Genomic DNA, 57671 nt, shown 5'->3' with positions numbered 1-57671 from the left:
GAATTTCCGTTGCTTGCGGTGCAGCTGCTTTTTCCGCTTCTGGCTTGCTTTCGCCAGAGTCAAAACAACCCGTCAGCAATGCGCTTAAAGCCAGCGACAAAGCTAACTTGGGAGTACTAAGGTGCATAAGAAACCTCTCCAATGGTTTTTGTGAATTCATTACTTTTGTGTTGAGCGCTCATCAAGGCTCTCGTGATCAAGTGCGATGGGTTATTTGTCACGTTCTGTGCTGTGCCGTGCTCGACAACACGTCCTTTGTCTAACACTAGGATTTCATCGCATAGGGTTTGTGCCGCATCGAGGTCATGCGTCACCAAAATCAGGCGCATCTGACGACTTTTTTGAATGCCTGCCAACAGGTCAAGAATCTGTTTACGACTGACGGGGTCTAAGCTGCTGGTTGGCTCATCGGCAACCAAAACACAAGGCTCCACAATCAAAGCTCTGGCGATAGCCACACGTTGCGCTTGCCCAACCGATAACTGCTGCGGGTTACGCTCCAACAATGTGAGATCTAAACCGACATCCGCCAAAACCTTTTCCACCTTCTCGTTAAGCTCTTGCGTCAAACCAATATTGCTTAGCGGCTCCAGTAAGATCTGACGAACGGTGTAATACGGATTCAAGCTCGATTGTGGCTCTTGCGGAATCAGTTGAATGTGCTGACATAACTCTTGGCGCTGCTTAGCCGAGCTACGCGATAGCGGATAACCACACACATACACTTCACCAGATGTGGGTTTACGAAGACCAAACAGAAGTTCAATCAAGGTCGATTTACCCGCACCAGAAGGACCAACAATCGCAATGTTCTTTGTGTCGATGGCAAGATCCAATTGTTCGAGCGCTTTGAACGGTTTGCCCCCTAACCAACTCGGTTTGGAGTAATAGTGAACACTGGCTTGCTCAAAGCGAACTTCCGCCGATTTAGGCTGCGTGTGCCCGCTCAAGTTGTGCTTAGTCAAAATAGGCTCCAGAGATGAGGTTAAGGCAGCAGTTGCGCAAGTTGTTGGCAGAAAGGATGCGAACTTTGCTGAATGGCTTGCCACGGTGCGCCATAAGCCACCATGGTGTTGTCCGCAATCACCAAGACTTTGTCACATGCCAAAGCCGCAGACAGATCGTGCGTGATCAACAAACCACTGATGTTGCGTTGCTGAACACTACTGCGAAACAACTCAAGGATCTCCGCTTCGGTGATTGGATCGAGCGCACTGGTAGGCTCATCCGCGATGATCAAGTTGGCACTACCAAGCAACGCAATGGCAATACAAATACGCTGGCGCTGACCACCAGATAGCTGGCTTGGATGCTGCGCTAATGCTGCTTTTGGATCCGCAAATCCGAGTTGAGACAACAAGGTCGTCACCGTTTCTCGGTTTGCTGAAGACAAGCGTGTTTTGTTGCCCGTCAATGCCAAACACAGTTGTTGTTCGACAGACGCCAATGGATTCAGCGCTTTAAGTGCATCTTGGAAAATGACCGCGGGACGCTGAGATTGACTACGTTGCAGCATGACAGTTTGTGCGACTTCACTGCTGTTAAGCTGGATACTTCCGTCTACCCAAATATCTGACGGCAAAAAACCTGCGACGGCTTTCGACAACATGGATTTACCAATGCCGGAAGGTCCCATAATGGCAAGAACTTCACCTTGAAACAGCTCAAAAGAAATGTCTTTGAAGAGTGTGCGTTCTGAGTCTGTAAGGCTGAGATTATTAACGGAGAGTATTGGTTGAGAAATCACGACATCAAACTAAATGTAACAATATAACATAACGATAGTATCACGCAGGTCTGAGCAAGAAAACAACTCAGAGGGGTTATGTCATCACCTTTTTCACGCTTTTATCAGCAAGGGCAGATAACTCCGCCCTTGCGATAAAAAATCGAAATAATCTATACCCAAGTGACCTCAAGATGCTGGATTCAGAGTGAGTCACTGATTCAAATTCAAGGAAAACGACGCAGCGGAATAGCGAGCTCTTTCCAAGTTGTTTGACGCAGAAGTTGCTTCAGTGACTCACTCCCAAAGGGCGAATTGCCTTGACCCGCATACTTTGTTGACGATTATTCATTTAGAGCCACTAGATCTTCAAATCGTCGCCGCGTCTGCAAGCCAAGGCATTTTCGCTGAACTAAGCATCTCGAGGTTACTTGGGTATAACAGCGTGCATTACTGACACTTTTGTTTGACTTGATCGAGGGATGGGAACAAGAAGACAAAGCGCCCAACGTAGAACAAAGTGAATGCCAGCCACAAACCGTGATTGCCCCAATATTGCACCGCAATAAATTGCGTCACTAAGAACAACACCATGGTTAGGAAGGTAGAGTTACGAACTGGTCGCGTCGTCCCTGTGCCAGTAAAGATGCCGTAAAACGTCAGACCGAAACCAGCAACCAACGGGAATGCCAATAACCAAGGGCTCATGTTTAGATACAGCTCAACAAGGTTTGGCAAAGTAGTAAACAACGTCACTAATTGGTGTTTGAACAGTACCAACAGCAAGGTCAATACAACAACGAACGCCGCGGTCCATTGCGTGTTTAGCTTAATCACGTTATCAAGCAATGTTGGATTCTTCTGCCCTACGGCTTTACCAGCAAAGACGCTCGACGCATTCGCTACACCATCAAACATGTAGCTGACGATGAAGGTCACTTGCATCAAGATTGCGTTCGCCGCGAGCACATCAGAACCTAGTTGAGAGCCTACACGCGCCATCATGTTGAAGAACACCAGTAGACATACTGTACGAAGCAGCAGATCCATATTGGAAGACGCGATAACTTTAAGATCTTTACGCGTCATTTTCGCTGTTTGAATGTAATCAAACAGTGGGAAGCGACAGGTTTTCAACACCAGCACCGCACCAATAACAAACGTCGAGATTTGCGCAATAAGTGTCGCCACCGCAACACCAGCAATGCCCATATCGAAGTACAACACAAAGACGATATCCAGCACGATGTTCAGCACGTTACCAAACACTTGCGTGAACAAGGTTTCTTTGGCTTTCGCCTGCCCCATCAACCATCCAATCACGGTGTAGTTCAGCAGCACAAACGGCGCACCAAAGATCATGATATCGAAGTAAATCTTCGCGTTTTCTGCCACGACGGCATCAGGGGAGATAATCAGCTCTGCCCCCATCCAAATCACGGACTGCAACGCAATGAAAATCAAGCCAAGGCAGAGCGAAAGCACGAAAGGACGGAATAAGCTGCTCGCTTGATCTTCTGGGCTATTTTTACCTAATGCGATTGCACTTTGCCCGGTAGTGCTGACGCGGAAAAAGCCAAACAGCCAATACAAAGTATTCATGATGACGGTGCCGATCGCCACACCACCAATCATCTCTGCCACACCGAGTTTACCGATCACCGCGGTGTCCACCGCCCCCAATAATGGTTGGGTAACAGTAGAAACAATGAAAGGAAATGCGATTTTAAAATAGTCTTTATGAGTCAGGTTCATGATTTGAAAAAGTTGGTTAGAAAAGTGCAGAACGCGTGAAGAGTCGGTTTAAGTCATCTTGCCACCGAACTGCATTCTATTTGTTTAATGGGCTCAAGTTAACCACAAAATGGGAAAAAGAATGAGAACGAAAATCAATAAAATAGTTAACCCATCGGCTTTATTGCCACCCTATGCATCTCAACAGGTAAACGGATAAATCGTCGATAAACAACCACACTAACAGTAATGAACAATGTTCAAATGTCATTAATGTTATGTTATAACAATCGGCAATTTCGCATCATTTTAATCATAGGTAATCGGATGTCCATTTTTGGATCGTTTTCTCTTTCTAGATTACGCCTAACTCTTACTGCTTTCTCACTGCTGTTTTCTTGTTTTGTCCACGCCCACCCTCATTCTTGGGTGACAATGGAAACCAAAATCAATATCAAAGAAGATAAGATTCAATCACTCTCAATGAACTGGGAGTTTGACGCCATGACCACGGCTTACATGCTCGCGGGAGAGAAGCTCACCGACGAAAATCGAGATGAAGTACTTTCGACACTCTCTAGTCAGGTGATTTACAACCTGTTATCAAGCCATTACTTCACCTACTTTTATGCCGACGATGAACCGATTCGCTACAAGATGGTAGAAGAAGGGTCTATCGAGATGAATGGCGCAAAAGCAACATTGAAGTTCAATCTTGAACTCGCTAAACCCACCAGTATCTACACGCCTGATCTGCGTCTGCTTATCTTTGATCCGAGCTACTTCGTAGATATGAGTTGGGAGCACAAGCATGCCATCACCATCAATGAGCCTTACGCTGATCGTTGTCATATCGACGTGGTTGAACCAAACCCAACACCAGAGCAAGTGACTTACGCGATGTCACTCTCTGTTGATGCAGATCCAGATAACGAACTCGGCCAGTTATTTACCCAAAAAGCCCTCTTCACCTGTGATCCGGAGGAGAACTAATGGGAAACTCGTCAGTCTTCAAACGTGCCCTGTTCGCTGTATTTAGCGTGGTGCTGTTAGCCATTACTCTGCATATTTGGAATCACTTCCCTGCTTACTGGATGCAGTTGATTCGGCTTCAACGTGACACGGTAAACTCGCTCAGTGAATACCTGATGCTCATCAGCCAAGGGCAACTGTTGTATGGTTGGTACTTGTTGGGGTTTAGCTTTCTGTATGGTTTGCTGCATTCGGTTGCGCCTGGGCACGGTAAAACGGCAGTGACATCAATGAGCCTTATTCATGGCTACCGTCGTCGACAAGCGCTTGTTTTGGTGGCGATTATTGCCGCATTACAAGCCGCGAGCGCGTGCATTCTTTTCGTGATTACCGCCAAGATTGCAGAGCAGTTTGCTTTCAGCCTTTCCGATAATGTTCGTCTGCTGACGCAAGGTTGTGCAGTGTTTATTATCTTATTGGCTTTGAAAGAGTTTGCGTCGGTGGTTAAACGCCGCATCAAGCAAACACCCTCTCAAAAAGATGATGATTCCGCAGATTCTAATGGCAATATTTCATGGAAAGCACTGCTGTTTATTGGCTTTCGCCCTTGTACTGGCGCGGTGCTGGTTCTGTTTCTCTCTAACATGTTAGGCAGCTTAATGTGGGGCATGGTCGCGACATTCGTGATGGCTTTAGGAACGGCAATGACCAACTCGATATTGGTGTTCAACGCTTTAACGATTCAACGCCAAATGAAAAACCACAGCGCCAAACCTAATGCCAACTTGAGCGATACGCTTAACCTTGTTTTGGCAGTTACTATGGTGGCATCGGGTTTTATTCTCTATAACTTTGCCAGCGTGGCGGGATTGCAGAACTTCGTCAGATAAGTACCGACAGCAATAAACGCAAAAGCCCCAACACTTGGTTGGGGCTAAATTTACATTGGTTTGTATTTCAATACTGCGTGTTACTTAGGCTCGCGCAACAGGTACAGCATCAGCTTCAATGGCGTTTTCGCGATAATACTGTGAGGCAAATGCGCGTCCATTAGCAACCAAGCGCCAGCTTTTAGTTCCTTCGCCTCTTCTTCTAACGTGAACGTACATTCTCCTTCGAGTACTTGTGCAATCGCTGGTACTGCTGCAGTATGCTCGCTCATTTCTTCACCTTCGGCGAACCCGAAGATAACACCTCGCAAACGCTCACTTTTGTACACAGGACAACTCGTGATACCTGCTTTGGGGATATCCACTTCGCTGGCGAGATCTTCATATAAGGTGTATTCAAACATGATTTAGCTTTCCTTCTTTCTTGCGACAAGCGTTATCGCAGATAGGTTCTTTTCGTGTTTGCGGAAAATCTTTCGCATGCCTAACACACGCTTTCTCGCTTGCGGTTTAGTCAGTACGTTTTTCACGATTTTTAAGAACCCACTCAAGCCTTCATCGGCGATAACGCGTTTTGGTTCGAGTAAATGCATTGGAGCAACAGCTTCAAATTCAACGACAAAACCATTCTCTTCCATCAGAGCTTTCCACTCTGCAGGTGTGATGGGTTTTGCGGGGTGTTGAATGGTCTCGGAAACTTCTCTTTGAATCGCGCGCTTTTTATCTTCATCGATAGTATCTGGCGTAATGCATAACTCATGGATACCGTAACGCCCATGAGTCGCGAGGATTCGAGCTGCCTCAGCAATAATTTCGTTTTTACGCGTATCGGATTGCATCGTCAGCATAGCTTCGCCATAAACCACTGAAGCGCATTCTGGCTCTAACCCTGTCTCTTGGGCATTCCCGACATGACAACGTTGATTTACACCCTGTAAGTAAGAGCGAACAATCTCGGCTGCCTGCTCATTTTGTTCGATAGCGGTGTAGCTTGCAGGGGATTTTTCCAAGCACAAACGTGCCGTGTAACCCATACCGGGCGCGAATTCGACAACGCGGTCATCACGCGTAATCGCCAACCCTTGTAGCATTTTTTGTGTTAACTCTTTGCCACCAGGACGCAGTACTTTCTTACCCAGTTGAGCGAGTACCCAGTGTCCCGGTGTTTTTGTCACTTCTCGCCCTTCATTGGGCATCGCTAATCGTTTAGACATAATGACTCCTAAGCAAAGATGGCGACGGGAACAAAAAGAACGACCAGACCGCACAAGGCAACCCATCGAAATACGTGGCTAATACCGTCCATAACTGTTCTCCTTTCTCAAGTTGGATAAGTTGGCACATCAATCAATAATGATTATTATTTGTATCTTATCCCCCAATTCCGAATTTGCTGCTTGATAATTATCAAGCTAAGGAAAACAGCGTGCCCGGCTCTATTGTTTCGCTCCTTAACGAAGAAGAAAAAACGCAACTCTTTTCAAAACGCTCGCCTTTGCATTGCGATGCAGGACATCAACTGTTTGAACGTGGGGAACCTGCGGAAAATATGTATTTGGTAGAGAGAGGAAAAGTCTCGCTGTTTCGTTTGATGCCAAACGGCGACGAAAAGCTGTTTAGAGTGTTCATGGCGGGAGAAATGATTGCGGAAATGGCGATGTTTATGTCTCCAAGAACCTACCCGATGAGTGCCCGTGTCGATCAGGATACGGAGTTGTCTGTGTTCCACTACCAAGATGTGTTAACGGTGTTTACGCAATCTCAGCAAACTTCATTAAAAGTCATGAACTACATGACCAATCGCATCCACCAGCTGATGGATACCGTGAACATTTTGACGCAAGTAAACGCGAACCAAAGACTGGTGATGAAGCTGGCTGACTTCTATCGAGCTCAATCGAGAAGCGAAGGGGAAATCACGTTACCCGTGACGAAAAAGCTGCTTGCAACACAGCTAGGGATGACGCCAGAAACACTTTCTAGAACGTTCAAAAAACTGAAAAACGATGGTTTTATTACTGAGTGCGACAGTCATATCACGCTGCTAGACATTCCCGCCATGTGCGAAGCGGTGGAGTTAGCTCCAGAAATATTCCAGCGAGATTTAGCTTAAGAGCCCTAAAACAAAAAACAGCTCCTAGTGAGCTGTTTTTTATTATTTCTGAAAGCGATATCCCAATGCAGGTCTTACGCCTTTTTCACAAACTGCGCCGTCACCATCATCTCGCCAGCGCCATCAACTTTGCAATCTAGCTGATGATCTTTGCCGTCTTTAATGCGACGAATCACCGCTTTGGTGCCGATCTTAAGTACCAACGAACTGCCTTTTACTTTTAAGTCTTTCGCTAACGTGACCTTATCACCTTCTTGCAGCAACGTGCCGTTGGCATCTTTCACGTTTACGGCATCTTCGTCTGCCGCCTGAGTTGGGTTCCACTCGTAAGCACACTCTGGGCAAACAAGATGGTCTTGGTCTGGATAAACGTATTCTGAGTTACAGTTTGGGCAAGGAGGTAGAGACATAAGTAATTACGAGCTAATGAATTTGCCGTTATGGTAAAGGGTATTGCTCACCTTATCGAGTAGATTTGTCAAAAAACGCCCTCACAACTTAGCCTTCCCTCTTTGGAAAGGCATTTAAGATAAGGGCGTATTTCTGTTTGATTAAAGCTCTGTACCGTTGGATGCGATGACACGCTTATACCAGTGGAAAGACTTCTTCGGTGTGCGGTTTAACGTACCGTTGCCTAGGTTGTCTCTGTCCACGTAGATAAAGCCATAGCGCTTGCTCATCTCCCCCGTTGATGCCGCAACCAAGTCGATACAACCCCACGGTGTAAAGCCCATCAGCGGAACGCCATCGGTGATCGCATCGGCCATGGCTTCTACGTGTTGGCGCAGATAATCAATACGGTAATCATCTTGTACTTCGCCATTTTCATCCGGTACATCTTTTGCACCCAGACCGTTTTCTACTAAGAACAATGGCTTTTGGTAGCGATCATAAAGGGTGTTCATAGTAATACGCAGGCCAAGCGGGTCAATCACCCACCCCCAATCGCTGGCAGGTAAATGCGGGTTCCTAATCGACTTCACGACGTTGGCTTCACTGGTGTTATTGGCATTCATCTCTGCCGATGCACAACGTGAGGCGTAGTAACTGAATGAGATGAAATCGACTGTATGTTTCAGCGTCTCGTAATCTTCTTCAAGAATCTCCAGCTTCACGCCTTTTTCATCAAACACTTTTTGTGCGTAAGATGGGTAATAGCCACGAGATTGAACATCAATAAAGAACAGGTTCTCACGATCTTTTTGCATCGCGGTGAACACATCTTCCGGCTTGCAGGTGTATGGGTAGAAGTTCCCCCCTGCGAGCATACAACCTACTTGGTTTTCTGGATTGATCTCATGAGCAATCTTAGTCACCAGCGCGCTAGCAACAAGCTCATGGTGCGCGGCTTGATATTTCACTTGGTCGCGGTTTTCACCCTTTTGGAACAACAAACCCGCGCCAGAGAATGGGCTATGCAGAAGGATGTTGATTTCATTGAACGTCAGCCAGTATTTCACTAGCCCATCAAAAGCTTCGAAACAGGTTCTTGCGTAGCGTTCAAAAAAACCAATCATCTTTCGGTTTCGCCAAGAGCCATACTCGTTCACTAGATGCATTGGCACATCGAAATGGCACAGTGTGACAAGCGGCTCAATACCGTACTTGTGGCACTCTTCAAATACGCTGCGGTAGAAATCAATGCCTGCTTGGTTTGGCTCTAGTTCATCGCCTTTCGGGAAGATTCGACTCCATGCGATCGACATGCGAAAGGTCTTAAAACCCATCTCGGCTATAAGCGCGATATCTTCTTTATAACGGTGATAAAAGTCGATGGCTTGATGGCTTGGGTAGAACTCTTCTTCACTCAATTCCACTGAATCGACAAGGCCGAGTTTGATTGGCATTCGGTTCTCACCATAAGGGATCATATCCACAGTCGTCAGCCCTTTGCCACCTTCTCGGTATCCACCCTCAGATTGATTTGCTGCGATTGCCCCACCCCATAGGAAGTTTTCTGGAAACACAGATTTAGACATCTTATTTACCTCTTAACATAGAGCCACCAGCAAAGGCGGCTCTATCAATTATTCAAATCTTGATTATGCGGAAGCTGGTTTTGCAGGCTCTAACACCGTTTCTTGTTCTTCGGCTTTTTCTTTATTTGCGACGTCTTTGTTTGCAATAGCTTCGCCTTCTTCGTCTTCATCGTTCGGGATGTCCTCAAAACCAAGGATTAAAGTCAGAGCAAAAGAAAGCACAATCGACAGAGCAATCAGACCAAATACCCAAGCGATACTCATCGGGTCGTTCACATCAAAGAACTGCACACTGGTGAACAAGCTAGGTGCTGCCATTGAGTGGCTCGCTAGCCCTGCCATGCCAGCAAGTGCACCCACGATGAAACCAGTAATCATGGTCGCGATAAGCGGTCGCTTCAGACGAACAAGCACGCCGTAAAGCGCAGGCTCTGAGATACCCGCAAAAATAGCAGACGCACCCGCCGCACTCGCGGTTTGTTTCAATTCGCGGTTTTTAGTTTTCCATGCAACCGCAAGACAAGCGCCACCCATGCCGATGTTGGCACCAATTTCCGATGGCATAACCATGCCTTCACGGCCAGTCTCAGCAATAGTTTGAATGATGGTCGGTGTAAATACGCGGTGCATACCTGTCAGAACCAATAGTGGCCAAAGTGCGCCCATGATCGCAACCGACAACCAACCTAGTGTGCTGTGAATGGTGTAAACCAATGCTGAAAGCGCAGTACCAATCCAAATACCTAGTGGACCAATCAAAACAATGGCTAGCGGTGCTGCAATCAATACGATCAGCATCGGTTTTAGGAAGTTCTTCGTTACTGCAGGTGTGATGCTATCAACCCAACGTTCGATGTAAGACAGCGCCCAAGTCATCACCAACACAGGAATAACGGTGTATGTGTATTTCACCGAAGTGATTGGAATGCTGAAGAAGTCAACGTGCTTACCATCAGCCGCTTGCGCCATCAACTCCATGAAGTTCGGGTGAATCAACACGCCCGCAATCGCAATGGACAGTGACATGTTGGTTTTGAATTTAATTGAAGCAGACGCGGCAACCATAACAGGTAGGAAGAAGAACGCACCGTCGCCAATCGCATTGAGGATGATCAGTGTTGAAGAATCATCATCAAGCAAGCCTGTCATCTTAAGAACCATAGCCAGCAGCTTCACCATTGAGCCACCGATGATCGCTGGAATCAGTGGCGACATCGTGCCGACTAATGCATCAAGGATCTTAGCGCCAATCACTTTTGGAGTGAGCTTGACCTTTTTCTCTGGTTCACTCGATTCTGATGAAGAAAGGTTGCACAGCGCCATCACTTCTTTGTACGCATAAGAGACGTTATTGCCAATAATGACCTGACATTTGTCACCATTGTGAACCACGCCCATCACGCCTTTGATACCCTTCAGTGCTTCTGCATCTATCTTACTTTCATCGCTTAATACAAAACGCAATCGCGTCATGCAGTGTGTTAGTGCCACTACGTTTTCTGCACCGCCCAGCTTCTCTAGTACTGAACGAGCAATGATGCCGTAATCTTTCGCCATCTTTCTCACTCCAATTATTATTCATCAACCTGTAGGGAGGTTGTTTTCTTGCTGCGAACCTTCAAATGAGAATCAACTAAATCGAACACAACAACCAAGTTACCGGTAACATGTTACTGGTAACTATCGGTAAATAAACCGCGTATTCGGAGAACAAGTTCAAAGTGGGATAATGGCTGGAATCCACTGCAAGATGAATGAAACAGCGAAATCTAAACATGATTCACGTTCTCAAAGACGTAAATCTGATCCGCTATTTCATTGATGAAGCTAATGATGTTGCATATGAGCAAGAAACCATCATTAGTGAGGATTAAGCAGATAAATGTGAGATGGGTTCAAACGAGAACTAATGAAATGTCATGCGACTAACGCGTAACATCAATGCGAGTAGCGCAAATACAGTCAAGCACAGATGGAGCCAACTAAAACGGCTATCCAAGCCCTCTTCCAGAGAAAGGATTACCTGTCGATTTTGCTCTAGATAAACCAATTTATAGGGCGCAGCAACATGTCTGCCTGTTGCGAAGATCACACCAAACTTCACCTCTTGATTGAGCAATCCGCCTGCGGTGCCAGAGTCAGCCAGTGCTTCCACAATCAATCCATTCGGGTGGATTTCCAGATCGTAATAGCTGCCAGACGAGACAATAAATCCTTCAGGCGGGACATCAAAAACCACCACACCACCTGATGCGTGTGTGACCGTTCCTTTATAGTACTTAACCTCTTCCTCTGCTGGCTCTGAGTTAACTTGATAGACGATCAGACCAACAATGGAGAGTAAGATTAACGTCACCAAATAGAGGTGTGTTTTGGTGTAATTAGGATTGAGGAAACGCATGAATGACAAGAGATAGCTCATTTCCTCTCCCAATCCTCTTCTTGAATCGGTTTGAGTGGTGCAACAAGCAAATAAATAACCCAGCAGAACCACGACAAAAACAACAACGCACAAACCCATAAGACTTTTTCAGGTCTTCCCGTTTGTCGAGAGGTGGTAATTAACATAAAAGGTAAGGCCCAACCGACTACGATAATTGCAGTCATGATCATTCCTACAACGATATCCATCTCATTTCCCTATCGTGAACTTCTCACACCTTTAATCAAAAGGTTGCTTATCAATGAAGCTCGTAACATGTCATTTTTCAATAAATAGAGCAAGTGACATTTATAAAACGTTAAGTTTGGAACCAAAAAAGCCAGAGTCATGCTCTGGCTTTGCTTTAGTAGAGGTGATTGCTAGCTTTTCGCTTCTTCCAACTTACGAAGGTTGGTCATTTGCTCCATGACTTTGTCGACTGAGAAGCTTGGGATCTCTTGTCGTGGAGGGAACTCTTTAAATGACTTCAACATCTCTGCGACTTTCTGTTGAGCAGGAACCAACAAGAACACATGCTCAAACTGCCATTTCTTGTAGCCAAAGCCTTGATCGCCTTTCTCAAGTGGATCGACTTGAAGGTCGAAGATCATTGGTAAACGCAAGTTAGTCAGCTCTTTGGTCCAGACATCCCAGCCTTCGTGTTCTTGGATCTTGAAGTGCATCTTGAATCGTTTGTCACGCATAGCAAGCAGCTCACCATCATCAGACCAATAGAAGAACTCATCACGCGCTGACTTGTCTGTTTTACCCGTAATAAAATCAACTTGGTTGTAGCCATCAAGGTGGTTTTTGTATGTCTGATCAGCAGAAGACGATTTATATCCTTTCAACAAATCCTGCTTGATGGTGTCATTACCTGCAATGGATAGTAGCGTTGGGAACCAGTCTTCACTCGCGAACATGTCGTTCAGCTTGGTGTTTGGCTGTATATGACCAGGCCAACGAATCATTGCTGGTACTCGGAAGCCCCCTTCCCAACCGGTGTTCTTCTCGCCACGGAATGGGCTAAATGCCGCATCTGGCCACGTCGCATTCATTGGGCCATTATCCGTGGTGTAAATCACAATGGTGTTATCCGCAATCTTCAAGTCATCGAGCTTATCGAGCAAATCCCCCACCATGTTGTCGTGCTCAACCATACCGTCTGCGTATTCGCCAAGCCCTGTTGTACGGTGCTCCGCTTTCACGTGAGTGCTGATGTGCATGCGCGTTGCGTTGTACCATAAGAAGAATGGTTTATCGGCTTTGACCTGACGCTCCATGAAGTTCATCGCGGCATCAAGGGTTTCTTCATCGACCGTTTCCATACGTTTGCGAGTCAGCGGCCCTGTATCTTCAATCTTGCCATCCGCATAAGAGTGAATCACACCACGCGGGCCAAAGTTCTTACGAAACTCGGGATCTTTCGGATAGTCTGGGTTTTCTGGTTCTTCCTCCGCATTTAGGTGGTACAGGTTCCCCATGAACTCATCAAAGCCATGATTAGTTGGCAACATGTCGTCTTTGTCGCCTAAATGGTTTTTACCAAATTGCCCCGTGGCATAGCCCATGTCTTTTAGCGCTGTTGCCATGGTGATATCTTGCATTTGCATGCCTTGCGCCGCACCAGGTAGACCTACTTTCGTCAAACCAGTACGAGCTGGCATCTGACCTGTAATAAATGTACTGCGTCCTGCGGTACAAGATTGTTGTGCATAGTAAGTGGTAAATAAAGCGCCCTCTTGAGCAATACGGTCAATATTTGGCGTCTCGTAACCCAACATACCTTGGTTGTATGCAGAAATATTGCCGTAACCGACATCGTCCCCAAAAATAACCAGCATGTTAGGTTTAGAGGCCGCATGGGCTGCAACCGATGATGTGGCGGCCACCATCGCAAGCGTTAGTGTAGATTTATTTATCTTCATAATATTATTTCTATAATGGTTCTTGGTTGAGTGAATTAATGAGTATTTAAATAAAAAGAAGCGTATTCACTTTCTATAGAGCACAAGAACATTATTTAATTAGGAAGAGTAAAGGTGGTTTTATTTAAACAACCACCTTTATTGAATATACAACGAAGGGTTAACTACGGCCTCGCAATTCAATTGGCTGAGACTCATCGACTTCGCTTCGGGTCACTGAGCCACCAGCGCGTGAGTCATTGCGACCTTTGAGCGTCATTTCTGGTTGAACACGCTCATACTGTACTTGATTGCCTTCTGGCATCGTCATATCAATCGTACCAGTGTATGTGCCTTCACCCGCGACAGCTGCGTTGCCAAAACAAATTGCGAGACTTAGGATTATCAGTCTTTTCATAAATACCCTCTCTCTTAATCTTTTTCTAAAATATTTTACTTCTAATAATTTGAGAACGTTTCTACTCAAACTTCATTTTCATAGTAGTAGAGATAATAAAAAACAGACAAGGAAATATGACCTTTCCAATTTGGATAGATATAAGAAAACAAATTATTTAAAAACTAAAAGTTATATTGAATATAACTCTATTAATAATCCGTAACTGGTATAAAGAATGATAATAAGGAAAATACTATTCACAACGGGCTTGCTTATCGTATATTTAGAAGACGTCTTGAACATTAAATACCACAGCATAAACAAATACATAAGCAACTCGCTGCTTAACTTAACAAGCAATGCGTTGTGATACATCCCATTTGTCCAAAACTCTTGAGAAGCGTTGGCAAAGTATCGACTCCATAAGACTTGATAGCCGATGACAATAGGCAGAAAGGCGAAACCTACGACTTTCCAAAAACTCGAAGCTGATTTACGCCGATGACCGCTCAGTTGCTTTTTACCATCTTGGTTCATGGCTTACTCACCCAAATCCTTAGCAGTAAAGTTGGTTTTAAAGGTAAACGCGTATGGTGTGTCTCCGTTTTCACGCAGATGTTTTAACCTTTCTAAAGCTTCCTCAAGCGTGGGCTGATGATTGTCTTCAACCCACCACAATACGTAGGTATCTTCAGCCAAGCGATGAAACCACTCCCCTTTGCGACGCATAAAATCACGATGATGGGTCCGGAACATAAAGTTCTTCAGCGCATCCACGTTATCCCACACCGACATATTGACGATCATATTTGGGTCATCGAATAGCTTAATGCTGGTGGCATCACCGGATTCGTCTTTGAGCCGCCAAACAAAGCCTTCACTTTGCTCCGCTATGCCATTTACCAAGTCGAGATTGTCGACGAAATCTTTTATCTCCGGTGCATCCAGCGGATACTTTGACAACGCAATATTCAATTGAGCAAGCTTCATTTGATCCTCCCTGATCGTTGACTGAATCTTTGGAATATTAGCTCGACAAGCTTAAAATCAAGATTCAGATAGCATACGTACAAACATCATTTCTCTGTGCTCTACATTGTTCTCTCTTACAATAGCGCCAAGCTTGTCGCAGTAACTGTACAAACCGTGTTTTTCCTTGCCTTCATTTTCACCCTCGATACTTGCGCCCTCGTGTGAACAAATGTTTTTCAGTGCGAGAATTAAAGCCGCAGGAACTTCCTTAGGGTAAGATCCAAATCTTATAAAGTCGACAACACCACGGGTTGATCTTATTGCAGAGAACATTTTTCCATGCTCATCATCAAATCTCACAAACATATATGATGGACATATAGGCATTTCTGATTTTTTCGCTTTTCCATCAGAGAAGCTGCTAACTAGAATTTTAGGATAAAAGCACTCAACTTTCTGATTTGTGAGATTTTGATATGCCCGTTTCTGTTCATTCCTTTTACAGTAAATTAAAAACCATCGTTTCATTTTTTGTTCTTTTACATTAAGTTAATTAAAAACTCTAATTAATAACATCGTAATCATTTAAATCTTTTGATTTAATAAAGAAATCAACTTTACAAACTAACTGGTAATAGATGACAAACAAGAAAACAAAGCTAAATAACATAACACTTTCTCTTATGCCATTAACCTCAGCCCACATTGCGATGATAGAAAAACAAAAAGCCATGCTCGAAATAAATAACAGTGTTTGCCAAGAGTTGAAACCTAAATCAAGACAAAGATGGTGTATGTGAGTTCGGTCTGCTTTAAAAGGAGAGCATTTGTTTGTACAACGTCGTAGAATCACTGCGGCCATATCCATAATTGGTAAACCCATTAGCCATAATGCGTTAGATGGTTTTATCATCACTTGACTAGAAGAAGATAGAGACGCCTGTGTAGCATGAAGCAGAAGCCAAATTAAAGTAAAACCGAGCAAAGTACTGCCTGCTTCTCCCATAAATACTTTAGTTTTAAATGGCGGTAATGAAAATAAATTAACTATCATAAATGGAATAATTGCAGCCACAACAATTAAGCATAGTTCTAATAATAGCTCTTCATTTCGGATAAAAAACAAATATGACAAAGACAACATTAATATAGATGTTACCGTTCCAAGTACACCATCTGAACCATCGAGCATATTTAACGACACTATAGAAGCAATCACCGCGATCACGGTAAATAATATTGATGATGATTGTAGGTAAACATCCCCAAAACCATATAGGTCTCCAAGGTCTTCAAATAAAATATTTTCAGAGAAGACAAGCCATACTGGCAGTACTGCAATAACTATTAATCGTATACTAGCATTAAGATCAAATTTATCGTCTATAATTCCTAGTAAAACAAGAACTCCACAACTTACTAAATAGGTTTCTTGATTGGGTATTTCGATAAAACCAAACAAGAATAAAGAACACAGAGTAGAATAAATTGAAATCCCACCAACTAAAGGTATTTCACCTTGGTGCTTCTTTCTTTCATTAGGTTTATCAACTAAACCAAGATAGCGAAAAACATAACTAAAGCTCCATATAAAAAAAGCGGATGCTATAAAGGAAAAAATAAGAGGTATCAATTTAACCTACCTAGAGAATGGAACTATAAAAAAATGAACAAAAAAAGAGCAAGCGATTTCGCCTGCTCTAAGTTTTACTTGAAAAGTGTTTAGCTTAAATTTCCACACATCCCCATTCAGGGTAATGTTTACGGATGTACGCATTCAGCTCTTGCTCTGCAACCGAGTACTGACGTGTAGCCTCTTCATTATCAGAATCAACGCTGCTTACCATACCTGCACCCACTGTCACATTTGAATGACGGTCGATAATGATGAAAGAGCCAGTTTGCGGCAGAGCTTGATACTCATCCACAGCCACTTTGTCAGTCAACTTGATGTTACTTAACGCAATCTCATTTAAAGCAAGGGAGTCTGCATCTTCTGCGTGTTTATCAAGTGTATTTACATCGACTTTGTGCAGAAGGTTTTTCACCTTACCAAAGCAAGATTTAGTAGCAAACTTAAAGACATACTCTTTATGTGTGCGTAAAGGAGCTTCATCCATCCAAACAATGTGTGCTTCCAACTGGTTCACGACAGCAGGCTCGTGACCTTCATGCACTAACATATCACCACGAGAGACATCAATTTCGTCCTCTAAAGTAATCGTAATAGCTTGGCCAGGTTGCGCTTGGTTCAATTCACCATCAAAGGTGAAAATCGACTTAACTCGTGAGCGCTTGCCTGATGGTAATGCGGTCACCTCATCACCGACACGAATAACACCGGATGCCAGCGTTCCGCAAAAACCACGGAAGTTTAAGTTAGGACGATTTACGTATTGCACAGGGAAACGCATTTGATCAAGATTCTTGTCTTGAGATACCTTCACCGTCTCCAGAAGTTTCATCAAGGTTGCACCAGGATACCAATCCATATGCTCGCTTGGTGTTACCACATTATCCCCTTTCAAAGCTGAAATAGGCACAAAGCGAATATCGTCAATTGAAAAGCTATTTGCCATTTCACGATAATCGGCTTTAATTTTTTGGTAAACCTCTTGGCTGTAATCCATTAAGTCCATTTTGTTGATAGCAACAATAATGTGTTTAATTCCTAGCAAACTACAAATATAACTATGTCGACGAGTTTGAGTCTGAATGCCATGGCGAGCATCAACCATCACAATCGCGAGGTCACACGTTGACGCCCCCGTAACCATGTTTCGAGTGTACTGCTCATGCCCCGGAGTATCTGCGATGATGAACTTTCGTTTATCTGTTGAAAAGTAGCGGTAAGCCACGTCGATAGTAATGCCTTGTTCACGCTCAGATTGAAGACCGTCAACAAGCAATGCTAGGTCAAAGGCTTCATCTGTTGTATTAAATTTTTGAGAGTCTTTCTCAATCGCAGCCATTTGGTCTTCGTAAATAAGCTTACTATCAAAAAGCAGTCTTCCAATTAACGTTGATTTTCCATCGTCAACGTTGCCACAAGTCAAAAAGCGTAGAAGGTCTTTATTTTCATGAACATTTAGGTACGCTTCGATATCAGTTGCGATTAACTCAGAAGAGTGAGACATAATAGGATCCTTTAAAGTAAAGCGCGGCTTGTTTTTAGCCACGCCCTAATATTATTTGTAGAAATTGTTGAGAGCTTCGATGAAATGGTTTTTGCTTGATAAAGGTAGCTTATTGATTCCAGCTGCTGCTTTTCTTCCGCCACCTGTAGGAAAGGCAATGCAAACCTCGTCCGCACCAGTTCTGTTCTCTAAAGGAGCTCGAACACTCACAGTGTAATCGGCCCCCGCTGGATTCATCGTAAGTACCGCATGTGCTTTACTTGGGATTTCATTAGCTAAATCATTGCTAAAGACGCCGCTAATTCTTCGTGCCCACGCTTCATTTGGTAGTTCGTAAATGCGGCTAACTTCGTTTTCTTCTATAGGTTTCAGTTTGCTTACGTTGGCATAATCATTGAAGTGGCCCACCTTCAGCTCATAGTATGGCGAAGAGTAATCGTCACGCAGCATCAGGGGGCATGGGTACGCTAATAACTGTTTATACAACTGAGCAGGCTCTATGTATAAATCATCTAGGCTAGAACCGTAGCCATTGTAATTGATTAGTGTGCCAAGCTCTTTTAAAAACTCAATGTCGTCTTGAGGCAATGATAAGCTTTCCGCAAGATCTTGAGCTGGCTTAAATAAGTTGTCACCAAATGCACCAACTACTGCCCATTTCGCAAATTGACCTTTTAAGTGCTCATTTATTAGTAGACTTGTGCACACTTCCGAATCTAAGTTAATAACCTGAGTTAACTGCGACGATTCAGGCGCATCTCCAGTACGATGATGATCGCAGTAGAACACTTCGATACCTTGTTCTAAAAGGGCATTCAATGGTGAGAGGTTTTTCTCCATTGAAATATCCAACACGGTAACCGACTCAACAACTTCCCTTTGTGCTACTTGTTCAAGTAATTTGATGTCGCGCTTAACACCCGTAATCAACTCACTTTGCTTCGGCTCAGCCATACGAAGTTGTATTAACGCAGCAATGCCGTCTGCATCACCATTAAAAACATCATAATGCATGCGTACTTGCTCCTGCTTCTGCTTCTGCTCCTGCTTCTGCTCCAGAATGCAATTTGAAGTAACCTTTGTGAATCAACTGCTCAACGATATATTCTGCACACGCCTCAATAGTTAAGTCTGCGGTTTTGACATGAATATCAGGGGCTGATGGAGCTTCATAAACAGAATCAATACCAGTAAAGTGTTCTATCTCGCCTGCACGGGCTTTTTTGTATAGACCTTTTGGATCTCGCTGTTCACAAATCTCAAGCGGCGTATCAATAAACACCTCCAAGAACTGCCCCTCTGCTAGCAGCTCTCGCGCTTGAGCTCGATCAGCAATGAAAGGAGAAATAAACGCAGTTAATACGATACAGCCAGAATCAACAAACAACTTAGCGACTTCACCGATACGACGAATGTTCTCCTCTCTATCTTTATCACTAAAACCTAGATCTTTATTGAGTCCATGGCGAACATTGTCACCATCAAGTAGATAGCTATGTTTGCCAATACTAAGTAGTTTACTCTCAACAGCATTGGCAACCGTCGATTTACCAGAGCCGCTAAGACCTGTGAACCACAAAACTACCGGCTTCTGTTGTTTAAGATAAATACGATCTTGATGGGTCACGGTTGTGTTGTGCCAAACCACGTCGTCACTGACTGACTCATTTGTTTTATATTCGTAAGGAGATGACATACTAGAAGTAACCTTCACGCTTTTTCTTTTCCATCGAGCCAGAACTATCATGGTCAATCGCACGGCCTTGGCGTTCTGACGTCGTAGTCAGTAGCATTTCTTGAATAATCTCAGGCAAAGTCGTTGCTTCTGATTCCACCGCGCCTGTTAGTGGATAACAACCCAAAGTACGGAAGCGAACCATTTTCTCTTCCACTTTCTCGCCTTCGTTTAGCTCCATTCTTTCATCATCGACCATGAGTAACATGCCATCACGCTCAACGACTGGACGAGGCTTTGAAAGGTACAGCGTTGGAATCTCAATGTTTTCTAAGTAGATGTATTGCCAAATGTCCAACTCAGTCCAGTTAGATAGCGGAAATACTCGAATGCTCTCCCCTTTATGCACCTTTCCGTTATAAATATTCCATAACTCCGGTCGTTGATTTTTAGGGTCCCAGCGGTGGTGTTCATCGCGGAATGAGTACACACGTTCTTTCGCACGCGATTTTTCCTCATCTCGACGAGCACCACCAAAGGCAGCATCAAAACCATACTTATCTAAAGCCTGCTTAAGCCCTTGCGTTTTCATGATGTCCGTATGCATAGAGCTACCGTGAACAAAAGGATTAATGTTCATAGCTAACCCCTCAGGGTTTTGATGCACAATCAGCTTCATCCCTAGCTTTTTCGCCATGTAATCACGAAACTCAATCATCTCTTTGAATTTCCAAGTCGTATCGACGTGCATCAAAGGGAATGGAGGAATACCTGGTGCAAACGCTTTTTTTGCTAAGTGCAGCATTACTGAAGAATCTTTACCCACAGAGTAAAGCATCACTGGATTGTCAAACTCTGCAGCCACTTCACGCATAATGTGGATAGATTCAGCTTCAAGCTGTTTTAAGTGCGTCATGCGCTCTGGAGAAATAGTCATTCTAAAATTATCCTTGTAAACATAGTGAGGATGACAGCGTCACACCCCATAAAAATGAACAATCGCGGTTATAACAATAAAACCGTAAAGCAAACTCATAGGTAGGCCGACTTTGACGAAGTCAGACAGGGTATAATTCCCTGCACTGTAGACCATCAAGTTCGTTTGATAGCCGTAAGGGCTAATAAAGCTAGCACTCGCGCCAAAAGCGACCGCCAATATAAAACTGTGTAAATTGCTATCTAGGCTGACCGACATGCCATAGGCAATAGGAAACATCAAAGCGGCAGCAGCATTATTCGTAACGAGCTCAGTGATAAGCCACGTACACACGTAGACCATAATCAGGCCTAATATTGGACTTATGCCCTCTTGATGTGTCGTTATCCAAGAGCTAAACATATCTAGCGCTTGAGTATTGGATAAGGCTTGAGACAACAACAACGCAGAAGCAATGATTAGCCAGATTTGGCGAGGCAATCTAGCTATGACTTCATTGGCATAGAGACACTGAGTAAGGAGTAACGCCCCAAGCAACAGCAACATTCCTTGGAACAATGGCACGATCTCTAATGCTGCTAATAGTATCGTGGAGAAGAAGCCGAACGTTGCCAAGCATGCTTTATACCCCGTTAAAAGGTGCTCAGTCTCCACACCACTAATAAAGTAGAAGTTTTTGCTAAGGTTGTGCCTCGTATGGAAATCTTTGCCAACTGCCAGCATGAGATAGTCACCCGGGCTCAGCTCGATATCCCCTAATTTTCCAGATATCGATTTACCATCTCGTTTTACTGCGACAACAGCAGCATCGAAAAGCGCACGAAAGCCGATTTGTTTCAGCGTTTTCCCAGCCAATAGACTTTCGGGACGTATAACAACTTCTGTTAGGTTTTGAATTGGCAGTCCATTTTCGTAGGCAAATAAACTCAATCCATCGTATTGATTCAGTAATGTGACTTTTTTGATATCGCCACTAAAGAGTAAGCGATCGTCTTCCTCAATAATCTCTTGTGGTGAGACCGGAGAAATCAATCTTCCCTGTCGTAAAATCTCGACTAAGAAAAGTGCTTCAAGATTACGAAGCCCATTTTCCTCTATCGTTCGTCCAACGAGTGACGAAGATGCCAAAACTTTCGCATCAGTAAAATAATCTGAAGCCACTGTTTTTGTAGTTGCGTTGTTAGGTAGAAACTGACAAAGCACATAAAGCAATGCACCACTTCCTAATACTAAGCAACCGCCCACCAACGTAAAGTCAAAGAAACCGAGAGGCTCTAAGCCTACATCTAAAACCATACTGTTTACGATAAGGTTGGTAGATGTGCCTATCAAAGTCAGTGTTCCACCTAAAATCGCAGCATATGAAAGAGGTAATAACAACTTACTCGCGGCATGATGTCGGTTGTTTCTTATTGGAGCCAGCATTGTTGAAACAACAGCGGTATTGTTAAGAAAAGCCGATGATAAAACCGTTAAGCCATATAATCTTAGCCAAGTTGCGCCGTAATTCGGTTTAACCACAAATGCCGCGACTTGACGAAGCAGTTTGGTTTTTTCTAGGGCAATTGAGCAAACCATAAGAAGAAGAAGAGTAAGTAATCCTTTGTTTGCAAAGCTGCTAATAACTTGCTCTGTGGTAACCATGTTCGTGCAATACAAAGTAAGTAATAAAACCCCAAACACACGCTCAGGTTGCGATTGGTAACGTATTAAGCCAACAATCGTTAAAAAAAATAAAGTAATAACAAATAAAGCAGAAAAGTTATCCATGATGGATTTCTCTATTCTAGATATAGATGCGTTGGAATTGAGAAAATAATTCCAATAGATAGGAAAATTAATCGTCTAAATTGCGATAAACCGAAATTGCTTGCTCTAGATCGTTGTAGAAAGTGAGTGCTCCCTGATGAAGAATAACGGCACTGTCGCAAAACTCTCGAATCTCTTTCATATCATGGCTAACCATGATCAAACTGGCCGTTTGACTTTTTCCTAGTAGAGCCTGTTTTGCTTTTTGACGAAATTTCGCATCACCAACAGATGTCGCTTCATCAATCAAATACACATCGAAGTCGATTGATATACAACAACCGAAAGCCAATCTTGCTCGCATACCGCTTGAATACGTTTTGACTGGTAAGTCATATTTCACGCCGAGTTCAGCGAACTCTTTGACCTTTTCTTCAAAGGCATCTAAATCAGCCACGCCGTTAACTCGGCCAATAAAACGCGTATTCTCACGTCCAGTCATCTGTGGATGAATACCCGTCGCTAAGGCAACTGGCCAAGAAATGGCTCGGTCAGAGAATACTTTACCTTTATTGGGATATTCACTCCCCGCTAAAATCCGAAATAACGTAGACTTACCGGCACCGTTGGAGCCTAATAAGGCGATATTACTCCCGGCAGGGAAAGTAAAGTTTAAATTTTCGAAAACATATTGTTTACCTAGATCTGACGGATAATATTTTGTTAATTTATTTAATGTTATCATTTTTATTCTTTGCAATTAAATTAGACAACAGTCGAATTATTAAGTAGGAATTCGTTAAGATAAGAAGACAAAATTGTAATTAGAGTATTTATAACTACAGTAATTTAATATGAATATCCAAGAATTGAAACTGTAGGATTGTCACCACATTCACTTCTTGAAGAAGTAATAATAAATCGATGATTTAATTCACACCGATAAATTGGTGCGGTCATATTTGAACTGGTTTCGTTGACATAGCCAACTAAGAGCGCTGGCGAGACGCTGTTATTTTCACAGTGTTCATATTCAGAGATAAAAGCGTCATCCTCCCCGTTAGAACAATAATAAAGTGGCTTTAACCCTTCGTTTGGAAAGCAAGCACTTCGAAACAGCCACTCCTTTCTCCCGTCGCTTAGGTTATATCCCATAAACTCATAGTCAGCAGCACCATTCTCTTGAGTGCGCATAACATCGTAGATGCACAGCTTAACGTTAAAGTCACCTAGATAATTCAAACGTTGGTCCAAGGCACGAAACGTACTCAACTGAGTGGGTGAGGCAAGCGTCGTATCATCCGGTGCTGAATACTGTGGGAACCGAAACCAAGCAGACAGAACATATGTATCAGGGTTTACGCCAGCCAAAACAAAGTTGTCAATTCCTTTTAAAACCCGTTGAGAAAACTCATCACTGCTCATTACTCCCCCTTGTCGGTCGGTAACAAACAATCCAAATTTAAGCCCCAAGACGCTCTTGACATAGTTTTGAATGTCAACAACGTTTTCATAGCTCAAATTGTTGGCACGACTTTCAATAACATTTATGGGTAGATCTAAATGAAGGTAATCAATAGCTTGATTCGCACTGTTAAGATACGTCAGTAAGTTACGATAGGTATCTTGATATTCTTTGCTGCTTGCTCTTGCAGGTAACGCATCAATAATCCCGATACTCACTTCAGGGTAAACAGGTTTTACACTATCTAGATAAGCTAAAACGTCTTGAAACCGTTGCTCATCGCTATAATCAAGCACCTCACCATTAGCATTCTTAAGTGGCTTTGAAAGCACACTTTGTAAGCTCACATACCGAAGGTTAAAGCCAGAAGATTTTAAATGACTGATCATCTCGATAGATGATTGAAATGTAAGATCTGCGTTACGATGAGGAGCGTTTGCCCAGGTTGCCGATGTATCATCGATGGCCAATGCAATATTATGCTGTTCAAACAGCACCGCCATCTCAGTTAAAAGTGCGTCATTGTTCTGCAGGTGTTTTTTATAGGTAGCGCTACGTAAATAAAAAACATGCATGACCTCTCGTGATGTCTTCCAGCTATCAGGAACAGACATACGAGAAAGAAAATCGATAGGAGCACCTCCGCTTTGCCCTAAGTTGTTATCTTCGTACCAACGTTCACTCGTATTTCTAGGATTCTCTCGCGAATATTCACTCGATAACAATATAGGTGCAGGGCTATCCTCTTGGCTGCCCCCTCCAGAATTACATCCAGAAATCAACACTATAGAGAGTAAAACTATGCTCGAATACCTTGTCATGTATCTACCCCTATATGTTCATCAACTTGAATAAACGTATAGTAGGCAAATTTGTTACTGTCTATTATTGATATACAATTTAGTTACATTTTAGCGTGAACTAAGTCACCTATAATTTAGGTAGTTCAACGTCGTACGTTTGACCTGTAGTAGTGACCATCAACTGCAATTCATCAATGCCTGAATCCCGAAATTTGGCCAGTGGCAAACTAAATCCTACGTAACGTTGACGCGGAAAGTTAAACTTTGGGAACAAGCCACAGAACTCTTGAGCAACCACTGCTGCTTTCTCTTCTCCGTTTATCTTTACGATTAGATTCACTGGTTCTTCACTTGCGGAAAAATAAGCGCAGCCATGCAACACACCATTTGGGTTGACATGTGCATACAAATGAGTCCACGGCTTATCTTGCTCAAACAGAGCCATGCGCTGATTGTGTAACTCAAGAGCTTGTTGATACAAACAGATATCTTGTTGGTTAAGTTTGACTAACTCATCAGAAACAGCTTGGTGCAAGCCCTCTTTCTTTTGATGTGTTTTCGCCGCCATATTTTGTTTAAGCGGTGTCAACTTGAGGTCTAGCCCATTGTTAATAAGCACTAACGAATCATTATAGTGTTCAGTAAGGCCTGTAAATCCAAGCAAAGTAACCGGAAACCCATTGAGATACCGCGCCTGCACATTGCGAAATGGTGCAGCACGATAAAACGAACTAAAGCTACCATCATAACCATGATGGGTAACATAATGATTATAGTGAGATACGATTTGTTCAATCGGCTCACGTACAAAAGTGATGATGTTACGTACATCGAAAAAATCGGCGTATTTCTGTAAATGAACATGCCCAGTTAATGCAAATGGCACTGCGGCCATCATTTGCTTTAGTGCGTAAGGATCAGGAAAATCATACGTGTGCGCGCGTATTAATGAAGAAGATGACCCTACATTTATTCCGTAATCCAACTCCATCGGTTGGATTTCTTCTAACGCTTTACGGAAACTAGTGCCGGCAGTTTTTGGAATGTGGACAAAAAGTAGTGGATGAACTTGCTGCTCAATGGTTCCTATAGGAAAACCAAGTAGGGACTTTATTCGTTTTTTTATTCGCTGACGCATCATGATTAATAACTAAAATCTTCTTTAATATAAGTTAGCCACCGACTGTAACAAGGGTCTTGATATCCTGCCGTTCCCCAAGTTCTTTGCATATAAGCCACTTCTTTCATATAGCGTTGTTGCTTTTCATTCGTATTGTCTAAGCCACGACTAATGGATTCGTGGTGTATCATTTCTATATACGGTGACCAAACGTGCCGATAACCAGCCTTTCCAACTTTCAAACAAAAATCGACATCATTAAATGCAACGGTAAGGTCTATCTCGTTTAACCCACCCACTTGCTCGAATACTGATTTACGCACGCCAAGACAGGCTGCTGTAACGGCAGAATAGTTTTGCGTGACCTGCAAACGATTTGCATAACCATGGTCCTCTTGCGGAAAGTAACGATGTGAATGCCCAGCACAACCCCCTAACCCAATGACAACACCTGCGTGTTGAATACTGCCATTTGGGTAATAAAGCTTTGCCCCCACGCAACCAACATTTGGCCTTGCTAAATGCCCCATCATTTCGCTTAGCCAGTTAGGAGAAAGGATTTCGATGTCGTTATTCATCAACACCAAATACTCCCCCTTCGCTTGCGTCACGGCAAAGTTATTAATGGCGGAATAATTAAACGGGTGTGAGTAATTAAGCAGGCGCACCTTACCTTGTTCCGCTAATTGAGAAAAATATGCCAAGGCTTTCGCATCATCCGAGCCATTATCAACCAGCAACACCTCAAAATTGGGGTACGTAGTCAAACGGTACAAGGAGTCTATGCACTGACGAACCAATGCCTCACCGTCCTTCGTAGGAATGATGATGGACACCAAAGGTACAGGCACTGGCACTGGCCAAGTAACTTTATAAGTGTTGGCTAATTTGCCTTTAGTAACGGTTGCTCCGCTTTTCCCTAAATGATCTTGTAAGGCAGCCAACCCGGCTTGTTGTGCGTAGCTCTTTTCCCCCTCAGCTAACGCAGTCGACCCAGCAATTGCACGCCAATGGTAGAGTACGTATGGCATATGAACTATTTGCTCAGGTTTAGAGTGGGCTAAACAACGCAATAACAAATCGTAATCTTGACTACCCTCATACCCCTCACGGAATCCACCAATCTCATTTACCAAACTTTTACGATAAACGCCCAAGTGGGAGACGTAATTGTGCGAATAGAGCAAATCGCGATTAAAGCGTGGTTTAAAGTGCGGCTCACTGCGATTACCCTGCTCATCGATTTTATCTTCATCGCTGTAAAGCACGTTCGCTTGCGGATTAATCGACAAATAATGCGCCATGCATTTGAGCGCATGTGGGTGAAGCAAATCGTCTTGATCTAGCAACACCACAAAATCACCAATCGCTGCTTGCAAACCAGAGTTAGACGCCGCTGAAATATGACCGTTTTGTTCGCGAACCACCACTTGAATTTTGTCCGACTTTAACTGATTAAGCATCTTGGTAAGCGACTCTGACTGACTGCTGTCATCGACCAAAATCAACTGCCAGTGTGGGTACGTTTGCGTCTGCACTGAGCGCACCATCTCGGCAAACAAAGATAAATCCGGCTTATAGACAGGCACCAAGACTGATAGCATCGGGCCGCAATTTGGCTGTGGTAATGCCGTTAATTGATTATCTTGCTGTGTACAGATGAGCTCGTAGTGCTCCAGGCCATGAATCGGGGCTTGTTTTAAGCCCCAACGCTGATACGCCCGAATCGCCCAGTGCTGCCGTTTGAGTGCATTAACAACCGAAGCTGGCAATAGAGATTTCAATTTTTTCATGCTTGATAAATGTTTTCAAAGCAGTAGTTAGTGGCCTCGATATAGCCCTCGACACTGCCGCAATCAAAACGTTGACCTTTAAACTTATACGCTAACACACAACCGGATTGTGCTTGTTTAAGTAACGCATCGGTAATTTGGATTTCTCCGCCTTTACCCGGCTCGGTTTGTTCGATAAGTTCAAAAATGTCTGGCGTTAAGATATAGCGACCAATGATCGCCAAATTACTTGGCGCAGTGCCTGACTCTGGCTTTTCAACCATGTTATCAACGCGGTAGATATCATCTTTGATCATTTCACCAGAGATCACACCGTATTTATGGGTTTCTGACTCAGGAACCTCTTGCACCGCGACGATTGAACAACGGAACTGTTTATACAGCGCAACCATTTGCGCTAATACCCCATCCCCCTCATTCACACAAAGATCGTCTGCCAGTACTACTGCAAATGGCTCGTCACCGACTAACTCTCTTCCCGTTAAAATCGCATGGCCTAAACCTTTCATGTCTCGCTGGCGAATATAGGTATAGCTTGCCGAATCAATTAAACGGCGGATATCGGTTAACAACGCTTCTTTATCTGTGCCACTGATCTGATGTTCCAATTCGTAGTTTTTATCGAAGTGATCCATCAAGGTGTGTTTACCACGACCAGTAACAATGCACATGCTGTCCATACCCGCTTGAATCGCCTCTTCAACGCCGTATTCTATTAACGGCTTGTTGACGACGGGCATCATTTCTTTTGGCATGGATTTGGTGGCGGGCAAAAAGCGTGTGCCGTAGCCAGCAGCGGGGAATAAACATTTTTTAATCATTAGAAGTAACCAACTAAAAGCGCCTTTTCAGGCGCATATAAATAGAACTTTACTAGTCACTACCAAATAGATCGCGGGTGTAGACCTTCGTTTGAACATCAGAAAGCTCATCGACCAAACGGTTTGCAACAATCACATCACAATCGGCTTTAAAGGCTGTTAAATCGTGATAAACCGCTGAATGGTAAAACTCGCTCTCTTCTAGAACGGGTTCGTACACCACCACCTCAATACCCTTGGCTTTGATGCGTTTCATAATGCCTTGAATAGCCGAGGCTCTAAAGTTGTCAGAGCCCGCTTTCATGATCAAACGGTAAATACCCACGCGCTTTGGGTTGCGCTTAATAATTGCATCAGCAACAAAGTCTTTACGGGTTGTGTTAGCGTCCACAATGGCTTGGATCAGGTTATTAGGTACATCCTGATAATTGGCCAGCAGTTGCTTAGTGTCCTTTGGTAAACAGTAACCGCCATAACCAAACGATGGATTGTTATAATGGTTACCAATACGAGGATCTAGCCCTACCCCTTCAATAATCTGCTTGGTTTCCAAGCCATGGCTTTCTGCATAGGTATCCAGCTCATTAAAATAGGCAACACGCATCGCCAAATAGGTGTTGGAGAAAAGCTTAATCGCTTCGGCTTCAGTCGAGTCGGTAAAAAGAACGGGAATGTCTTTTTTCTCCGCTCCCTCTGTCAGCAATGCTGCAAACTGCTCAGCACGTTCACTTCGCTCACCAACGATAATACGGGATGGATACAAGTTATCGTAAAGTGCTTTCCCCTCTCGCAGAAACTCTGGTGAAAAAATGACGTTGTCTGTACGAAACTTTTCTTTAATCGACTTTGTATACCCAACTGGAACGGTAGATTTGATCACCATGACTGCATTCGGGTTAACCGACAAAACATTATCAATGACCGTTTCTACTGAGGAAGTATTAAAGTAATTAGTTTTTTCATCATAATCGGTTGGGGTCGCAATAATGACAAAGTCAGCATCTTTGTACGCTTGTTCCCAACCCAACGTGGCAGTTAGGTTCAACCATTTATGCTCTAAAAAGTGCTCAATTTCTGCATCTTGGATTGGTGAAACACGTTCATTAATCATCTTGATTTTTTCAGGAACAATATCAACAGCGATGACTTGATGATGTTGGGCTATAAGTACCGCATTGGAAAGGCCAACATAACCTGTTCCTGCAATTGCTATTTTCATTATTAATCCTTATAAAAGGCTTAGATTAGCTTGTTCACATATAGGCCAGAATTTATTTTTAGCTAATTATACTGAGCCTTATCACAAATGTTGCATGTTAAACCTTATCTTTTATAAATTACTCAGCAAGCGTTATATTACGTGGTATATAATAAAATACTTTCGTTATACATTGTGGTTCAAAACAAATCCAATCGTGATAAATTGAATAATTTCTCGATAACTTAATGTAAAAAATATTTTCTAGTAACACGCTGTTTAGCAATAAATCAATTGCTGCCTGTGTCAATCGGAGTTCGGTTTTTGCATAACATTTTTGAGTAAGTGACTAGTTTTGATTTTATCTGCTTTCCATTTGGGCGTAGATTGTGAGCAAGAAGCATTAACTCATTAGCAATACCAATGTTAAGTCCTTCAATCTTAATTGCTGTGTCACGAATCAGATCGATATGCGCATCGTTGAAGTTTCGGCATGAAGAGCCTTCATTTTTGGGAATTTTATTCCGATGAAATTCAATCACTCTTCGCCTCTCTATTGTAAGGTGGGAATTTTGCCGACTTAGCATCCAGTTATAGTATCCATCATAATATCTTCTACTACGAACAAATCGGTGAAATACCTGAGGTTGAATATTATCATTTAAAAACATTTCAAAAACCAATTTCAACACTCTTAAGTTATTTAAATGTTTTGGTACCCCATGCCCTACTCCAGGAATCTTAAGCTCTATTCGATTACGATAACGTTGAGCGTGTTTATAATCTAGAGTAAAAATTGGATCATAGACGATGATATTTTTTGAATTAGCTTGGGCACCATCGTAGTAATTTTCATTCCAATTAAGCTCCATAGCCCCTTTAAATCTAGTCTCCCAAGGAACTATCTCTCTTGCCAATGTGGAAATTGGATTCATTAATAACTGACGATTAAAACCAAAACTATTTGAAAAAACTGAAGCGGCATAACCTCCCATGCTCCCACCATAGCCAAGCTTTACTCTAAATATTTTTAAGAGCTTAGATAGCAAAGTAACAAATTGAAGAAATGTCTCGCTCCTATACCAGTTAGCGAAACCCACACAAGAAAATGAAATTACGTTGACGCCATATCGCTTAACAAAGTCAAATCCCCAAGGTGAATAGCTTTTATCATACAAATCAGCCTCATGTGTTATTTCTCCTGCATTTGAAAATGTTACGACTAAAGGTCTGTCTATATCATTAAGTGAATACTTTAAGTATACATTTCCTGACACACCTGAACCATTTATCCCTGCGCCTAAACTTGAAGCAATATTAAGGATATTATCCCCATGTAATATTCTAAACAAATCTTATTCCTAGGTGTGATTTATTCGTGCGTCGAAGTTCAATTGAAAATAAATCATTCGACCAAATAAATAATTACTTTCATATTTTAAAGCTATAGGGCTTTATAAAATTCACCAACACTTTCAATAATAAAATCATACTCAGATTCTGTAAGTTTATCGTTAGCTTCATCTGAATACTCATTGTCATCAAATTCAAACCCATTAAAAAAAGGAATTATCCCTGACTGAGTCAGTTGGTAGTTTGATTGAGAAAATGCGGCAAAAAAACTTTTCGCTGTAGTTAGGTATGGTTTAATTGAAACATCATCTGGGTGAATTTTTTGTCGAACGAAATCAATAACTTCAGCCGGATAGTTCATATCTAATAATTTGTGACTTATTAAAGAAAAATTTCTGCAAAGACTCTCATTAACATTTTTTCTTGTTGCATAACCATTGAGTCCCGCCCAAGAATAGAAGTCACTTACGACATCACTTTCAAATAAAGCATCTTTGTCAAACACTCGAACGAAAACATTATCTTTTCCAAATACATCAACCCATTTAACTAACTTCGAGTGATAATCGAAATAACGATAAATTTTTTCATCAATATTTGGAAGTGCGCCATTTTCATGCCCCATCAAATAACTAGATGGCATTTGATTTTTAACTCTTCCCTTAGCAGCTTGCTGTTTAAATGAAAGAGCGGCCTTGTCTTGCCTTCTTAAGTAGACATATACTTTTATTCTTTGGAAAAACTCCAAAAGGATGTTATTCAAGTTTTTTAGCACATCAGTGTCTTCGATAAAGAATAAATGTTCTGCAGATAAAACAACTTTTTTCGAAGTTGCTGTAATTAAGAGTTTCCTTAGTCTCTTCTCATACACTTTATAAGTATGACCGCTGCAGTCTACTATATTTGAGGAGTTACCATATTTGTCCCAACTTAAAAATTCGAAATCACCATCCTTAGTGTCACGCAAATAAAGCTGTAGCGAGGAAGAACCCGTTTTATGCATTCCAATATGGAGAATCAATTCTTTATTGCGCATGTTCTATCTCAGAAAGAAATGACCGCTGTTCTTTGTCATTTTGCCATGGGAGCCTGAATGAAATATCGTTACTTAAACTTTGCTTTATCTTTCGATTTGATTCAAGTTGGGCTTCATTTTTAAAAGTTGGTGCATCTTTCGATGTTAAGCCAGAATCAATGCATGCATATACGTGACTTATATCTCCAGGTTTTCCATTATAGCCGTGCTTTAAAAATCGATTTGTCCATTCTACATGACCGTGTCCATAACCAATGAAGCGAGAATCTAAATAGCCTACTTTTTTTATGGCATCTGCACTACAAGCAGTACATTGACCCGTGACTAATTTGAGTCTGTAGGGTAATACCGCTGTACCATCACCTTCTATAGAATCTGCTAAACGTTTCAATAGTCTAGCGTGTGCATAGTTGATATGCCCCCAGATATATGCAGCTAAAGCCCACTCGACATGCCAGTCTTTTTCACTGGGAACACAATCGTCTTCTAACAAAATTATGACATCAGACTGCTTTAGTTCGCACAAGTAATAAAGCGCCCTATTCTTGTTCCATACAACACCTTTGTTTATGCCGGATATACAGGCAATGCCAGCCTCCTGGCACCATTGGAGTGTTCCATCTGAACTACCGTCATCAGCGACTACTATATTAACTTCTGATGTTGTATGTTTGGTTAACGCCAATATGTTTTCTTTTAGCAGCTCGACTCTATTGTATGTGACAACGGCAATTCCAACTCTTAGGGAGTTAAAAACTTCTTTCTTCAATTTTTCTAATCGATTTGAAATATATGGCCCTTCAGGACGATAATATTTTGCGAGCGCTAATACCTTATAAGCTATTCTCAATGATTTTGATTCACACCAAGAAGAAAACTTAATCAAAAAGTCAACAAAATGTTTCCTATCCTGCTGAATCTTTCTTTGGAAAGCCCAATCATAAATAACTGAGATGAGATCTTCTGTTAATTTCACATCACGTGCAATCATATGACTATGGTTTGTACATATCGTTAACCTATCACTATGAGTAGTGTTAAGTAGGTTGCTGTTTATCCACTCAATGTCATCTATCGAGTTAGCATAGACTGCATCGAATATATCGGGATTATAGAGAACCTTAGTTTCTTTGTTATTATCACTATTGATTAGGAAGTCAGATATCTCTGTTGAATATCTACCATCGTGCAATATGTTCATTTCCTTTAACAGAAATGACTCATCGAAAGTCAAACTTCTATTAATCTTGCTCTTCATTTCCTTGAAGCCAGTAACATCAACTTTCAATATCTCGGCAAAAAATGAAATTAAACTATTTTTGTGTTGGTCATAGTTGGCAAGTATAAATTCACTTCCGAATTCATTGTAAAAACATTCTAAGCACTGTCTTTGATCTTTATAGTTTAAATGTTGCTTCTCACCAAATTCAAATGTAAATCCATGTCTTTTAACGCCCTGAAGATAATTAGAGTAGAGTAGTTCATATACACTTCTTGCGAATGCCACAACAGTAATTTTTATATTGTTACTATCACATATCCTCTTGATTTCTTTGATTGATTCAGTTTGCAATCCTTGCAAGGTTTCGCTACTTATCAGTGCTCTATCATTTGAGTTAAAGTAAACATTTTTAATTAATCTTTCTACTTCTTCCCAGCTCTCTGAATTACACGCCTGATATAATTGAACGCCATTCCCAGCGGTAATTTTACCATCTTTAGCTGTTGGACTTAAGTCAGCATAGTCAATCCCTTGTTCTTTTAGTCTAGTGCTATTTAACGATAGCCAAGACTGCAAAGCAGAAGATCCAGTTTTACTCAAACCAATATGAATATACAATTGTTTCATTATTTTACCACGCAAAATCTTCGCTGTTTGCTGTTAAGTTTTTACTATAAAACGGGTCTGTCTCTATGTTGGTTTTCCACGTTTTTTTCATATAATCAGCTTCATTATTAAATCGTGCCACCTTATCTGGACTATCTTCTGCGCCACGACTGATGGATTCGTGATGATATAGCTCAGCATACGGTGTCCATAGGTTACGATAGCCTGCCGCCCGCACTTTCAAGCAAAAATCCACGTCATTGAAAGCGACTGTTAACTCTTCTTCATTTAGGCCGTTCACTTCATTAAATACAGATTTACGAACAAGCAAACATGCCGCCGTAACCGCTGATAAATTTTGCACGATATTTAAACGACTAAAGTAACCATGATCACCACGCTTGAAATGCTTATGAGAATGCCCACCAACACCACCAATGCCGATGATAACGCCTGCATGTTGAATGGTATCGTTCGGGTAATAAAGCATTGCGCCCACGCACCCCACATCTTTACGCTGAGCGTGTGATACCATCTCAGTTAGCCATTCAGGGTTTATCACCTCTACGTCATTATTAATTAAACCAATGATCTCGCCTTTTGCTTGCTTGGCGGCAAAGTTGTTGATCGCTGAATAATTAAATGGATATGGGTAACGCAGAACTTTAACTTTATCGTGTTGATCAACTTCGTCAAAATATTCCAAGGCTGTTGGGTTATTCGAATTATTATCAACAAGTAAAATTTCAAAATTACGATAGGTTGATTTTTCGATTATCGAATCGATCGCTTGCTTGGTGATCTCGTAACCATTATAAGTTGGGATAATCAGTGAAACTAATGGTTCATTCTCAATGGCCCAGTTCACTTTATAGATGTTATCGTGCTTACCCATCTCAACGCTAACTGACTGACCTAACGCTTCAAAATGATCTTCTAGTGCCTTAATACCAGCGTCTGTCGTATACGATTTTTCACCCGAACCAAGTGCCGTTGACCCTTCTACCATACGCCAGTGATAAAGGACTTTTGGTATATGTACGATATTGGCATGATCAATTTCACGTGAATAACGTAATAGCAAATCATAATCTTGGCTGCCTTCGTAACCTAAACGAAAGCCGCCGATTTTATTCATGATATCCGTTTTATAAACACCAAGATGAGAAACATAGTTCTGGCTATACAGCAGATCTAAGTTCCAATCAGATTTAAAATGCGGGTCGATACGCTTGCCTGATTGGTCTATTTTGTCCTCATCACTGTAAATCAACTCAACATCAGGTTTTTCGTTTATTGCGTTAACTACATGGAACAATGCATGCTGATGTAATTCATCATCATGATCGAGAAGTGCTATCCACTCACCACGTGCTTTTTGTAATGCACTGTTACTTGCTGCAGAAATGTGACCGTTCTTCGAACGATAAATTGGCTTTATGCGGCTGTCTTTGCGGGCGTACGCTTTTAGTACCTTACGAACGTGAGGCTTAGGTGATTTATCGTCAGCTAAACACAATTCCCAATTGGTATAAGATTGCGCTAAGACAGATTCAATGCAATCTACCAACAATTGCTCATCTGGGTTGTATACTGGAACAACAATCGAGATAAGCGGGTTATGTTTAAAACTTTCTAAACCACGCTTTATTTGTTGATAGGTTTCGCATTCATTCGCATGAATCCATTTCGCATAAGGGTCGTCGTTTACTCCCTGTTGCACTACGGCCGGGTAAATGAAGCGTCTTCCTTCATCACGACCAAATACCATATAGTGGAGAAGCAACGTCTTATCGAATTGCGCCAAATCTGGATTGAGCTCTAAATAACGGTGTGGGTTAAAGTAGGCGTTGGGGCAACGGCCCTCCGCTTCACCATGTCTAATGTAATGAGCTAGCGAATTCATGCCTGCTTCTTTTACATCCGCGTTCTGTGCCAAATAATAGGCAGTGGAGAAATGAGCACATGGTGATAGCTTTTGTGCATGACCAACAGCAACAAAGTGAGCCAATGGTGTTTCATAAGGCAGCGTTGTATCTATAAGGCTCGCGTAAAATGCTTCATCAAAAAGTCCCGATTCGTAGATGACGTCATAAACGCCTTGGTCATAGCTTGGATCAACAATTACTTCAGATATTGAAGTTTTATTTCTAAATAGTTTTGACAACATGCTTATCACAGCAATTTACTCCACCACTCTTCATTACCCAAATACCACTCTACGGTTTTCTTGATCCCCGTTTCAAACGATTCTGCTGGCTTATAACCCAACTCATTGTTTGTTTTGGTCGCATCAATCGCGTAGCGGCGGTCGTGGCCGGCACGGTCGGTGACGTAGGTAATAAGTTCTTCACATCTACCTTCGGCTGCAGCAATGGCGTGTGGGAACTTAGTCGAAAGTTCAAAGTTCAAAGTGGAAAGTGAAGAGCCTGTAAAGTATTCGTTCATTAGCTTACAAACGACTTTCACAATATCGATGTTCGCCCATTCGTTGTGGCCACCGATGTTGTAGTTCTCACCTACTTTGCCTTTACTTAGTACCAACTCGATACCACGAGCGTGATCTTCCACGTATAACCAGTCACGGATTTGTTGGCCATCACCATAAATTGGCAGTGGTTTGTTGTGCAAAATGTTGGTGATGATCAGTGGGATCAACTTCTCTGGGAAGTGGTAAGGCCCGTAGTTGTTTGAGCAGTTTGAGGTTGTCACCTCTAACCCGTAAGTATGATGGTAAGCACGTACTAGATGGTCTGATGCTGCCTTTGATGCCGAGTATGGCGAGTTTGGTGCATAGGCGGTCTGCTCTGTAAACGCCGGATCGTTTGGAGCCAGTGTGCCGTACACCTCATCAGTGGAGACATGATGAAAACGGTGTGGTAAAGGTGATTTTCCTTCCGATTTTGGCTCATCAACCCAGACTTTTTTTGCCGCTTTTAGTAGGCTGTATGTTCCCAAGATGTTGGTTTCTATAAACGCATCTGGGCCCGTGATTGAACGGTCTACATGAGATTCTGCTGCAAAGTGTACAATAGTGTCCAGCTGATGTTCTTTGAGCAGTTTCTCTACTAGATTGGTGTCGCAAATGTCACCATGGGTAAAAATAAAGTTCGGATGTTGTTCTACCGATGCAAGATTCGCGCGGTTACCTGCATACGTCAGCGCATCCAATACCACCACTTTATCTTGTGGGTTATTTTCTAGCCAATAAAGCACATAGTTAGCGCCAATAAAACCAGCGCCCCCTGTTACCAATAAGTTTCTTGATTTCATTTTTTGCAATTAACGTTGAAAGTTGAAAGTTGAGCAAGGTGCAAGGTGCAAGGTGCAAGGTGCAAGGTGCAAGGTGCAAGGTGCAAGAAATAAGCGCTTGATATTGTATTTCAACAATAACTTGGCTTATTTGTTCCGTTTCCCTTGAAGGAGCAAAGCGACACCCTTTTCACTCTAGCCTTGAACCTGCAGTTTTAGTTCATCCAACATGGCGGATAGTTGCGCACGCCAATGCTTGCTTTCTACCCCGCTGGCTTTCTCTGCCGTGCTTTTGTCGATGACGCTAAAGCTTGGTCGCTTAGCAGGCGTTGGGTAGTGGCTCGCGGGGATTGGGCGAATGGGAATCGCCTTATCTAGCATGCCTTTTTCAAGTGCTAACTCTTGAATAGCTACACCGAAGTCATACCAAGATGCAATGCCAGCGTCTGTCCAATGCAGTACTAACGCATTGGAATCATTTGTTTGTTTTGTGTTGTCGAGCAACGCCCAAATCATTTCCGCTAACCCTTTTGCCCAGGTTGGTGTGCCAACTTGATCGTAGACGATACCAAGTTGCTCTTTTTCTACCATTAAGCGCAGCATGGTTTTAACGAAGTTATTACCGTGTGCAGAATAAACCCACGCAGTACGAATGATCGTGGCTTGCTCACCAAGAATTTGGTTGATTTTAAGGTCGCCTTTGAGTTTCGATTCGCCATAAATATTGATTGGATTAGGCGTATCGTCTGTTTGATAAGGCGTTGTTTTTTCCCCATCAAACACAAAGTCCGTAGATACATGAATAAGCCTAGCGTTTATTTCTTTACAGATTAGTGCTAGGTGCTCACTGCCTTTCTCATTCACGGCAAACGCCGTTTCTTGATCGGTTTCAGCTTTATCGACGGCAGTGTAAGCGGCTGCGTTGATAACCAAGTCAGGTGAGTGAGAAAGCACAACTTCGTTCACTTGTGTTTGATTGGTGATATCGAGTTGCTCTACATCAAAACTGACTAACTCAACGAGATCAGGAACGGTTTGCTCTAGCTCCCACGCTAATTGACCACCTTTACCGGTAATCAGTACTTTCATTTCTTTTACCTGTTTTGTTGCTCAAGCCGTCTTTTAATCCATTCAGCATTGCCTTTATATGTTGCTTTCTCTGAGTCCCGTAAATGGCATAAAAACCAAATCGGGCAGGAAGTTTGCAAAGCTCTGTGATTTTCCAGACGGTTGGAATGTGTGGCATCTTTAACAAATGACAAACGTTACGGAAATAGTAGTAATGACGCATAGGTGAGTGGTTCACGATGCGTTTCCCTAACCACTTTATTGGTTTACCACCTAACTCGTGAGTTAAGGTGGCGTTGGTATTCATTATTAGTGCATAACCTTTTGCGTTAGCACGTAGGCCCCATTCAATATCTACAAAATCAATAAACAAAGACTCGTCATGAATACCAATATCATCGAACACTTTCATGTTAACGAGGGAGCCTGAGGTTATAGCATAAGACACAGGTAAACAGTTGTGCTCAGCACCTTGACCTTTGGCTTGCCCAACACTAAGTCGCCTCATTCGTCTCTTGCTCACCTGAATAGCGCAGCCATAGCAGTTCAGGTTGGTCGCAAAATACTTTGGAACCAAAGCAGCAATGGGTTTGGATTTCGATAAAGAAAGCGATTTAATTGGATAGAGCATGTCGTGAACAAAATTAATGGAGATTCTGCTATCTTGATCAAACAGGAAACACCAATCTATGTTCTTGGATTGCCAGTATCCGATACCTTGGTTAAGTGCTTTTGCTACACCTCGGTTAACCCCATTTTCTATAACTACAATCGGATAACTCTGAGCACTACTCGATAAACTCCTTGGTGCATGAGCAACGTTAGATCCATTTTCCTGACAATCATGTTGCTCGCTATTATCAACAACAACGACTGGAACAAATTGACTTAGATAATACGTGCTTTCCCAGTCTTGAGCACTGGGGTGATAATGCACCACGACAGCGGCAACGTTTACTTCTGCTTTCATAACAGCTTATCTGAAGTAGTCGCGCTATCTACAAGCTTTGCCTTGCGTAACTGGTTCTCATTGTTTCTAGCGACAGCAATATGATTGTTTTTTCGGTGCCATGAACGACGCCAATTGCGCCGAGTGAGTTCATAAATAACTGTGCTTTTTACATGATGAAAAAACAGCTTAGAGCCAAACTTTCGACTAGCACAACGACGATAATGAATCGCAATAATATCGGATAAATACGTCACCTTGATGCCTTCTTGTAAAGCCCGTAAACAAAAGTCCACATCTTCACAATACATAAAGTAACTCTCATCCAATCCATTTAAGCTCTGATAAACATCAGCTTTCACTAGCAGAAAAGCGCCGCTCGCCCAAAAAACTTTACCCTCAGTCGGCCGTGTTTTGTCTATAACGATACTTCTGCTATTAAACAGGTAGTTACGAACAAAAGTGCCAAGTGTTGGGTATCTTCTTAGATTGTCATCTGCAACTGTAAATGATCTATCGAGAAATAAGTTGGGGGCCATTATAGGCAGATTGCTTTGTTCTAATGTCTTGAGCAAATGCTTGATCGTCAAATCAGAAATTTCTACGTCTGGATTCAGCAGTAAAAAATAATCATCATCTGAAATGCCCATTGCTAACGCGAGCAAAAAGTTCAGATTATTGTTAGCAGCAAAACCCAGTGGCTTGTCATTACTGTGATACTGAATACCAATGCTTTGGCAATACGCTAGTAACTCTGCAGATTTCACGTTGTCACGAAAAATGACCTTTATTTGTGAGTAATTCACCAACCGCGCTAATGTTCTTAGCTGTTCAATGATGTGCTCATGATCATGCGAAATGACGGAGATAAATAGAGTCACGATATAAGGTTCAGCACATTACCGCTTTTACAACGAGGTGCGGAAGCAAAGCTTAATCCTAGCTCATCTTTCGTTGACAGTTGTGGCTTTTGTCCGTCCAATAGTGGCCATTTGATATCTAACTCTGGGTCATTCCAGCGAATACTGACTTCTGCCTCAGGGTTGTAATAGTCAGTACATTTGTAAACAAACTCCGCTTCATCTGTTGTGACATAGAACCCATGGGCAAACCCTTCCGGAACCCAAAGTTGCCGCTTGTTCTGCTCAGATAAGAACACACCAACCCATTGTCCAAGTGTTGGGGAGTCAGTTCGCATGTCTACCGCAACATCAAAGACTTCACCTTTAGTTACGCGAACCAATTTGCCTTGTGTATTCTCAGTTTGGTAATGCAACCCTCGTAAAATACCTTGCTTAGATTTGCTGTGGTTTTCTTGAACGAAAACACGCTGACTGCAATTTTGCTCAAACAACTCTGTACGGAAAGTTTCCATAAAAAAGCCGCGGTCATCGCCAAACACGTTAGGTTCGATGATTTTCACATCTGGGATCGCTGTATCGATAAATTTCATTGGTTGAATCACATCAATTACTGTTGTTAGAGAGCTTATGCATTGGTGGTTAATGGATGGTCGAGAATGTCCATTAAGTATTGCCCGTATCCGGATTTGATCTTGCTGTGTGCTATTTCAGTTATCTGTTCTTCGCTTATGTAATTCATTCGGTAAGCGACTTCAGCCGGACAGTTCACTTTTAGCCCTTGACGCTTCTCTACTGCGCGAATATACAACGCAGCATCCAACAAATCATCGAGCGTACCGGTATCAAGCCACGCAGTCCCTCGCCCCATAATTTTGACTTTTAGGTCGCCCGCTTTTAGGTATTGATCAATTACATCGGTAATTTCAAGTTCACCACGTGGTGAAGGTTTCACATTCTTAGCAAACTCCACCACCCGTTGATCAAAGAAGTACATACCCGGAACAGCGTAGTTTGATTTAGGCGCTTTCGGCTTCTCTTCAATTGATAAAACACTGCCATTGCAGTCAAACTCTACAACACCGTAAGAAGAAGGGTTTGCCACATGGTAGCCAAAAACAGTAGCGCCGTGTTCTTGCTGGTTCGCTTTATTTAAAAGTGCCGCAAGATCATGCCCGTAGAAAAGGTTATCGCCCAATAATAACGCTGCAGGGGAACCAGCAAGGAATTCTTCTGCAAGAATAAACGCCTGAGCGAGACCATCGGGAGAAGGTTGTACACAATATTCAAACTTGATTCCCCAACGAGAGCCGTCACCAAGTAAGTTTTGGAAGCGATGCATTTCCTGAGGGGTTGCTATGATCAGGATTTCTCGAATACCCGCCATCATTAGGTTTGCGATTGGGTAATAGATCATTGGTTTATCATATACAGGCATCAATTGCTTACTCACCACCTTTGTGATCGGGTATAGGCGAGTTCCTGAACCTCCGGCAAGGATGATACCTTTGCGACCGAGTGGGTTTACGCAATTTACTGACGTTGACATCGTAGTTTTCTCCACGTTTATTTAAGTTCTCGAATGGTCAAGAGCACAATACGTCCAACCACGTACAGCATTGCGGCAAGGACACCAAACAGTGTGATGTTGTAAAACACATCGGGATATTTGGCTTCATTTGGCTCAGTTGCAGCCTCAACAACAACCAAATATTTAAGTTGTCGATAAGCTTCAATTCGTGATTTTTCTAATGAGATCTGAGAAGACGTATAAGCCTGGAGTGCGAGCTCCATTTTGACTTTTAAGTCGGTGTACTGCGCTAATATCTCACTCACTGACATCACGTTGTTTTCGTTATCAGATAACTTTGCTCGCTCTTTATCTAATTGACTTTTGAGTGCGCTAAGTGTTGTTTTGGCGGCGATGACTTGCGGCGCATTGCTGCTCATCATGGCTGTTAAACCTTTTAGTTCCGCTTCTTTTGCCGAAATTTGACCTTCCAAGCCATAGGTTATCTGCTGCATGGCCGCGCCTTCTGCCGTTGGATCTAACAAGTTATAACGCTGTTGAAAGCTCAGTAATTTGGTTTGAGCATCTTGCAGTTTGTGCTCAATGTTTTCATGCTCTTGCAAAATAAATTCGAGCTGTGCATTAGCGAGCTGATGTCCAATGGAGTTGATATACCATTCGGCTCGCTCAACGATGGTTTGAGCTAATGTATGTGCAAATTTCGAGTCAAATGCTTGAGTTTCGATATAAACAATATTGGAGTTGGAATCGATGTAGATATCGATACGATTTAGGTAGTAATCAAATATGTCTTCCCACGACGCTTGTTCATCAATTCTGGTAAAAATATCAATTGACGTCTGAGCGTAGTGAGTCGCTATGTTTAGCTTTTGATTAAGGTACATCAACATATCATTTGACATGATGTAAGCTTTGACTAGCTCAGTATCGGAGATGCCTGTATTCGACACTCCCAGCCCAGATAACACCGCCATAGATGCATCCATCGTTGCCATACCATCAGGTTGCTGAACGATTACTTGCGCACGACTCACATATCGTTCAGAGGCCCAAAAGCTCTGATAGAGTGCGAACATAAAGGTAGGCAAAATAACGAACCAAACAAAGGGCGATTTCTTTAACTGCGATAAACGCTGATTGAATGTCGGTGCTTTTTTTGTTTTGTTAACCTTGCAGTGTATTGCAGGGTTCAAGCGTTCGACCTTACCCTGCTGCCTTCTTAAGTTATTAACTCGAACCAAGATACGAGCTGACAAGTCAGGGTCATTTGCTTCAACCTGCTGTGCCTTAGCTATCAGAAATTTTATGTCGTTAAACTCTTCTGCCGTGAGCTCTTGCTTGAGTTCTTGGAAACGTTTCTCTGTTGTTTGAGTGGTCATGTTTTTCTAATTAAACTCTTTGAGGTGAGAGTAAGGTATTCCGTTAACGGCTGATGGCTTGCTTCCAGCTAACTTGATAACAAGCCAACGCAAGCGTTAGCAGTGATAACGTAGCCATATCTAGGTAAAAATCACTCACACCTGTATTACCGTAAGACGGGTAAGCGTAGTAACGAGCGAGTTCCACAGCATGAAGTAGTGGGTTCCAATCTAGGTAATGCCAATACTCTTTAGGTATATCTTGCAAACTAAAAAAAATGCCCGAAATAAAGAACATCGGTCTAGTTAGTATCGATTTGACTTTGCTTATTTCGGGAACGAAACAAGTAGAGAGAGAAAACAGCATTCCAAGTGATAATGCTAATAACCAAACCTTAACCAATATCGCCAAGAGGGATAAAGGATCGGAGATACTAACCTCTAACTTAAATAGATAAGCCAACAAAAAAAGCAGCAACACGAGAGCGATCTTATTTAGTAATTCAAAGCCACTGATGGCCACTATCGAACCGATCGGTTGCACTTGTCTAAATGCATACAATGGTTTGTTTTTTTGGATAGAAGTGGCTGTTTTCTCTAATGTCCCTAAAAAGAACTGGACCAAAATAACACCATAAACAACGAAGAAAATGGTCGGTATGCTGTGTGTATTGCCACTATCAAAAGGATTGCGGATCAAGACCATAGCCGTGATCATGATCATTGGGGATATCAACGCCCAACTAATGCCAAACTTGTCGTTAAAAGTGCTTTTTATCTCTCGTAAATAAATTGCAAAAACAACATCTAGCCAAATTTTTATCGCGCTGCGCTTAATTACTTTCGCCATAGTTATTTAACAGCGACGTTTGCTGCCACAGCAATCTGATAAATAATTTGAGTGATATCTTTAACCGCTTGCATGGTTTTTGTATCAACTTTCGGAAGTACAAGGATTTGATCACCTTTTTGGATCTTCTGACTACTTTCAAATTCGACTAAGCCATTGGCTCGCACGATTGCGATACGATTGTCTTCTGCTCTATCTGTAAAACCACCAGCCCACGCGACATAATCATCGATAGACGCATTAGCGTTGTAGACAATAGCTTGTGGCATAAGTACTTCGCCTGCGACTTGAACCAAATCGGTTTTGTGTGGAATGACAACGGTATCACCTTGCTCCAGGAGTACGTTTGCAATCAAACCGTCGTCCGACACAATTACTTTGCCTAAAGGCTGGACTTTTCTTGCTCTATCTGTGAAAAGCATCACCATTTCGGCCTCTTTTGCTCGTATTGCAGCTTCGCCATCAGAAGATGCTGGTGATGTAAAAATACTGCGCTCTAGACGATTCAATGATTCATCGATCATTTCTTTTTGCTTTTTAGCAACGCTCGGTCGTAGTAGGTAGATAGAATCTACATTTGCTAACTCCGGGTCGATCGCGACATTACTCAGTAACTCGTGTAAGCGTGTTCGTTTACTTACTGCGAAATAAGATGGTCCTAGGTAACTTCCTGATAGCTGAACGTCGATAACTTGTGCATGAAGATCGTCGTTGAACAACACTTTATCGCCATCTTTCAGTTCAAAGTTTTGGAAAGCATCGTATTCAACATAAAGAGAGAATGGTCCGTCATGACGATTTCCCATCACCCCAACATGAGAAACTTTTGCTAAAGGCTTCGCGTAAGCAGTGAGCTGCTTTCCGGTTTCTTTTTCATTCTCAAGCTCGAAACGGAATGGGTTTTTAGCCCCTCCTGTTACCGTCACGGTCGATTTTTGAGGTTTCACTAGAATAACGTCGCCATCTTTAAAGCTTGGCGATGGTAAATACCCTTGTTGGATAAAATCATATAAGTCTATTGAGGCGATCACTTTTCGGTTGCGAAGCACTTGGATTTCGCGGTAACTACCTCTGTCACTATCGATCCCACCCGCTCTCTTTAAGAAGTAAAGAACGGAATCTGATGCCATACCTGCGTATTGTCCAGGTCGGATAACCGGTCCAGCCAGATAGACACTCACTGGCGTGGCAGTAAGCAAGTTGACATACACATTTACGTTGTTTGTATAGACTTGCTTAATTTTCTTTGTAACCAGCTGATTTACTTGACTCGCAGGCACATTAAGCACTTTGACAGGCCCAATTTCAGGGATAAAAATATTGCCTTGATTATCAACAGTCGTGACATTTGAGTAACTTACGGCTCCCCACAACCAGATATTTATTTTGTCCCCAGGTGCAATTAAGTAGTTATCGTTCAGACCATCGACACGCTCTGTCTCGTATCCACCTGCAAATAGATTGGCTCCAAAAGGAGGTACAAGTGATTCACCCGATGAAGGTAAAAGCTGCTTTACATCAACTTCTCCTGGCAAAAGCACACCATTTCGGTTCTCAACTGCGTATTCACCCTGCTCGAGATTTTTAGTAACAGCACTCATCGATTGAGTGGCACTCTGGTTTTGGCGACCTTGACTCAATAGATCTAATGACATTCCTGATGCATGCACATCACCCGCCATCAGAGCAACAGCAATAAAAGTTACGTACAAGTTTTTCATGTTCTGTTTCCTACAAAGCAATGTTTTCGTAGCCATTTTCCAAAACTGGCATTAAGCGCCATTCATGAGACTTAGATGATTCATCAGAAAAAAGGCAGGCAACATGGTCTTGCGTATGCTTCATAGATTGAATTCTGACTGCTCTGCACTTTGTTCCTAATGCAGACATATATGGGTAGCTCAGTAATATTTTGTAATCTGGGTGAGACAAGTGGCTTTGGTTTGCACTCTCGAGCTGCGACCAGTATTTTTGTGGAATCACTCTTCCAGACATTTCGAAAGAGGACTTTGAAACTAACGGCTGCTGTGCAATGACTTCTCTTGGTTTACTTGAACATGCACTTAAAAAAGTGACTATAAAGAAAGTAGTTAAAATACGCTTCATGACATTCTCGAGTTTTCATTTAGGCACGCTACCGCCCGATGATTTTTTGCGCTATTCACTAAACGCACTAACACAATTTGTATGTTTGCTATAAAACCTGTCCCTATAAAATTTAGAGACGCTACCGCCCATTGATTACATCGCGCTATTCACTAAACGCATCTCGATCTAATGTGTAAACCTCTCCGACTGAAGCAAGTGATATATAGAAGGAGAGCAGCTAAATAACAGGGGTTCTAAAGCGCGTAGGAATTTATCTTTTGACTGGCTTATTTAGTAGTTAGAAAGCGCTTACACTTTCAAATACAAGGGTTAAAAAGAATATAATCGGGTTATGTAATCACGAAGACTAGATAAAACAAGGCAATAACCACACCGATAAAAACATCACTAAACACCTGTTATTTAAAGGTTTAAGTAAAATATAAGGCTTATATAAGCCAAAAATAAGCCACATAACCCCACCTGATTTAAAGGCGCCTTCGACCTTCAGGTGCACCATCTATAAAGCGAACTAAAAGTTATAAAATCAGACAGCAGTCAATAAAGGTTCTGATAAATAGAGAATAAAGTGGAAGGGAAACTCTGAAAGGTGAGATAAAAAATAAGCTTCGCCAGATGACTAACGAAGCTAGAGTGATAATCTAATTAATTTATATTGATATAGAAAGCTAATATAGGCAGCGCATTGACACGTTGTTTAAGCCAAGCTTGCTTGGGCCGTAGAAAAACAACATACATTTTTCATCCAAACTAAAAACTCTAGTATGCCGAACCTCACTTGCTCCATTTAGACCAAAAGTGATGTATCCACCATCACTAAATTCAATATCATCGTAATGATAACTTACCGATTTCGACGTATCTGACGGGTTGCTAATTTTAAAATAGTTAAATTTAGAAATCAGTTCCCCTGAACTAAAATCAGTATGATTCAACCAAGAGTGTCCTAGCGCCTCAACTTTCCCTATTAATTTAACTTGAGAAGTCTCAGCTGCCACAAAGAGCGCAAGATTGATAGTAACCAATCCGACTATAAGCACGTATTTATTGACATTGGAGAAGAAATTGAGTTTTGTCATAAGTACACTCGTTCCCATCAATTTTGACCACTAATTTTCCATCATCTTTCATAGCAATATGCGGATATGGATTCGCTTTAATCACCTCAAGAAACCCTGAGTTGTAGTAAAGTGCCCTTCCAGAAAACCACACGTTAACTATCGAGATCGCAGCCAATAGCATCAATCCAATATACTTAGCGCTGAACGTTAGTTTCGGCTTGTTTGTAGACTCTACCTTAGGGGGTGTTGTATTAGGAATGTTCCCAAAGAGAGTTGATAGTTCTTCTGTAGTTTGTTTGCCTTCGCATTGCTCACCAAAAACAAGCGAGTACCCTATTCCTGGTTCATTGACCAAGATTCTTTTGTCCTTATCTTCGAGTAAATATCTCGTCCTATTGATTAGTTGCGACAAACTTTCCTGTGAAATTGGCTTAGATTCCCACACAAAGTCGATAATTTGCTCTTTAGAAACGACACCATCACGCCCTTCATATAAACACGTTAGTAAGCGAAATATTTTGGGAGTCAAGCCAATCTCATTGGTTCTGTCTCCTTCGGAGTCTCGTCCAACACGTCGAAGCGCACGAGCACCAACACTCCACGTATAGTTACCTAATACAAGGTCTACATCTTCATCATTCACAGGTTTACCTAGCCTTATACATAATTTTAAAAATGTCGTACAACTGACTGTATTGCTTTTATAAGAACGCCAGCTCTCTATTAAACGGAGCTTAAATTTCCTAATTATAATTACTTATATAGCTGCCATAGTAGTTATAATTTAATGTAAGTCGCTTATTTTTAAATACAATTTTTAATTGAAACCATAAATATTAAAAAAACCACCATAAAATATAAAGTAGATCGGAATCTATAAATCAAACACACCGTTGCAAACAAGTGGGCAAACTGCCCACCTTGAAAAGCTAACTCGACAAGCAAACCAATCTAAATTTGTATGTATATTACACAAACCATAAGACAATGTAAAACGGCGTACTGTTTAATTTTGGTTTTTATCATAGTTATATTTGTGAGTAGGACGTATTACGTTTGGAGTCACCTATGAGAACTGGGAAACAGTGCGGAATGTCGACACCTCAGGACATCTCAGATCGAATATGATTGATATGGTTATGCGATTAGTTGTGAAAGTTAGAATTAAAGCACTTACAGTTGAACCGCATAGAGAGGCTAATCTTCACAAAGACAGAAACGAAAAAGCCCCAGCATTTCTGCTGAGGCTTTAGAATATGGCGGTGAGTGAGAACTACAAACAAATGACTTAACTAAATGATTTAAAACAAAAAAGCATCATTAACTATGATTTTTATACATTAATTTATACGTTTTTGATTTTTGTTATTTAGATCTCATTTCATCGGATTTTTTCGGTGATTTAATGCTTCTTTTCTTCGGAATCGGCACTCTTACCTTCAAATCTGTATGCTCAAAAAACCATTTCAAAATTGCGTACTTTTCTTGACGAACTTGCTCACTGTCTCCTCGACTTCGCTCCCAATACCCGATAATTTGTCGTCGACCTACTCGATTTAGTTGCTCTGCTACATAGGGCTCATGGAGAAAAATGTCATCAAATATCATCAACAAGCGCTTAACTTGCTTCGCTCTGTATGGGATCCCTCGCTTTTGGTACGGAGCCATTACAGACAATATTTGGCGTTGAGTATGCTTATTCATTTTTACCCCAAATAGCTGTTAGTGATACTGACTCGGTGATGTCCTAATAACTTAGAAATCTTAAAACGAATAAGTTGATCGCGCTGTTTAGCCTCACTCTCAGTGATATTGAGTACTTGAGCGATGTATTGGTGATGGGCTTTGCCATGAGCAATGCTAGCTTGAACCGGACAAGGTACTTTCATTGCGTTAAAATACGTTTTGCAAGCCCAATACTTTCGCTCGCCATGGCTAGCATACTTTGCATCTACCAACTTAGTTTGACGCCACGCATAGCTTTGAAAGGCCTTTAACGACAAATGAGAGGGAACGAGAGAATCGTGACCCAAAGAATGTTGGAACTCTGCAACCCGCCGTAGTAATTGATATCTTTCATCAGTAATATCTACCAAAGGTCTCGGCTGCCCTCCTTTAGTACCTCTCACCAACATAGGAACTGAGCCTTGATGTATTGCTTTGAGTACCTTTGTCGCGTCAAGTAGCGCAGCTTCTCTAAACCTCAAGCCAAAAAGTCTCTGTAATTGCATCACAAAACCAACCTCCGGAGTGACATTAGCAAGCACTTTGGCATGAAGCTCTTCACTGACAGAGCGATCTTCATTCGCAATCCCAGATTTAGGAGTAAAGCACAAGTCGCGCGTTGCATTAATCACACACTTTTCATCCCCTCTCGCTTGTGCGAGGGAGCGGTTTACGTGTGATAGATAATCACGAGCCGTTGCAGACGAGAAAACTTCTTCTTGTACATTATCTTTTAAAAACTCTCCAAAGGACTGAACATGTCGTTTTTCAACCTCGTTGAGACGTTTGATGCTTGTTGTATTTTTGATGAAGTCAATGAAATGTTTGATTGCGGGCAACCTTGCCCTGTGGGTATTAGTAACTATGCCTCCTTGATTTTCAAAACTGGCATTGACCAATGCTTTTGCCATGTCCCTCGAACCCAAGTTGAAGTTTGGCTTAGAGAAATCTCTCGGGGTGTTAGTTAAATGCCCAATATAGCTCCTTTTTTGCATTTTTTACTCCTCTTTAATGAGAAGTAAGCTCAGCATTGTCGATAAAAAGCGGGTGATGTTTTTATCCTGAAGGAGAATAAAGGCGGTAAACATTGCTTGGGTTAGCACCCGATCAAGTCCAATTAGAAAACATGTTCAGAGAGTAGAAATATAGCGCATATGCTCAGCCATGGGCCGTTTCGATAAATGATGACGTCGATGGGTTTCGGTGTTCCCTCATAATGAGGTCAATGGGCTTATTGCATCCTCACCTTTAGAACGCTTTCCACACTTTGTGGACCTGAGGGCTTGTTGCATCCTCGTTCTAACTAGTGGCACAGTCGACAGCTGAGTTTGGCTTATTGCATCCTCCACTAGTGGCTATATTTTCTCATTCTCTTCACACTATGTATTGAGTTGGCAGTTAGGATAGTAGCGCCCAAATAATCTTGCCTACTATCGTTCTCAATCACCAAATAGTGCGTGAACTTCTCAACACTTCTGCCAAGCAAGTTCGGTATCTCTTACCAAATCTAGGATGTGGCGATGTTTCGTTCTTCGTCTAATTTCTCTAATTAAATTAGACGAAGCAAGTATCGTGGATTTAGTAACTGCGAATCATCTAAACACTCTATTTTCTCGGTCTCTTGGCAAGCACTTTGTGAGCCTCACTTTGAGTTAGGAATCCTTGAAGCCAATGTAAAAAATGTACAGTTTTCATATGTTCCTCCTTACATGCGTATATGCGATGGATTTAAACGACAATGCGTTCGTCATAAGAGTACTCACAAGTGAACTAGAGAAAAAAATGTCGGTTCAAAAATAGATCTTCCCCCATAACACCGTAACTGCATCCATCCGACTTGTGTCAGCCACAAGTCTTATCGTTATGACATTTATTTTTGCTAAGAATTGAAATCTTTTGAGGTTTTGGGGCTTGTGAGACTGAAGGTTTCGGTAAGCTTTGGATAAATCAAAGCCGAGTAAGGAGCAAACATGAGCACACAAAATCTAAGAGAACGTAAGAGCATGACAATTGTCTTTATTGAATGTATAGGGCTCACAGTAAAGGTGACGTTTAAAATTTTGTTTTTGTTTTGGGATCTTTCAGCATCCGGCGATCGCACGAATGACAAGCAAATCTATAACCGTGACAACCACTTGGGGATCTGTAGAAATTGTCATATGTATCGCGAATACTGTTCGTGTTCGCACTTTTACCGTGATTGATACTGGCAGAGAAGCCTTTGCCACCTTTAAAAACTAACCAGTCAATTTGCAATGAGTAGACATTCAGGAAGTAGAAAAGAGTCTACACATTGCTTCTGGCACAGATGTAACAGGAGATACCTGAATGAAATATAAAGAGGCTTACTTCACAGCTTACACAACACCTTTCTCAACCTACGATGATAGACAGAAATACGCTACATGGACACAATAAAACATTTAAACGTTTGTACCTAGAAATTGGAGCCTCTTTCCCCCAAAAAATAAACTAAAATGACAAACATACTCGAATAGACTCCCTATAATTTAGGTAGCTTTTTAAAGGTCAGTGACCTTATAGTTTTCTGACCTTTAAACTAAAAACCGAAAATAGGGCTATATTCTGGCTTATAGCCTGCTAGTTCAATCTCACGATAAAACATCATCAGGCTATTCTTATCATGAAACTGTTGAGGTGGGTTATTTGGGATGATAAATATAGGCTTATCTAACGCATCAAACCCAGGTGTAAATGAATTCCCAGTTTCATCGTTATGCCAGAATAATCTCCCTCCAGAAAAGCCTTCTTGAGCAACATTGTTATTTAGGTCTTCGATAATCGTTTCAGCAAAAAATGAATATTCCCTTTATCTCTTGACTCTTCTCCATACTTTTCGACTGGATTAGTTAGAGCTCTTATTTTGCTGTGAATATTTTGATTGTGAGAGTCAACAGTTCTTAAAAATCGAGGGCGACTTTCTAATGGTCTCTGATTTATACTCTGCTGCTCTCTAGGTATGATACAAAACAAGTCGTAATCTGCGGTAATCGCTTTTCCTTCTGAAGCTGCACCATCAGACTCTGGCGGATTAGTCATCACTTTTACTACCCCTTTAGAATCAAAAGCCCTACCGTTAGGGTCAATATAAAAGCTCATATCTCTTCCTTGAAGGTGTACGGAATAAACGTTGGGACTTTCTGTTCCTTTTAAACTACCATGCTTTATCGCAAATTGAATTTGCTCTGCAGACAATACTAGGTCAACAGCTTTTGCCCCTTTTTGTTTTGCGTTTTCAATTGCTCGTTGTTGCTTATCTCTCTTTTCTAAAGGAACCTTTGATTTATCTGGGTCTTCATAAATAAACCCTAACGCACCAGACTTAGCTTTCATATGAAAGTTTTTTGTTGGACATCCTTGAAGAAGGTTTATCTGTCCATCTGGGCTAGGAGATCGCAATCCAATAACAATACGATACTTATCCGCTGTCTTTTGAAGTGAGTTAAAAAACAGTAAACTCTCAGGGTCAAATCTAGAACCAATCTGAGAGATCGCATTTTTAATAGAAGCCTCTCTATCTACTCCCTTCTTAAGTAGGGGGCGGGTTATAAAACCATACTCTTTTTCAATGACTTTGGTGCCATTATCTTGCTTTGACTTGTGTTTTCCCGACCTATACCGAGATGGAGGAGTAGCTTCCAATAAAACAGAAACATTCCGGATTGACTTGATGCCTAAGGAAGGCTGCTGTCCTTTTGGACAGTTACTTGCCAATGAAACAGATTGAACAGAAGAGTCTGAAGGGGTTGTAGGAAAAAATATTTTCGGCATAAGTAACTCTCGATTTAATAAAGAGACCTTATCATCCTAAGGTCAAACATTAACCTCAAGAGATTATTTCTGAAAAGTCTTATTTCATTATGTAAATATAAACTTTATACATTTAACTATTATACCGAATCAACTTGAAGACTCAGGCTTAAGTATCTGAAAATTATCATTAATTCGAGATACCAAAGAGCCTGTGAACTCTGGAAGAGTCACAGCAAAAAATTGATCTATCGCAGCCTTGAAATCAAGTTTGCTTTTGAAGTAAACATTGTTCCTCGACTTCTCATTCATTACCTTCCATAGTCGCTCAGTCGGATTGAGATTGGGGCGGTAAGGAGGAAGATAATGCAGTTTAATATTAAGGACAAACGCCGCATCTTTGAATAGGTCGCTACGGTGATAACCTGCACCATCTAAGATGATATGGAGCTTGTGATTTTATGGGCCACTTTCTCTGAGCTTGCAGAAAAAGTGAACAATCGTTTCACTGTTAATGCTCTCATAATCATGGACAATGGGAGCCCCAATCTCCGAGAGATTCAGTGCCCCAATAATATTCAATCGACTACGGTTACCCGTGGTTTCAATCACTTTATCTTGACCAGTACGTATCCAGCCATGAGATATTTTTGTTGATAATGTTGGATGAACAGCGTCGATAAAAACTATGGATTCATCCTTGCCACAGCTTGCCTTAAGTGCCTCATAAGCCTCTATGAACGCTCTCTGCTTTGCTTCATCAAACTGGTGTGGAACGCCTTTCGGTTGCTTGTAGCTAAAACCATTGTGATGAAGCCACTTGTTGATGCCAGAAACCGTGTAATTAAACCCAAATGTCTCTTTAACATAAACAACAATTTGATGCGTGTGAGAATAGGTTTTCTCAGTCAAATGCTTGATTAACTGCATAGTTTGAGTTGAAGAAAGCTTGCTTTGAGTCCCTCCGTTTTCAGGCTTCAGTTTTTTCAGATCGGATGTAGTCGCTGGGATGGCGTGCAACGGTCGATTCATGGATACGAAGAGCTTGAGCAATCATAATCTAGCTCCAACCTTCAGAAGCAAGCAAAACTGCTTTAATACGATCACGTACTCTACCGTTACGAGTCGAATCGTGCGTTTGTTCGAGTTGTATTTTCTGTTGTGGAGTCAGTACAATTTTCTTGGTGCGTAGCGTGATCCTGAATTAATGAGAAATCAAGTATCTTCAATGATCACGGGGATATGATATTGGAATTGACAGCTCTATTTTAAATGTTTCGGTTGGATACAAGTTTTAACAAAGGAGGTACCAGCCTCCTTTTATTTTCATTATTCGTTCATTGTGCTTAACGCAACTAAAGCGGAGTGAATTGATACATCTTGAACGTGATCCCGCCCTTTATCAATTACATCAATTTACACAAGCGAATTACTCAAAGTACAGAAATTCAAACCGATAAAGATACACTCTCCATCTAACTCACTGTTAGTTACCACTTTACCTAAAGGTGCAAGTGGTATGAATTTAGACAGAATAAGTTTTATTAAGTGATAATCGAGGTCCTACTCGAAACTAATAACTTGGAACTCAAGAGGTTTATATACCAAGCGCCCAATTCGTGTAACTTCTGGTTTGAGATCTACAACTACAAGAAAATCCAAATTTGACAGCATCGATTCTAAAACTTGCCCTAAACCATGAATATTCATGCTTACCCCTTTGTTTTGAAAAACTCTAATTGGTTCAATAATTCGCTCAAACGTACATTCCTGTTTTTCATATCATCAGCAGCTTGATATACATTTTTAATATTTTCCTCAACCCCACGATTAATCTCGTTAATACGCATGGATATGTCCTCTGTAACCGTTGATTGTTCTTCGGATGCAGACGCAACCATTGCATTTATTGAAGTAAGTCTTTCAACTTCTACGGAAATACTGCTGAATGCATGATTTAGTTCACTGGCAACCTTCAATGCCTCATCAATTAAATTGCTGTTTACCGACATAATCTCATCAGCCTCATTGGATCTAGTCTGTAAACGGGCAACTACTTTCTGAATACTAACCGTAGATTTTTGTGTTCTCTCAGCTAGCGCGCGAACTTCCTCCGCTACAACAGCAAACCCTCGACCGTACTCGCCCGCCCTTGCAGCCTCAATCGCTGCGTTGAGTGCTAACAAATTGGTTTGTTCTGATACCGACGCAATCATTTCTACTATAGGGTTAATTTCCTCGCTATAAGCACGTAGCTCACTAACAATGTCGCATGCTGAACTCAAAGAACTATTAATCTCAGTTACGATATGTTGAGTGCGGTCAAGAACTACAACCCCACTCTGTATTGCGTCATTCATCGTACTATTTGCACGTTCGGCATTAACTGCGCTGTCTGCGACTTCACGAGCGGTAGCCGACAATTCCGTAGCTGCGGTAGCAACTTGTTCAATTTCCAAAAGCTCTTTTTCTGAATTGGCAATAAAAGTTCCAACAATGACTTTTGTTTGTTCGTCGCTAGTGAGGATAGCAAGGGTAGTATCTTTTACTGAATCAATGGTGTCCGATATAGTTTCTTTTGATGACTCGAGACTTTCAAATATGGTATCAAACTCATTAGTAAATTTCGGCAAACCTTGACTAGCGCGTAAATCACCACCTTTAATTTCAATAAATTCATTCAATAAATGACTTATGCACAAGAGTTCCTTTCTTAAAATCCATAATAAGCCACCACACAAAAACACAGCTTGCAAAGTTACACTTACAATAGCAGCTATAAGTTCATCAGAAGGAAGATGTTGAACTATATAATGCATAATATATTGATGGATTGTAGAACTGACTATAAAAAGGACTACAAATAACCTGATAATTTTTTTAATCATTTTTCACCCATTAAGATCACTAAATAGGCGCAATTGCGCCCCAAAAATACTATTTAAAATGTGTAGGGCAATACCTCTCTAACAATATTAACGTTCATGTCGTAAACACCATTCGGTTGAATTAATTCACCAACAGTTAAATTATCTAGAGCTTGGGTACGAGCTGAACCACCATCTAGATAGTCATAGTAGAACTGAGCTCTCATGGAATCATTAATAAACCAAGTTAAACCTGTTGAGTATTTTGAGACTGCTCCAGTCGGTACGTCTAAATTAATTTTCTTAGGAGCATCTTGTGATGATGTTTGATAAGAATAACCTAGTTCGAATCGTAGGGAGTTATTGATACTAAAATGACCACCGACCGCAGCAGAGTATGTATCTTTCCAGTCACGAATAACAGGCGAGTTAGATCCATGAAGAACGACATCCGTTTGTTTAGCTGCGCTTAAATCCTGCCAACGCAATGTCCATAACAACGCAGCATTGCTCTCAACCACATGAAAACTACTAAGCTTTGCTTGAGCTGGCATAGTTACGTTAATTTGCGTTGGTAATCTATCAATACCCAACTCCCCCCTCACCGAACGACCAAGCTCACCACCCACGTCGAAATCACCTTTTAGCTCATGTGTGATCTGTGAACGATAAGTAAACCCTAAACGGTTAGCATCACTAAATTGGTACATTGCACCGACGTTCAAACCGAATGCAACATCATCAGCAGGAACTTCTCCCTCTATAAAATCCATTCCTCCGTCTATCGCCTCTGTACCTAGTGTCTGGTTGATATATGCCATTTCAGCGCTTTCACCACCACCTAACGATAGTTTGTCATTTACTTTGTAGGAGACACTTGGGTCTAATTGAGCGGTTAATAGCAAACCATCTTCTGCCATGATTGAACCCGCAAAGCAGCTACCATATCCAAAACCTGATCCACCTATAGCCCCCATTGTGACACCAAAGCTAAACTTATCATTGATTTCATTAGTGAAATAAAAACTACTGATCGGAAGAAGTTTTTTTGATGATGATTCGCTGGAGTAGTTATTGAGACAACCGTCAAATACTCCCTCACCATTTGATGTTCCCATATCGTAATTAGTGCTATCAAGATTGAGTAAGCCTAGGTTTGTTGCAATGTGTTTTCTTTTTGAACGAGTCATACCCGCAGGGTTCGCAAAAGCAGTTTCTGCACCTTCACCTAAGGCAGCAAAACCCGCGCCAGCCGTACTAGTACTTAGTTCGCCAAGCTCGGAAAGCATATAGCCGCCCGCAAAAGCTTGTGACGAAGCCCCTATCACTAATGCCACTGCTAGACTTTGACTTACTTTATTTAACTTCATGATTATTAAACTTCATGATTATCTAACCTAAATGTTTATACCGAATTTTTGGAAGAAATTTTTTTTGATGAAGTAAACAACCTTCCCCCCCTTTTTCTAATAACAATCCCTCCATAAATCTTTTTTAATCTTCGTTAACAAAAAATGTGCAGTGAACGTTCAAATCATTCACTAACTCGTTATCGCACATATCGAAGAAACTACCGAATTTACATACAATAATTGTCTTAGTCGCGTCCACTTAAGTCACCTATATCTAATTTGCTACAGACAGATCATATAAGTTAAGTAATGTTTCCAATTGATTCTTTTGCTCATACAAATGGGTCATCACTGTTTCATGTATCTCGTTGCCTGAATAGTCAAGAACTCTCCCTAATGCTGATACTGCATCTGTTAACTCGCTCGTTAATTCCGTAAATTGATGATGCTGTGTAATTTCTGGCAAAGTTCTTCTTAATAATCTTAAAATGCAATGCGCATTAAAAATCGAAGCAGCCACTTCTGGCGACAGATCAAATGTATTTTCACCATGTAGAAACGTCAAGTATTCGATGCACTCCTTACAAATAAATAGCTTGTCAAACCCTAACTCAATAATAACGGTATGTTCTTTACAGAACTTACATTGTTTTACCATTACTTAATCACCCAAAAATATTATTTTTTTATATACCGAATCAACATGAAGATGCAGGCTTGAGAACCTGAAAATTGTCATGAATTCGAGATGGAAAAGATCCTGCGGTCTCTTGAAGAGTCACACTAAAAAACTGCTCTATTGCCGCTTTGAAGTCCCGCTTTCTTTTGAAGTAAACGTTGTTCCTCGAATTCTCATTCATTACTTTCCAAAGTGGCTCTATTGGGTTG

At 41.8% G+C, this 57671-nt stretch carries 53 protein-coding genes and 2 pseudogenes (2 of these 55 cut by a window edge); 3 read left to right on the top strand and 52 right to left on the bottom strand.

The features are described 5' to 3' along the window. The 4 genes from ATB78_RS05350 to ATB78_RS05335 form a co-directional block, all read right to left on the bottom strand. A protein-coding gene (locus tag ATB78_RS05350; RefSeq protein WP_061008025.1) for an ABC transporter substrate-binding protein crosses the window boundary here: on the bottom strand, positions 1 to 127 show its 5' end (the start). The gene continues 1388 nt to the left of window position 1, outside the view; the window shows 127 of its 1515 coding nt (coding positions 1–127); it begins with the start codon at positions 125 to 127; its stop codon lies beyond the left edge, outside the window. After that, a complete protein-coding gene (locus ATB78_RS05345; protein WP_061008024.1) occupies positions 117 to 965 on the bottom strand; it encodes a dipeptide/oligopeptide/nickel ABC transporter ATP-binding protein in 849 nt (282 codons plus the stop codon). Before ATB78_RS05345 ends, ATB78_RS05350 begins: the two co-directional genes overlap by 11 nt. A gap of 20 nt (positions 966 to 985) precedes the next feature. Next, on the bottom strand, positions 986 to 1747 hold the full coding sequence (locus ATB78_RS05340) for an ATP-binding cassette domain-containing protein (protein ID WP_009707060.1): 762 nt from the start codon (positions 1745 to 1747) through the stop codon (positions 986 to 988). A 429-nt stretch (positions 1748 to 2176) separates the two neighbouring features. Beyond that, positions 2177 to 3481 (bottom strand): MATE family efflux transporter, encoded by a 1305-nt coding sequence (locus tag ATB78_RS05335; protein WP_061008023.1) that lies wholly within the window; start codon positions 3479 to 3481, stop codon positions 2177 to 2179. 306 nt (positions 3482 to 3787) lie between these two features. Here ATB78_RS05335 and ATB78_RS05330 point away from each other — a divergent pair, with 306 nt between their 5' ends. Together ATB78_RS05330 and ATB78_RS05325 are read left to right on the top strand one after the other, a co-directional pair. Beyond that, positions 3788 to 4453, top strand: coding sequence for a DUF1007 family protein (locus ATB78_RS05330; protein WP_080642250.1), 666 nt, complete (start codon positions 3788 to 3790; stop codon positions 4451 to 4453). Then, the gene (locus ATB78_RS05325) at positions 4453 to 5322 is read left to right on the top strand and encodes a nickel transporter (protein WP_061008022.1); all 870 of its coding nucleotides are present in this window, start codon (positions 4453 to 4455) and stop codon (positions 5320 to 5322) included. The genes ATB78_RS05330 and ATB78_RS05325 overlap by 1 nt, the downstream gene beginning before the upstream one ends. An 80-nt stretch (positions 5323 to 5402) precedes the next feature. Here the strand turns inward: ATB78_RS05325 and ATB78_RS05320 are convergent, their stop codons facing one another. Continuing rightward, positions 5403 to 5726 (bottom strand): cupin domain-containing protein, encoded by a 324-nt coding sequence (locus tag ATB78_RS05320; RefSeq protein ID WP_061008021.1) that lies wholly within the window; start codon positions 5724 to 5726, stop codon positions 5403 to 5405. Positions 5727 to 5729: 3 nt separating this feature from the next. Next, positions 5730 to 6536, bottom strand: coding sequence for a class I SAM-dependent methyltransferase (locus ATB78_RS05315; RefSeq protein WP_061008020.1), 807 nt, complete (start codon positions 6534 to 6536; stop codon positions 5730 to 5732). Positions 6537 to 6748: 212 nt separating this feature from the next. Between ATB78_RS05315 and ATB78_RS05310 the strand changes: the two genes are divergently transcribed. After that, positions 6749 to 7435, top strand: coding sequence for a Crp/Fnr family transcriptional regulator (locus ATB78_RS05310; protein ID WP_061008019.1), 687 nt, complete (start codon positions 6749 to 6751; stop codon positions 7433 to 7435). 74 nt (positions 7436 to 7509) lie between these two features. Here ATB78_RS05310 and ATB78_RS05305 read toward each other — a convergent pair whose 3' ends face one another. The 46 genes and pseudogenes from ATB78_RS05305 to ATB78_RS28230 form a co-directional block, all read right to left on the bottom strand. Continuing rightward, positions 7510 to 7845: a zinc ribbon domain-containing protein YjdM gene (locus ATB78_RS05305; protein WP_005426222.1), complete on the bottom strand. Its 336-nt coding sequence runs from the start codon at positions 7843 to 7845 to the stop codon at positions 7510 to 7512. A 141-nt stretch (positions 7846 to 7986) separates the two neighbouring features. Further along, complete coding sequence (locus ATB78_RS05300) at positions 7987 to 9414, bottom strand: 6-phospho-beta-glucosidase (protein ID WP_061008018.1); 1428 nt, start codon at positions 9412 to 9414, stop codon at positions 7987 to 7989. Positions 9415 to 9477: 63 nt separating this feature from the next. Further along, positions 9478 to 10971, bottom strand: a complete 1494-nt coding sequence (ascF, locus tag ATB78_RS05295) for a PTS cellobiose/arbutin/salicin transporter subunit IIBC (protein ID WP_045413890.1) — start codon at positions 10969 to 10971, stop codon at positions 9478 to 9480. Positions 10972 to 11320: 349 nt separating this feature from the next. After that, positions 11321 to 11836, bottom strand: a complete 516-nt coding sequence (locus ATB78_RS05290; RefSeq protein ID WP_061008017.1) for a hypothetical protein — start codon at positions 11834 to 11836, stop codon at positions 11321 to 11323. Continuing rightward, entirely contained in the window at positions 11833 to 12045 is a 213-nt protein-coding gene (locus ATB78_RS05285) for a hypothetical protein (RefSeq protein WP_061008016.1), read from the bottom strand. The genes ATB78_RS05290 and ATB78_RS05285 overlap by 4 nt, the downstream gene beginning before the upstream one ends. A 171-nt stretch (positions 12046 to 12216) precedes the next feature. Continuing rightward, positions 12217 to 13764, bottom strand: coding sequence for an arylsulfatase (locus tag ATB78_RS05280; protein WP_009707066.1), 1548 nt, complete (start codon positions 13762 to 13764; stop codon positions 12217 to 12219). Between the two features lie 160 nt (positions 13765 to 13924). After that, the gene (locus ATB78_RS05275) at positions 13925 to 14161 is read right to left on the bottom strand and encodes a hypothetical protein (protein WP_020195642.1); all 237 of its coding nucleotides are present in this window, start codon (positions 14159 to 14161) and stop codon (positions 13925 to 13927) included. A gap of 171 nt (positions 14162 to 14332) precedes the next feature. Further along, on the bottom strand, positions 14333 to 14680 hold the full coding sequence (locus tag ATB78_RS05270; RefSeq protein ID WP_061008015.1) for a hypothetical protein: 348 nt from the start codon (positions 14678 to 14680) through the stop codon (positions 14333 to 14335). A 3-nt stretch (positions 14681 to 14683) separates the two neighbouring features. After that, positions 14684 to 15133, bottom strand: coding sequence for a DUF3291 domain-containing protein (locus ATB78_RS05265; protein WP_061008014.1), 450 nt, complete (start codon positions 15131 to 15133; stop codon positions 14684 to 14686). Positions 15134 to 15190: 57 nt separating this feature from the next. Beyond that, positions 15191 to 15643, bottom strand: a complete 453-nt coding sequence (gene rfaH, locus ATB78_RS05260; RefSeq protein WP_061008013.1) for a transcription/translation regulatory transformer protein RfaH — start codon at positions 15641 to 15643, stop codon at positions 15191 to 15193. Positions 15644 to 15677: 34 nt separating this feature from the next. After that, the gene (gene wecA, locus ATB78_RS05255) at positions 15678 to 16748 is read right to left on the bottom strand and encodes a UDP-N-acetylglucosamine--undecaprenyl-phosphate N-acetylglucosaminephosphotransferase (protein WP_061008012.1); all 1071 of its coding nucleotides are present in this window, start codon (positions 16746 to 16748) and stop codon (positions 15678 to 15680) included. Positions 16749 to 16842: 94 nt separating this feature from the next. Further along, the gene (cysN, locus tag ATB78_RS05250) at positions 16843 to 18252 is read right to left on the bottom strand and encodes a sulfate adenylyltransferase subunit CysN (RefSeq protein WP_061008011.1); all 1410 of its coding nucleotides are present in this window, start codon (positions 18250 to 18252) and stop codon (positions 16843 to 16845) included. Positions 18253 to 18303: 51 nt separating this feature from the next. Beyond that, positions 18304 to 19266, bottom strand: a complete 963-nt coding sequence (locus ATB78_RS05245; protein ID WP_061008010.1) for a hypothetical protein — start codon at positions 19264 to 19266, stop codon at positions 18304 to 18306. Then, positions 19256 to 19948: an adenylyl-sulfate kinase gene (gene cysC, locus ATB78_RS05240; protein WP_061008009.1), complete on the bottom strand. Its 693-nt coding sequence runs from the start codon at positions 19946 to 19948 to the stop codon at positions 19256 to 19258. Before cysC ends, ATB78_RS05245 begins: the two co-directional genes overlap by 11 nt. Position 19949: 1 nt before the next feature. Continuing rightward, complete coding sequence (cysD, locus tag ATB78_RS05235) at positions 19950 to 20864, bottom strand: sulfate adenylyltransferase subunit CysD (protein ID WP_061008008.1); 915 nt, start codon at positions 20862 to 20864, stop codon at positions 19950 to 19952. Between the two features lie 39 nt (positions 20865 to 20903). Further along, positions 20904 to 22634, bottom strand: a complete 1731-nt coding sequence (locus tag ATB78_RS05230; RefSeq protein ID WP_061008007.1) for an SLC13 family permease — start codon at positions 22632 to 22634, stop codon at positions 20904 to 20906. A 67-nt stretch (positions 22635 to 22701) separates the two neighbouring features. Then, a complete protein-coding gene (locus tag ATB78_RS05225; protein WP_061008006.1) occupies positions 22702 to 23358 on the bottom strand; it encodes an ABC transporter ATP-binding protein in 657 nt (218 codons plus the stop codon). Between the two features lie 104 nt (positions 23359 to 23462). Next, entirely contained in the window at positions 23463 to 24899 is a 1437-nt protein-coding gene (locus ATB78_RS05220; protein WP_061008005.1) for a hypothetical protein, read from the bottom strand. A gap of 109 nt (positions 24900 to 25008) precedes the next feature. Beyond that, the gene (locus ATB78_RS05215; RefSeq protein WP_061008004.1) at positions 25009 to 26022 is read right to left on the bottom strand and encodes a sulfotransferase family 2 domain-containing protein; all 1014 of its coding nucleotides are present in this window, start codon (positions 26020 to 26022) and stop codon (positions 25009 to 25011) included. A 2-nt stretch (positions 26023 to 26024) separates the two neighbouring features. Next, on the bottom strand, positions 26025 to 27794 hold the full coding sequence (locus tag ATB78_RS05210) for a glycosyltransferase family 2 protein (RefSeq protein WP_061008003.1): 1770 nt from the start codon (positions 27792 to 27794) through the stop codon (positions 26025 to 26027). Further along, a complete protein-coding gene (gene galU / locus ATB78_RS05205) occupies positions 27791 to 28615 on the bottom strand; it encodes a UTP--glucose-1-phosphate uridylyltransferase GalU (RefSeq protein ID WP_061008002.1) in 825 nt (274 codons plus the stop codon). The genes ATB78_RS05210 and galU overlap by 4 nt, the downstream gene beginning before the upstream one ends. Positions 28616 to 28667: 52 nt before the next feature. Continuing rightward, complete coding sequence (locus tag ATB78_RS05200) at positions 28668 to 29834, bottom strand: nucleotide sugar dehydrogenase (RefSeq protein ID WP_061008001.1); 1167 nt, start codon at positions 29832 to 29834, stop codon at positions 28668 to 28670. A 269-nt stretch (positions 29835 to 30103) separates the two neighbouring features. Then, positions 30104 to 31165 (bottom strand): hypothetical protein, encoded by a 1062-nt coding sequence (locus ATB78_RS05195; protein ID WP_061008000.1) that lies wholly within the window; start codon positions 31163 to 31165, stop codon positions 30104 to 30106. 92 nt (positions 31166 to 31257) lie between these two features. Then, positions 31258 to 32202 (bottom strand): hypothetical protein, encoded by a 945-nt coding sequence (locus tag ATB78_RS05190; RefSeq protein WP_061007999.1) that lies wholly within the window; start codon positions 32200 to 32202, stop codon positions 31258 to 31260. Further along, positions 32192 to 34051: a glycosyltransferase gene (locus ATB78_RS05185; RefSeq protein WP_061007998.1), complete on the bottom strand. Its 1860-nt coding sequence runs from the start codon at positions 34049 to 34051 to the stop codon at positions 32192 to 32194. Before ATB78_RS05185 ends, ATB78_RS05190 begins: the two co-directional genes overlap by 11 nt. A gap of 4 nt (positions 34052 to 34055) precedes the next feature. Further along, on the bottom strand, positions 34056 to 36200 hold the full coding sequence (locus tag ATB78_RS05180; protein WP_081096564.1) for a glycosyltransferase family 2 protein: 2145 nt from the start codon (positions 36198 to 36200) through the stop codon (positions 34056 to 34058). Between the two features lie 5 nt (positions 36201 to 36205). Continuing rightward, the gene (rfbB, locus tag ATB78_RS05175) at positions 36206 to 37303 is read right to left on the bottom strand and encodes a dTDP-glucose 4,6-dehydratase (protein ID WP_061007997.1); all 1098 of its coding nucleotides are present in this window, start codon (positions 37301 to 37303) and stop codon (positions 36206 to 36208) included. Positions 37304 to 37477: 174 nt separating this feature from the next. Continuing rightward, positions 37478 to 38371, bottom strand: a complete 894-nt coding sequence (rfbD, locus tag ATB78_RS05170) for a dTDP-4-dehydrorhamnose reductase (RefSeq protein ID WP_061007996.1) — start codon at positions 38369 to 38371, stop codon at positions 37478 to 37480. Next, positions 38349 to 39320, bottom strand: coding sequence for a glycosyltransferase family 2 protein (locus tag ATB78_RS05165; protein ID WP_061007995.1), 972 nt, complete (start codon positions 39318 to 39320; stop codon positions 38349 to 38351). Before ATB78_RS05165 ends, rfbD begins: the two co-directional genes overlap by 23 nt. Further along, positions 39317 to 40180 (bottom strand): glycosyltransferase family 2 protein, encoded by an 864-nt coding sequence (locus ATB78_RS05160; protein ID WP_061007994.1) that lies wholly within the window; start codon positions 40178 to 40180, stop codon positions 39317 to 39319. The genes ATB78_RS05165 and ATB78_RS05160 overlap by 4 nt, the downstream gene beginning before the upstream one ends. Continuing rightward, positions 40177 to 40752, bottom strand: coding sequence for a dTDP-4-dehydrorhamnose 3,5-epimerase (gene rfbC, locus ATB78_RS05155; RefSeq protein ID WP_061007993.1), 576 nt, complete (start codon positions 40750 to 40752; stop codon positions 40177 to 40179). The genes ATB78_RS05160 and rfbC overlap by 4 nt, the downstream gene beginning before the upstream one ends. Positions 40753 to 40787: 35 nt before the next feature. Further along, entirely contained in the window at positions 40788 to 41708 is a 921-nt protein-coding gene (gene rfbA / locus ATB78_RS05150) for a glucose-1-phosphate thymidylyltransferase RfbA (protein WP_061007992.1), read from the bottom strand. Between the two features lie 17 nt (positions 41709 to 41725). After that, on the bottom strand, positions 41726 to 43069 hold the full coding sequence (locus ATB78_RS05145) for a lipopolysaccharide biosynthesis protein (protein WP_061007991.1): 1344 nt from the start codon (positions 43067 to 43069) through the stop codon (positions 41726 to 41728). 43 nt (positions 43070 to 43112) lie between these two features. Beyond that, the gene (locus tag ATB78_RS05140) at positions 43113 to 43898 is read right to left on the bottom strand and encodes an ABC transporter permease (protein WP_061007990.1); all 786 of its coding nucleotides are present in this window, start codon (positions 43896 to 43898) and stop codon (positions 43113 to 43115) included. A 2-nt stretch (positions 43899 to 43900) separates the two neighbouring features. After that, positions 43901 to 45619 (bottom strand): polysaccharide biosynthesis/export family protein, encoded by a 1719-nt coding sequence (locus ATB78_RS05135; RefSeq protein WP_061007989.1) that lies wholly within the window; start codon positions 45617 to 45619, stop codon positions 43901 to 43903. Positions 45620 to 45629: 10 nt separating this feature from the next. Beyond that, positions 45630 to 46004 (bottom strand): lipoprotein, encoded by a 375-nt coding sequence (locus tag ATB78_RS29335; RefSeq protein WP_155647762.1) that lies wholly within the window; start codon positions 46002 to 46004, stop codon positions 45630 to 45632. A 671-nt stretch (positions 46005 to 46675) separates the two neighbouring features. Next, positions 46676 to 47086 (bottom strand): hypothetical protein, encoded by a 411-nt coding sequence (locus tag ATB78_RS05130; RefSeq protein ID WP_061007988.1) that lies wholly within the window; start codon positions 47084 to 47086, stop codon positions 46676 to 46678. After that, positions 47052 to 47711, bottom strand: coding sequence for a helix-turn-helix domain-containing protein (locus ATB78_RS05125; RefSeq protein ID WP_061007987.1), 660 nt, complete (start codon positions 47709 to 47711; stop codon positions 47052 to 47054). Before ATB78_RS05125 ends, ATB78_RS05130 begins: the two co-directional genes overlap by 35 nt. Positions 47712 to 48433: 722 nt before the next feature. After that, a complete protein-coding gene (locus tag ATB78_RS05120) occupies positions 48434 to 48772 on the bottom strand; it encodes a hypothetical protein (protein WP_061007986.1) in 339 nt (112 codons plus the stop codon). A 2-nt stretch (positions 48773 to 48774) separates the two neighbouring features. Beyond that, positions 48775 to 49788 carry an integrase domain-containing protein gene (locus ATB78_RS05115; protein WP_061007985.1) on the bottom strand — a complete coding sequence of 338 codons (1014 nt, stop codon included), beginning with the start codon at positions 49786 to 49788 and terminating at the stop codon, positions 48775 to 48777. Between the two features lie 1792 nt (positions 49789 to 51580). Continuing rightward, positions 51581 to 52585 carry an anthrax toxin-like adenylyl cyclase domain-containing protein gene (locus tag ATB78_RS29945; protein ID WP_061007984.1) on the bottom strand — a complete coding sequence of 335 codons (1005 nt, stop codon included), beginning with the start codon at positions 52583 to 52585 and terminating at the stop codon, positions 51581 to 51583. Positions 52586 to 52714: 129 nt separating this feature from the next. Next, positions 52715 to 53621 (bottom strand): annotated as a pseudogene (locus ATB78_RS05105) (IS630 family transposase). A 655-nt stretch (positions 53622 to 54276) separates the two neighbouring features. Continuing rightward, entirely contained in the window at positions 54277 to 55452 is a 1176-nt protein-coding gene (locus tag ATB78_RS05100) for a methyl-accepting chemotaxis protein (RefSeq protein WP_061007983.1), read from the bottom strand. Positions 55453 to 55505: 53 nt separating this feature from the next. After that, on the bottom strand, positions 55506 to 56801 hold the full coding sequence (locus ATB78_RS05095; protein WP_061007982.1) for an outer membrane protein transport protein: 1296 nt from the start codon (positions 56799 to 56801) through the stop codon (positions 55506 to 55508). Between the two features lie 256 nt (positions 56802 to 57057). Continuing rightward, positions 57058 to 57441: a hypothetical protein gene (locus ATB78_RS05090; RefSeq protein ID WP_061007981.1), complete on the bottom strand. Its 384-nt coding sequence runs from the start codon at positions 57439 to 57441 to the stop codon at positions 57058 to 57060. A gap of 40 nt (positions 57442 to 57481) precedes the next feature. After that, a pseudogene (locus tag ATB78_RS28230) lies at positions 57482 to 57671 on the bottom strand (transposase) (its annotated part continues 47 nt past the right edge of the window); the annotation flags it as partial.

It is taken from the genome of Vibrio sp. CUB2 (genome assembly GCF_001557945.1).
GTDB classification, from domain to species: Bacteria; Pseudomonadota; Gammaproteobacteria; order Enterobacterales; family Vibrionaceae; genus Vibrio; species Vibrio owensii.
This window is presented reverse-complemented; position numbering and strand designations above follow the sequence as displayed.

Excerpts from the sequence above, each read along its gene's own strand:
- ascF (WP_045413890.1), bottom strand. The coding sequence starts at position 10,971 with ATGGCGAAAGATTACGGCATCATTGCTCGTTCAGTACTAGAGAAGCTG.
- ATB78_RS05095 (WP_061007982.1), bottom strand. The coding sequence starts at position 56,801 with ATGAAGTTAAATAAAGTAAGTCAAAGTCTAGCAGTGGCATTAGTGATA.
- rfbA (WP_061007992.1), bottom strand. The coding sequence starts at position 41,708 with ATGTCAACGTCAGTAAATTGCGTAAACCCACTCGGTCGCAAAGGTATC.
- ATB78_RS05245 (WP_061008010.1), bottom strand. The coding sequence starts at position 19,266 with ATGCATTATGATGTTTTTAATGGTGATGCAGACGGCATTGCTGCGTTA.
- ATB78_RS29335 (WP_155647762.1), bottom strand. The coding sequence starts at position 46,004 with ATGAAGCGTATTTTAACTACTTTCTTTATAGTCACTTTTTTAAGTGCA.
- cysD (WP_061008008.1), bottom strand. The coding sequence starts at position 20,864 with ATGACTATTTCTCCAGAGCGCATGACGCACTTAAAACAGCTTGAAGCT.
- ATB78_RS05225 (WP_061008006.1), bottom strand. The coding sequence starts at position 23,358 with ATGATAACATTAAATAAATTAACAAAATATTATCCGTCAGATCTAGGT.
- ATB78_RS05200 (WP_061008001.1), bottom strand. The coding sequence starts at position 29,834 with ATGAAAATAGCAATTGCAGGAACAGGTTATGTTGGCCTTTCCAATGCG.
- ATB78_RS05135 (WP_061007989.1), bottom strand. The coding sequence starts at position 45,619 with ATGAAAAACTTGTACGTAACTTTTATTGCTGTTGCTCTGATGGCGGGT.
- ATB78_RS05305 (WP_005426222.1), bottom strand. The coding sequence starts at position 7,845 with ATGTCTCTACCTCCTTGCCCAAACTGTAACTCAGAATACGTTTATCCA.
- ATB78_RS05190 (WP_061007999.1), bottom strand. The coding sequence starts at position 32,202 with ATGCGCAATAAAGAATTGATTCTCCATATTGGAATGCATAAAACGGGT.
- ATB78_RS05335 (WP_061008023.1), bottom strand. The coding sequence starts at position 3,481 with ATGAACCTGACTCATAAAGACTATTTTAAAATCGCATTTCCTTTCATT.
- ATB78_RS05145 (WP_061007991.1), bottom strand. The coding sequence starts at position 43,069 with ATGACCACTCAAACAACAGAGAAACGTTTCCAAGAACTCAAGCAAGAG.
- ATB78_RS05270 (WP_061008015.1), bottom strand. The coding sequence starts at position 14,680 with ATGAACCAAGATGGTAAAAAGCAACTGAGCGGTCATCGGCGTAAATCA.
- cysN (WP_061008011.1), bottom strand. The coding sequence starts at position 18,252 with ATGTCTCACTCTTCTGAGTTAATCGCAACTGATATCGAAGCGTACCTA.
- ATB78_RS05210 (WP_061008003.1), bottom strand. The coding sequence starts at position 27,794 with ATGAAAAAATTGAAATCTCTATTGCCAGCTTCGGTTGTTAATGCACTC.
- ATB78_RS05140 (WP_061007990.1), bottom strand. The coding sequence starts at position 43,898 with ATGGCGAAAGTAATTAAGCGCAGCGCGATAAAAATTTGGCTAGATGTT.
- ATB78_RS05165 (WP_061007995.1), bottom strand. The coding sequence starts at position 39,320 with ATGAAAGCAGAAGTAAACGTTGCCGCTGTCGTGGTGCATTATCACCCC.
- ATB78_RS05265 (WP_061008014.1), bottom strand. The coding sequence starts at position 15,133 with ATGAAGCTTGCTCAATTGAATATTGCGTTGTCAAAGTATCCGCTGGAT.
- ATB78_RS05115 (WP_061007985.1), bottom strand. The coding sequence starts at position 49,788 with ATGCAAAAAAGGAGCTATATTGGGCATTTAACTAACACCCCGAGAGAT.
- ATB78_RS05130 (WP_061007988.1), bottom strand. The coding sequence starts at position 47,086 with ATGACAAAACTCAATTTCTTCTCCAATGTCAATAAATACGTGCTTATA.
- ATB78_RS05330 (WP_080642250.1), top strand. The coding sequence starts at position 3,788 with ATGTCCATTTTTGGATCGTTTTCTCTTTCTAGATTACGCCTAACTCTT.
- ATB78_RS05100 (WP_061007983.1), bottom strand. The coding sequence starts at position 55,452 with ATGATTAAAAAAATTATCAGGTTATTTGTAGTCCTTTTTATAGTCAGT.
- ATB78_RS05090 (WP_061007981.1), bottom strand. The coding sequence starts at position 57,441 with ATGGTAAAACAATGTAAGTTCTGTAAAGAACATACCGTTATTATTGAG.
- cysC (WP_061008009.1), bottom strand. The coding sequence starts at position 19,948 with ATGTCATCTCCTTACGAATATAAAACAAATGAGTCAGTCAGTGACGAC.
- ATB78_RS29945 (WP_061007984.1), bottom strand. The coding sequence starts at position 52,585 with ATGCCGAAAATATTTTTTCCTACAACCCCTTCAGACTCTTCTGTTCAA.
- ATB78_RS05215 (WP_061008004.1), bottom strand. The coding sequence starts at position 26,022 with ATGATGCGTCAGCGAATAAAAAAACGAATAAAGTCCCTACTTGGTTTT.
- ATB78_RS05315 (WP_061008020.1), bottom strand. The coding sequence starts at position 6,536 with ATGTCTAAACGATTAGCGATGCCCAATGAAGGGCGAGAAGTGACAAAA.
- ATB78_RS05180 (WP_081096564.1), bottom strand. The coding sequence starts at position 36,200 with ATGTTGTCAAAACTATTTAGAAATAAAACTTCAATATCTGAAGTAATT.
- ATB78_RS05325 (WP_061008022.1), top strand. The coding sequence starts at position 4,453 with ATGGGAAACTCGTCAGTCTTCAAACGTGCCCTGTTCGCTGTATTTAGC.
- ATB78_RS05275 (WP_020195642.1), bottom strand. The coding sequence starts at position 14,161 with ATGAAAAGACTGATAATCCTAAGTCTCGCAATTTGTTTTGGCAACGCA.
- ATB78_RS05320 (WP_061008021.1), bottom strand. The coding sequence starts at position 5,726 with ATGTTTGAATACACCTTATATGAAGATCTCGCCAGCGAAGTGGATATC.
- ATB78_RS05185 (WP_061007998.1), bottom strand. The coding sequence starts at position 34,051 with ATGAAACAATTGTATATTCATATTGGTTTGAGTAAAACTGGATCTTCT.
- ATB78_RS05120 (WP_061007986.1), bottom strand. The coding sequence starts at position 48,772 with ATGAATAAGCATACTCAACGCCAAATATTGTCTGTAATGGCTCCGTAC.
- galU (WP_061008002.1), bottom strand. The coding sequence starts at position 28,615 with ATGATTAAAAAATGTTTATTCCCCGCTGCTGGCTACGGCACACGCTTT.
- rfbC (WP_061007993.1), bottom strand. The coding sequence starts at position 40,752 with ATGAAATTTATCGATACAGCGATCCCAGATGTGAAAATCATCGAACCT.
- ATB78_RS05220 (WP_061008005.1), bottom strand. The coding sequence starts at position 24,899 with ATGACAAGGTATTCGAGCATAGTTTTACTCTCTATAGTGTTGATTTCT.
- ATB78_RS05285 (WP_061008016.1), bottom strand. The coding sequence starts at position 12,045 with ATGGATATCGTTGTAGGAATGATCATGACTGCAATTATCGTAGTCGGT.
- rfaH (WP_061008013.1), bottom strand. The coding sequence starts at position 15,643 with ATGAAACGATGGTTTTTAATTTACTGTAAAAGGAATGAACAGAAACGG.
- ATB78_RS05280 (WP_009707066.1), bottom strand. The coding sequence starts at position 13,764 with ATGAAGATAAATAAATCTACACTAACGCTTGCGATGGTGGCCGCCACA.
- ATB78_RS05300 (WP_061008018.1), bottom strand. The coding sequence starts at position 9,414 with ATGTCTAAATCTGTGTTTCCAGAAAACTTCCTATGGGGTGGGGCAATC.
- ATB78_RS05290 (WP_061008017.1), bottom strand. The coding sequence starts at position 11,836 with ATGAGCTATCTCTTGTCATTCATGCGTTTCCTCAATCCTAATTACACC.
- rfbB (WP_061007997.1), bottom strand. The coding sequence starts at position 37,303 with ATGAAATCAAGAAACTTATTGGTAACAGGGGGCGCTGGTTTTATTGGC.
- rfbD (WP_061007996.1), bottom strand. The coding sequence starts at position 38,371 with ATGAAAGTACTGATTACCGGTAAAGGTGGTCAATTAGCGTGGGAGCTA.
- ATB78_RS05230 (WP_061008007.1), bottom strand. The coding sequence starts at position 22,634 with ATGGATAACTTTTCTGCTTTATTTGTTATTACTTTATTTTTTTTAACG.